At 55.4% G+C, this 57,671-nt stretch carries 57 protein-coding genes (1 of these 57 only partly in view); 45 read left to right on the top strand and 12 right to left on the bottom strand.

What is annotated here, in order from left to right:
• Positions 1-14 precede the first annotated feature (14 nt).
• Positions 15-1,445, top strand: coding sequence for a 6-phospho-beta-glucosidase (locus tag KW828_RS16180; RefSeq protein ID WP_218337338.1), 1,431 nt, complete (start codon positions 15-17; stop codon positions 1,443-1,445).
• A gap of 44 nt (positions 1,446-1,489) precedes the next feature.
• Here the strand turns inward: KW828_RS16180 and flk are convergent, their stop codons facing one another.
• A complete protein-coding gene (gene flk, locus KW828_RS16175) occupies positions 1,490-2,497 on the bottom strand; it encodes a flagella biosynthesis regulator Flk (RefSeq protein WP_218337374.1) in 1,008 nt (335 codons plus the stop codon).
• A 104-nt stretch (positions 2,498-2,601) separates the two neighbouring features.
• Here flk and pdxB point away from each other — a divergent pair, with 104 nt between their 5' ends.
• The 15 genes from pdxB to hisP all read left to right on the top strand — a co-directional run bounded on the left by pdxB (position 2,602) and on the right by hisP (position 16,907).
• The gene (gene pdxB / locus KW828_RS16170) at positions 2,602-3,738 is read left to right on the top strand and encodes a 4-phosphoerythronate dehydrogenase PdxB (protein WP_218337337.1); all 1,137 of its coding nucleotides are present in this window, start codon (positions 2,602-2,604) and stop codon (positions 3,736-3,738) included.
• Positions 3,739-3,805: 67 nt separating this feature from the next.
• Complete coding sequence (locus tag KW828_RS16165) at positions 3,806-4,819, top strand: aspartate-semialdehyde dehydrogenase (RefSeq protein WP_218337335.1); 1,014 nt, start codon at positions 3,806-3,808, stop codon at positions 4,817-4,819.
• Positions 4,819-5,631, top strand: a complete 813-nt coding sequence (gene truA, locus KW828_RS16160; protein ID WP_218337334.1) for a tRNA pseudouridine(38-40) synthase TruA — start codon at positions 4,819-4,821, stop codon at positions 5,629-5,631. Before KW828_RS16165 ends, truA begins: the two co-directional genes overlap by 1 nt.
• Before the next feature lie 25 nt (positions 5,632-5,656).
• Positions 5,657-6,316 (top strand): DedA family protein, encoded by a 660-nt coding sequence (locus KW828_RS16155; RefSeq protein WP_218337333.1) that lies wholly within the window; start codon positions 5,657-5,659, stop codon positions 6,314-6,316.
• Between the two features lie 103 nt (positions 6,317-6,419).
• Positions 6,420-7,334, top strand: coding sequence for an acetyl-CoA carboxylase, carboxyltransferase subunit beta (gene accD, locus KW828_RS16150; RefSeq protein ID WP_218337331.1), 915 nt, complete (start codon positions 6,420-6,422; stop codon positions 7,332-7,334).
• 68 nt (positions 7,335-7,402) lie between these two features.
• Positions 7,403-8,671, top strand: a complete 1,269-nt coding sequence (folC, locus tag KW828_RS16145; protein ID WP_218337330.1) for a bifunctional tetrahydrofolate synthase/dihydrofolate synthase — start codon at positions 7,403-7,405, stop codon at positions 8,669-8,671.
• Positions 8,661-9,335 (top strand): cell division protein DedD, encoded by a 675-nt coding sequence (gene dedD / locus KW828_RS16140; protein ID WP_218337328.1) that lies wholly within the window; start codon positions 8,661-8,663, stop codon positions 9,333-9,335. The genes folC and dedD overlap by 11 nt, the downstream gene beginning before the upstream one ends.
• A 354-nt stretch (positions 9,336-9,689) precedes the next feature.
• The gene (gene cvpA / locus KW828_RS16135) at positions 9,690-10,178 is read left to right on the top strand and encodes a colicin V production protein (RefSeq protein WP_088219301.1); all 489 of its coding nucleotides are present in this window, start codon (positions 9,690-9,692) and stop codon (positions 10,176-10,178) included.
• A 181-nt stretch (positions 10,179-10,359) separates the two neighbouring features.
• Positions 10,360-11,877: an amidophosphoribosyltransferase gene (gene purF, locus KW828_RS16130; protein WP_218337327.1), complete on the top strand. Its 1,518-nt coding sequence runs from the start codon at positions 10,360-10,362 to the stop codon at positions 11,875-11,877.
• Positions 11,878-11,974: 97 nt separating this feature from the next.
• Positions 11,975-12,556 carry a UbiX family flavin prenyltransferase gene (locus KW828_RS16125; protein ID WP_218337326.1) on the top strand — a complete coding sequence of 194 codons (582 nt, stop codon included), beginning with the start codon at positions 11,975-11,977 and terminating at the stop codon, positions 12,554-12,556.
• Positions 12,557-12,819: 263 nt separating this feature from the next.
• The gene (gene argT, locus KW828_RS16120) at positions 12,820-13,602 is read left to right on the top strand and encodes a lysine/arginine/ornithine ABC transporter substrate-binding protein ArgT (protein WP_218337325.1); all 783 of its coding nucleotides are present in this window, start codon (positions 12,820-12,822) and stop codon (positions 13,600-13,602) included.
• A 217-nt stretch (positions 13,603-13,819) separates the two neighbouring features.
• On the top strand, positions 13,820-14,602 hold the full coding sequence (gene hisJ, locus KW828_RS16115; protein WP_218337324.1) for a histidine ABC transporter substrate-binding protein HisJ: 783 nt from the start codon (positions 13,820-13,822) through the stop codon (positions 14,600-14,602).
• 124 nt (positions 14,603-14,726) lie between these two features.
• Positions 14,727-15,413 (top strand): histidine ABC transporter permease HisQ, encoded by a 687-nt coding sequence (locus KW828_RS16110; protein WP_218337323.1) that lies wholly within the window; start codon positions 14,727-14,729, stop codon positions 15,411-15,413.
• Positions 15,410-16,126 (top strand): ABC transporter permease, encoded by a 717-nt coding sequence (locus KW828_RS16105; protein WP_088219295.1) that lies wholly within the window; start codon positions 15,410-15,412, stop codon positions 16,124-16,126. Before KW828_RS16110 ends, KW828_RS16105 begins: the two co-directional genes overlap by 4 nt.
• Before the next feature lie 7 nt (positions 16,127-16,133).
• Positions 16,134-16,907, top strand: coding sequence for a histidine ABC transporter ATP-binding protein HisP (gene hisP / locus KW828_RS16100; protein WP_218337322.1), 774 nt, complete (start codon positions 16,134-16,136; stop codon positions 16,905-16,907).
• A gap of 30 nt (positions 16,908-16,937) precedes the next feature.
• Here hisP and KW828_RS16095 read toward each other — a convergent pair whose 3' ends face one another.
• From KW828_RS16095 to yfcG, 4 genes are all read right to left on the bottom strand, one after another.
• A complete protein-coding gene (locus KW828_RS16095; RefSeq protein ID WP_218337373.1) occupies positions 16,938-17,450 on the bottom strand; it encodes a GNAT family N-acetyltransferase in 513 nt (170 codons plus the stop codon).
• A gap of 15 nt (positions 17,451-17,465) precedes the next feature.
• A complete protein-coding gene (locus tag KW828_RS16090; protein ID WP_218337320.1) occupies positions 17,466-18,359 on the bottom strand; it encodes a TIGR01777 family oxidoreductase in 894 nt (297 codons plus the stop codon).
• 18 nt (positions 18,360-18,377) lie between these two features.
• Entirely contained in the window at positions 18,378-18,740 is a 363-nt protein-coding gene (gene folX, locus KW828_RS16085; RefSeq protein WP_218337319.1) for a dihydroneopterin triphosphate 2'-epimerase, read from the bottom strand.
• Between the two features lie 66 nt (positions 18,741-18,806).
• Positions 18,807-19,436 carry a GSH-dependent disulfide bond oxidoreductase gene (gene yfcG / locus KW828_RS16080; protein ID WP_218337318.1) on the bottom strand — a complete coding sequence of 210 codons (630 nt, stop codon included), beginning with the start codon at positions 19,434-19,436 and terminating at the stop codon, positions 18,807-18,809.
• 133 nt (positions 19,437-19,569) lie between these two features.
• Between yfcG and yfcF the strand changes: the two genes are divergently transcribed.
• The 3 genes from yfcF to yfcD are packed head-to-tail and all read left to right on the top strand — an operon-like array spanning position 19,570 to position 21,422.
• Positions 19,570-20,214, top strand: a complete 645-nt coding sequence (gene yfcF / locus KW828_RS16075) for a glutathione transferase (protein ID WP_218337372.1) — start codon at positions 19,570-19,572, stop codon at positions 20,212-20,214.
• A 56-nt stretch (positions 20,215-20,270) separates the two neighbouring features.
• Complete coding sequence (yfcE, locus tag KW828_RS16070) at positions 20,271-20,822, top strand: phosphodiesterase (RefSeq protein ID WP_218337317.1); 552 nt, start codon at positions 20,271-20,273, stop codon at positions 20,820-20,822.
• 57 nt (positions 20,823-20,879) lie between these two features.
• Complete coding sequence (gene yfcD, locus KW828_RS16065; protein WP_072569494.1) at positions 20,880-21,422, top strand: NUDIX hydrolase YfcD; 543 nt, start codon at positions 20,880-20,882, stop codon at positions 21,420-21,422.
• A 2-nt stretch (positions 21,423-21,424) separates the two neighbouring features.
• Here the strand turns inward: yfcD and KW828_RS16060 are convergent, their stop codons facing one another.
• Positions 21,425-22,444: a LacI family DNA-binding transcriptional regulator gene (locus tag KW828_RS16060; protein ID WP_218337315.1), complete on the bottom strand. Its 1,020-nt coding sequence runs from the start codon at positions 22,442-22,444 to the stop codon at positions 21,425-21,427.
• A gap of 246 nt (positions 22,445-22,690) precedes the next feature.
• Between KW828_RS16060 and KW828_RS16055 the strand changes: the two genes are divergently transcribed.
• The 5 genes from KW828_RS16055 to KW828_RS16035 all read left to right on the top strand — a co-directional run bounded on the left by KW828_RS16055 (position 22,691) and on the right by KW828_RS16035 (position 26,678).
• Positions 22,691-23,134 (top strand): PTS sugar transporter subunit IIA, encoded by a 444-nt coding sequence (locus KW828_RS16055; RefSeq protein WP_218337313.1) that lies wholly within the window; start codon positions 22,691-22,693, stop codon positions 23,132-23,134.
• Between the two features lie 81 nt (positions 23,135-23,215).
• Positions 23,216-23,488 (top strand): PTS sugar transporter subunit IIB, encoded by a 273-nt coding sequence (locus tag KW828_RS16050; RefSeq protein ID WP_218337312.1) that lies wholly within the window; start codon positions 23,216-23,218, stop codon positions 23,486-23,488.
• Between the two features lie 22 nt (positions 23,489-23,510).
• Positions 23,511-24,902 carry a PTS ascorbate transporter subunit IIC gene (locus tag KW828_RS16045; protein ID WP_218337311.1) on the top strand — a complete coding sequence of 464 codons (1,392 nt, stop codon included), beginning with the start codon at positions 23,511-23,513 and terminating at the stop codon, positions 24,900-24,902.
• Positions 24,899-25,732, top strand: a complete 834-nt coding sequence (locus KW828_RS16040) for a transketolase (RefSeq protein WP_218337310.1) — start codon at positions 24,899-24,901, stop codon at positions 25,730-25,732. Before KW828_RS16045 ends, KW828_RS16040 begins: the two co-directional genes overlap by 4 nt.
• Complete coding sequence (locus KW828_RS16035) at positions 25,725-26,678, top strand: transketolase family protein (protein WP_218337309.1); 954 nt, start codon at positions 25,725-25,727, stop codon at positions 26,676-26,678. The genes KW828_RS16040 and KW828_RS16035 overlap by 8 nt, the downstream gene beginning before the upstream one ends.
• Positions 26,679-26,788: 110 nt before the next feature.
• On the opposite strand, the gene pta is transcribed toward KW828_RS16035, so the two are convergent.
• Positions 26,789-28,930, bottom strand: coding sequence for a phosphate acetyltransferase (gene pta, locus KW828_RS16030; protein ID WP_218337307.1), 2,142 nt, complete (start codon positions 28,928-28,930; stop codon positions 26,789-26,791).
• A 78-nt stretch (positions 28,931-29,008) separates the two neighbouring features.
• The gene (gene ackA / locus KW828_RS16025; RefSeq protein ID WP_218337306.1) at positions 29,009-30,211 is read right to left on the bottom strand and encodes an acetate kinase; all 1,203 of its coding nucleotides are present in this window, start codon (positions 30,209-30,211) and stop codon (positions 29,009-29,011) included.
• A gap of 338 nt (positions 30,212-30,549) precedes the next feature.
• Between ackA and yfbV the strand changes: the two genes are divergently transcribed.
• The 4 genes from yfbV (at position 30,550) to KW828_RS16005 (ending at position 34,159) form a co-directional block, all read left to right on the top strand.
• Entirely contained in the window at positions 30,550-31,005 is a 456-nt protein-coding gene (gene yfbV / locus KW828_RS16020; protein ID WP_218337305.1) for a terminus macrodomain insulation protein YfbV, read from the top strand.
• 80 nt (positions 31,006-31,085) lie between these two features.
• Positions 31,086-31,580 carry a YfbU family protein gene (locus tag KW828_RS16015; RefSeq protein WP_218337304.1) on the top strand — a complete coding sequence of 165 codons (495 nt, stop codon included), beginning with the start codon at positions 31,086-31,088 and terminating at the stop codon, positions 31,578-31,580.
• Positions 31,581-31,584: 4 nt separating this feature from the next.
• Complete coding sequence (locus KW828_RS16010) at positions 31,585-32,250, top strand: sugar phosphatase (RefSeq protein WP_256350220.1); 666 nt, start codon at positions 31,585-31,587, stop codon at positions 32,248-32,250.
• A 76-nt stretch (positions 32,251-32,326) separates the two neighbouring features.
• Positions 32,327-34,159, top strand: coding sequence for an SLC13 family permease (locus KW828_RS16005; protein ID WP_218337302.1), 1,833 nt, complete (start codon positions 32,327-32,329; stop codon positions 34,157-34,159).
• Positions 34,160-34,215: 56 nt separating this feature from the next.
• Here the strand turns inward: KW828_RS16005 and yfbR are convergent, their stop codons facing one another.
• Complete coding sequence (yfbR, locus tag KW828_RS16000; RefSeq protein ID WP_218337300.1) at positions 34,216-34,815, bottom strand: 5'-deoxynucleotidase; 600 nt, start codon at positions 34,813-34,815, stop codon at positions 34,216-34,218.
• An 80-nt stretch (positions 34,816-34,895) separates the two neighbouring features.
• The gene (gene alaA, locus KW828_RS15995; protein ID WP_218337298.1) at positions 34,896-36,110 is read right to left on the bottom strand and encodes an alanine transaminase AlaA; all 1,215 of its coding nucleotides are present in this window, start codon (positions 36,108-36,110) and stop codon (positions 34,896-34,898) included.
• 891 nt (positions 36,111-37,001) lie between these two features.
• Here alaA and lrhA point away from each other — a divergent pair.
• From lrhA to nuoN, 14 genes are all read left to right on the top strand, one after another.
• Positions 37,002-37,940, top strand: a complete 939-nt coding sequence (gene lrhA / locus KW828_RS15990) for a transcriptional regulator LrhA (protein WP_218337297.1) — start codon at positions 37,002-37,004, stop codon at positions 37,938-37,940.
• 629 nt (positions 37,941-38,569) lie between these two features.
• Positions 38,570-39,013 carry an NADH-quinone oxidoreductase subunit NuoA gene (gene nuoA, locus KW828_RS15985; RefSeq protein ID WP_088219274.1) on the top strand — a complete coding sequence of 148 codons (444 nt, stop codon included), beginning with the start codon at positions 38,570-38,572 and terminating at the stop codon, positions 39,011-39,013.
• Between the two features lie 15 nt (positions 39,014-39,028).
• Complete coding sequence (nuoB, locus tag KW828_RS15980) at positions 39,029-39,703, top strand: NADH-quinone oxidoreductase subunit NuoB (RefSeq protein WP_072569206.1); 675 nt, start codon at positions 39,029-39,031, stop codon at positions 39,701-39,703.
• A gap of 88 nt (positions 39,704-39,791) precedes the next feature.
• A complete protein-coding gene (gene nuoC, locus KW828_RS15975; RefSeq protein ID WP_218337296.1) occupies positions 39,792-41,594 on the top strand; it encodes an NADH-quinone oxidoreductase subunit C/D in 1,803 nt (600 codons plus the stop codon).
• A gap of 2 nt (positions 41,595-41,596) precedes the next feature.
• On the top strand, positions 41,597-42,097 hold the full coding sequence (gene nuoE, locus KW828_RS15970) for an NADH-quinone oxidoreductase subunit NuoE (RefSeq protein ID WP_088219272.1): 501 nt from the start codon (positions 41,597-41,599) through the stop codon (positions 42,095-42,097).
• A complete protein-coding gene (gene nuoF / locus KW828_RS15965) occupies positions 42,094-43,431 on the top strand; it encodes an NADH-quinone oxidoreductase subunit NuoF (RefSeq protein ID WP_218337295.1) in 1,338 nt (445 codons plus the stop codon). Before nuoE ends, nuoF begins: the two co-directional genes overlap by 4 nt.
• 95 nt (positions 43,432-43,526) lie before the next feature.
• Positions 43,527-46,253 (top strand): NADH-quinone oxidoreductase subunit NuoG, encoded by a 2,727-nt coding sequence (nuoG, locus tag KW828_RS15960; RefSeq protein WP_218337294.1) that lies wholly within the window; start codon positions 43,527-43,529, stop codon positions 46,251-46,253.
• On the top strand, positions 46,250-47,227 hold the full coding sequence (gene nuoH / locus KW828_RS15955) for an NADH-quinone oxidoreductase subunit NuoH (RefSeq protein ID WP_072569202.1): 978 nt from the start codon (positions 46,250-46,252) through the stop codon (positions 47,225-47,227). Before nuoG ends, nuoH begins: the two co-directional genes overlap by 4 nt.
• A gap of 14 nt (positions 47,228-47,241) precedes the next feature.
• Complete coding sequence (gene nuoI / locus KW828_RS15950) at positions 47,242-47,784, top strand: NADH-quinone oxidoreductase subunit NuoI (RefSeq protein ID WP_072569201.1); 543 nt, start codon at positions 47,242-47,244, stop codon at positions 47,782-47,784.
• Between the two features lie 11 nt (positions 47,785-47,795).
• A complete protein-coding gene (nuoJ, locus tag KW828_RS15945) occupies positions 47,796-48,347 on the top strand; it encodes an NADH-quinone oxidoreductase subunit J (RefSeq protein WP_218337293.1) in 552 nt (183 codons plus the stop codon).
• On the top strand, positions 48,344-48,646 hold the full coding sequence (gene nuoK, locus KW828_RS15940) for an NADH-quinone oxidoreductase subunit NuoK (RefSeq protein ID WP_072569199.1): 303 nt from the start codon (positions 48,344-48,346) through the stop codon (positions 48,644-48,646). The genes nuoJ and nuoK overlap by 4 nt, the downstream gene beginning before the upstream one ends.
• On the top strand, positions 48,643-50,484 hold the full coding sequence (gene nuoL, locus KW828_RS15935; RefSeq protein WP_218337291.1) for an NADH-quinone oxidoreductase subunit L: 1,842 nt from the start codon (positions 48,643-48,645) through the stop codon (positions 50,482-50,484). The genes nuoK and nuoL overlap by 4 nt, the downstream gene beginning before the upstream one ends.
• A 41-nt stretch (positions 50,485-50,525) precedes the next feature.
• Positions 50,526-52,055 carry an NADH-quinone oxidoreductase subunit M gene (gene nuoM, locus KW828_RS15930; RefSeq protein WP_218337290.1) on the top strand — a complete coding sequence of 510 codons (1,530 nt, stop codon included), beginning with the start codon at positions 50,526-50,528 and terminating at the stop codon, positions 52,053-52,055.
• Positions 52,056-52,061: 6 nt separating this feature from the next.
• Positions 52,062-53,519, top strand: a complete 1,458-nt coding sequence (nuoN, locus tag KW828_RS15925) for an NADH-quinone oxidoreductase subunit NuoN (RefSeq protein WP_218337288.1) — start codon at positions 52,062-52,064, stop codon at positions 53,517-53,519.
• A gap of 146 nt (positions 53,520-53,665) precedes the next feature.
• Here the strand turns inward: nuoN and KW828_RS15920 are convergent, their stop codons facing one another.
• Together KW828_RS15920 and rbn are read right to left on the bottom strand one after the other, a co-directional pair.
• Positions 53,666-54,673 carry a chemotaxis protein gene (locus KW828_RS15920; RefSeq protein ID WP_218337287.1) on the bottom strand — a complete coding sequence of 336 codons (1,008 nt, stop codon included), beginning with the start codon at positions 54,671-54,673 and terminating at the stop codon, positions 53,666-53,668.
• A 76-nt stretch (positions 54,674-54,749) separates the two neighbouring features.
• The gene (gene rbn, locus KW828_RS15915; RefSeq protein ID WP_218337286.1) at positions 54,750-55,667 is read right to left on the bottom strand and encodes a ribonuclease BN; all 918 of its coding nucleotides are present in this window, start codon (positions 55,665-55,667) and stop codon (positions 54,750-54,752) included.
• A 73-nt stretch (positions 55,668-55,740) separates the two neighbouring features.
• Here rbn and KW828_RS15910 point away from each other — a divergent pair, with 73 nt between their 5' ends.
• The 3 genes from KW828_RS15910 to KW828_RS15900 all read left to right on the top strand — a co-directional run.
• Positions 55,741-56,202, top strand: coding sequence for a GNAT family N-acetyltransferase (locus KW828_RS15910; protein WP_218337285.1), 462 nt, complete (start codon positions 55,741-55,743; stop codon positions 56,200-56,202).
• A 53-nt stretch (positions 56,203-56,255) separates the two neighbouring features.
• A complete protein-coding gene (gene elaB / locus KW828_RS15905) occupies positions 56,256-56,558 on the top strand; it encodes a stress response protein ElaB (protein WP_088219259.1) in 303 nt (100 codons plus the stop codon).
• 628 nt (positions 56,559-57,186) lie between these two features.
• Positions 57,187-57,671, top strand: partial view of an autotransporter outer membrane beta-barrel domain-containing protein gene (locus KW828_RS15900; RefSeq protein WP_256350215.1) — the 5' portion only. Its footprint extends 4,174 nt past the window's final position; only the first 485 of its 4,659 coding nucleotides appear in the window; the start codon lies at positions 57,187-57,189; its stop codon lies beyond the right edge, outside the window.

The raw sequence follows: 57,671 nt of genomic DNA, 5'->3' as shown, positions 1-57,671 counted from the left end.
AAAAGGGGGTAAGCATGCCAGGATTTAAAGCGGATTTTCTCTGGGGCGGCGCGGTCGCGGCGCATCAACTGGAAGGGGGCTGGCGCGAAGGAGGGAAGGGCGTCAGCGTGGCGGATGTGATGACCGCAGGTCGTCATGGTGTCCCGCGTGAGATCACCGAAGGGGTGATCGAAGGCAAATATTATCCCAACCACGACGGCATCGATTTTTACCATCGCTATAAAGAAGATATTAAGCTGTTTGCGGAAATGGGATTTAAATGCTTCCGCACCTCCATTGCCTGGACGCGTATTTTCCCGAAAGGGGATGAGCTGGAGCCAAATGAAGCCGGGCTGCAATTTTATGATGATCTGTTCGATGAGTGCCTGAAATATAATATCGAACCGGTGATCACCCTCTCGCATTTTGAAATGCCCTATTATCTGGTCACCGAATACGGCGGCTGGCGCAATCGTCAGGTGATTGACTTCTTTGTTCGTTTCGCCAAAGCGGTATTCACCCGCTACCAGAATAAAGTTAAATTCTGGATGACCTTTAACGAAATAAATAACCAGGCGAATTTCCACGAGGATTTTGCACCCTTCACTAACTCCGGCCTGCATTATAAGCCCGGTGAAGATCGCGAAAAAATCATGTATCAGGCGGCGCATTATGAGCTGGTAGCCAGCGCACTGGCGGTGGAAGCGGGCCACGCTATTAATCCGCAATTCCAGATTGGCTGCATGATCGCCATGTGCCCGATTTATCCATTATCCTGCGATCCGAATGACATGATGATGTCGGTGCGCGCCATGCATCGCCGCTATTGGTTTACCGATGTGCATGTGCGCGGTTATTACCCGCCGCATATTTTAAATTACTTCGAACAGAAAGCTTTTAATCTCGATATGACTGAGGAGGACCGTCAGATCCTGACCCGCGGCTGCGTCGATTATATTGGCTTTAGCTATTACATGTCCTTTGCCACTAAAGCGACGGACGATAATCCGCATCTCGATTATGACGAAAGCAAAAGCCTGGTGAAAAACCCGTATGTGAAAGCATCGGACTGGGGCTGGCAAATCGATCCGGTCGGCTTACGCTATTCCCTGAACTGGTTCTACGATCGCTATCAGCTGCCGTTGTTTATCGTCGAGAACGGATTTGGCGCCATTGATGAGCAGGAGCCGGACGGCACGGTGAACGATCAGTACCGCATTGACTATCTTGAAAACCACATTCGCGAAATGAAAAAAGCGGTGGTGGAGGACGGAGTGGATCTGATGGGGTATACGCCGTGGGGCTGTATCGACCTGGTTTCGGCAGGCACTGGCGAGATGAAAAAACGCTACGGCTTTATTTATGTCGATAAAGACAATGAAGGTAATGGCACGCTGGCGCGCAGTAAGAAGAAATCCTTCAACTGGTATCGCGATGTGATTAAAAGTAACGGCGAGGATCTGTAAGCCGTAAACCCATGCCGGGTAGCGAAATCTACCCGGCAGTGCAGTTAAATGACTATCCACACCAGCAATAACGCTATCATCAGGGCAATAAACATCAGCCCCGGACGAGCAGAAAGCGTTTTCACGGTTTCCATCACTGGCGCAAACAGTGGGCTGTAAATCGGCTGTATATCGCGCACTTCCAGTGTTTCCTGCCCACGCTCGGAACGTCGCAGGAAAACAAAATTAAGCAGATCCTGCACCTGAGCGTTGGTCAGTACGCTTTGCGGCGTGAGCTGATACGTCTGCTGGGCATAATCCTGAATATGTTGCCATTCGTTGCCGTCCATCGGCTGCTTGAGCGCGGCCTGCAAGGTATGCAGCGTCGGCGCGGGTTGCAGGCTGAGCGTTTGACGCGCCTGTAGCCAGGTCATCAGCGGGGCAAAGTTTTTCGCCGGGATCAGCTCTCCGCTCTTCACGCCGGACAGCTCCAGCATAGTTTGCCAGATCTGCTTGCCGGACTCGCCGGTCGCGGCAGCCAGCTTCGTCACCGCCTGATTGAGCGTGTTGTGCTCGGCGGGCACCAGTGGGCGATCGGTGGCCGGGCGTTGCTGCGGCTGCGGGATATTCAGCTCGCCTTTTTGCAGCATCACCAGCACCGTTTTCAGCTGATCCGGCGACAGCTGGCTTAATGCCGTCTGGCCAAACTGCTGGCGGATAAAATCGCTCACCGCCTGGCGGTTATTGCCCTGGCCTAACAGATCGGTCAGTCGGGACAGCACCTGGCGGTTAGCGTGCTGCTGACTGGCGTTATCCAGTCGCTGATTCAGACTCTGTTCCGCTGCCGGAAAGTGTTTCGACAGCAGCGGATTTTCATTCTTTAATCCTAAATCGTGCTTCACGCCCGCCCACACTTCCGCGCCCTGCTGGTGCGTCAGGGAGATCAGGCGCGTGATCAGGCGCTCCAGCACAGTACGCTGTTGCGAGGAGAGCGGTTGTTCGCCCGCCGCACTGGCGGGGGGAGTTGGGTCTTGCCCTGGAGGGCGCACCGGCACACCCTGGATGGGTTGCATCATTCAAAATCCTCGTAACGGTGGTCGGCATTCTCGGTATGCCTGGCGGCGAGATTATGGCACACTTGCACGCTTATCTCTCGTTATCATACAGGTACTGGAACGTGAAAATTCTCGTTGATGAAAATATGCCTTATGCCCGTGATTTGTTCAGTCGTCTGGGAGAGGTAAAACCTGTCCCTGGCCGCCCGATCCCGGTGGCGGAACTGAACGGCGCCGATGCCCTGATGGTGCGTTCGGTGACGAAGGTCAATGCATCTCTGCTCAGCGGAACCGCGATCCAGTTTGTCGGCACGGCGACCGCCGGTACCGATCATGTTGATGAAACCTGGCTGGCGCAGGCGGGCATCGGCTTTTCAGCGGCCCCTGGCTGCAATGCCATTGCGGTGGTCGAATATGTCTTTTCGGCGCTATTGATGCTGGCCGAACGCGATGGCTTTAGCCTGCGCGATCGAACCGTGGGAATTGTGGGCGTGGGCAACGTCGGCTCGCGTTTGCAGGCACGTCTGGAGGCGCTGGGCGTGCGCACCTTACTGTGCGATCCACCGCGCGCCGATCGTGGCGATGAGGGCGACTTCCGTTCGCTCGACGAACTGGTGCAGGACGCCGACATCCTGACGTTCCACACCCCGCTGTTCAAAGACGGTCCGTACAAAACGCTGCATCTTGCCGATGAAGCGCTGATCGCAAAACTTAAGCCCGGCACTATTTTAATCAACGCCTGTCGCGGGCCGGTGGTCGACAATGCCGCGCTGCTGACACGACTGAACGCCGGGCAGGAACTCAGCGTGGTGCTGGATGTGTGGGAGCCGGAACCCGATCTGAACGTTGCGCTGCTTGATAAAGTGGACATCGGCACCGCCCATATCGCCGGTTACACCCTGGAAGGCAAAGCGCGCGGCACTACGCAGGTGTTTGAGGCCTACAGCGAATTTCTCGGCCAGCGTCAGCAGGTGGCGCTGGATACGCTGCTACCCGCCCCGGAGTTTGGCCGCATCACGCTGCACGGCCCGCTCGATGAGCCAACGCTGAAACGCCTGGTGCATTTGGTGTATGATGTGCGCCGCGATGATGCGCCACTGCGAAAAGTGGCGGGCATTCCGGGTGAATTTGACAGGCTGCGCAAAAACTATCTTGAGCGTCGTGAGTGGTCATCGCTGTACATTCAGTGTGATGACGCACAGGCCGCGACCTTACTGCAACAGCTCGGCTTTAACGCCGTTCATCACCCGACACGCTAACTCATTTTCTGTCGCTCTCCCGCCTGTGGGCAGGGGAGCGTATTGCTATTGTCTGGAGTAAACCACCATGTCTGAAGGCTGGAATATTGCCATCCTGGGCGCTACCGGCGCCGTAGGCGAAGCGCTTCTTGAAACTCTTGCAGAGCGCGAATTCCCGACAGGCGAGATTTTCGCCCTGGCGCGCAGTGAAAGCGCCGGTAAAGCCCTGCGTTTTAACAGCAAAACGGTCTACGTGACCGATGCCGAAGAATTCGACTGGACGCAAGTGCAGCTGGCGTTCTTCGTGGCCGGGCCGGAAGCCTCCGCCCGTTACATTGACGACGCCACCAATTCAGGTTGCCTGGTGATCGACACCAGCGGTCTGTTTGCACTGGAGCCGGACGTACCGCTGGTTGTGCCCGATGTGAACCCGTTCGTGCTGGCGGATTACCGCAACCGCAATATCGTGGCGGTGGCGGATAGCCTCACCAGTCAGCTACTCACCGCCCTGAAGCCATTGATCGACGAAGGCGGCCTGTCGCGTATCGCCGTGACCAGCCTGCTGTCAGCGTCCTCCCAGGGCAAAGTCGCCGTGGATGCGCTGGCGGGGCAGAGCGCGAAGCTGCTCAACGGCATCCCCGTTGATGAAGACGATTTCTTTGGCCGCCAGCTGGCGTTCAACATGCTGCCGATGCTGCCGGACGGTGAAGGCAGCGTGCGTGAAGCCCGTGTGGTGGTGGATCAGGTGCGTAAAATCATGCAGGACGAGGGCCTGATGATCTCCGTTAACTGCGTGCGTTCACCGGTGTTTTACGGTCTGGCGCAGTTGGTCAGCTTCGAAGGCTTGCGTCCGCTGGCAGCGGAAGAAGCGCGGGATGCGTTCGATCGCGGCGAAGATATTGTGCTTTCTCCGGCCAACGACTTCCCGACGCAAGTGGGCGACGCCTCCGGCAATCCGCAACTTTCCGTAGGTTGTGTGCATAACGACTACGGTATGCCGGAGCAGATCCAGTTCTGGTCGGTGGCTGATAACGTCCGTTTTGGCGGCGCGCTGATGGCGGTGAAAATCGCCGAGAAGCTGGTGCAGGAGTACATGTACTAATGTCCGACGCGCAGGCAAAGCCCGTCAGCAAGATTGCGCTCGGCATTGAGTACGACGGCAGTAAATATTACGGCTGGCAGCGGCAGAATGAAGTGCGCAGCGTGCAGGAAAAGCTTGAAACGGCGCTCTCGAAAGTGGCGGATGAGCCGATCACGGTGTTTTGCGCCGGGCGTACCGATGCTGGCGTTCATGGTACCGGGCAAGTGGTACATTTCGAAACCCACGTGCAGCGCAAAGATGCCGCCTGGACGCTGGGCGTAAATGCGAATTTACCTGGTGACATCGCGGTTCGCTGGGTAAAAAATGTGCCCGATGATTTTCATGCACGCTTTAGCGCCACGGCCCGCCGTTACCGCTACGTCATCTACAATCATCGTTTGCGTCCAGCGGTACTCGGACGCGGCGTCACTCACTATTATCATCCTCTGGATGCCGAACGGATGCATCGTGCGGCCCAGGCGCTGATTGGTGAAAATGACTTTACCTCGTTTCGGGCGGTGCAGTGCCAGTCGCGCACGCCGTGGCGAAACGTGATGCACATTAACGTGGCGCGTTTTGGTGCATATGTGGTGGTCGATATCAAAGCCAATGCCTTTGTACATCATATGGTCAGGAATATTGTCGGTAGCCTGATGGAAGTAGGTGCCAACAACCAGCCGGAGAGCTGGATAGCAGAACTGCTGGCGGCGAAGGACAGAACGCTCGCGGCAGCAACGGCGAAAGCGGAAGGTTTGTATCTGGTAGCGGTGGATTATCCCGACCGCTTCGAGCTGCCACGCCCGCCAATGGGTCCGCTGTTTTTAGCGGACTAAATGCATTCAGACGAAGGCGTAAGACATGGATCTGATTTATTTTCTGATTGATTTTATTTTACATATTGATGTGCACCTGGCAGAACTGGTCGCGGAATATGGCGTCTGGGTTTATGCCATCCTGTTCCTGATCCTGTTCTGTGAAACCGGGCTGGTGGTGACACCGTTCTTACCGGGAGATTCGTTGCTGTTTGTTGCCGGCGCACTGTCAGCCCTGCCGACCAATGATTTAAACGTGCATCTGATGGTGGCGCTGATGATTGTGGCGGCTATCCTTGGTGATGCGGTGAACTACACCATCGGACGCCTGTTCGGTGAAAAGTTGTTCAGTAATCCGAACTCGAAAATCTTCCGTCGCAGCTATCTGGATAAAACCCATGCGTTTTACGATAAGCACGGCGGCAAGACGATTATCCTGGCGCGATTTGTGCCGATCGTCAGAACTTTCGCGCCTTTTGTGGCGGGAATGGGGCATATGTCGTATCGTCATTTTGCGGCATATAACGTCATCGGGGCGCTGTTATGGGTGTTACTCTTCACCTATGCTGGCTATTTATTCGGTGATCTGCCCGTTGTGCAGGAGAACCTGAAATTGCTCATCGTGGCAATTATCGTGCTCTCGATCCTGCCAGGCGTAATCGAAATTATTCGTCACCGACGCGCAGCAGCCCGACAGACAAAGTAAGAACCCAACAGCGGTTCGACCACTTTTTTGTCCCAAGTTGCCGAGTGTTATGTTTTAATGTGCCCCATTTATGGGCTACCAGGTTCATGCATAAAGGTCATCAATGAGCTGGATTGAACGAATTAAAAGCAATATTACCCCCACCCGCAAGGCAAGCATTCCTGAGGGAGTGTGGACCAAATGTGACAGCTGCGGTCAGGTGCTTTACCGTGCCGAACTGGAGCGTAACCTTGAGGTCTGCCCGAAATGCGATCACCACATGCGAATGTCAGCGCGTAACCGCCTGCACAGCCTGCTGGACGAAGGATCGATGGTGGAGCTGGGTAGCGAACTTGAGCCGAAAGATGTGCTGAAGTTCCGTGATTCCAAAAAGTACAAAGACCGTCTGGCCTCTGCCCAGAAAGAAACCGGTGAGAAAGACGCGCTGGTGGTGATGAAAGGCACTTTGCACAATATGCCGGTTGTCGCCGTAGCGTTTGAATTCGCCTTTATGGGCGGTTCGATGGGTTCTGTGGTTGGTGCTCGCTTTGTTCGCGCGGTTGAACAGGCGCTGGAAGACAATTGCCCGCTGATCTGTTTCTCCGCTTCCGGTGGCGCACGTATGCAGGAAGCGCTGATGTCACTGATGCAGATGGCGAAAACCTCTGCGGCGCTGGCGAAGATGCAGGAACGCGGTCTGCCGTATATCTCCGTGCTGACCGACCCGACCATGGGCGGCGTCTCCGCGAGCTTTGCGATGCTGGGCGATCTGAACATCGCTGAACCGAAAGCGCTGATCGGCTTTGCGGGTCCTCGCGTTATCGAGCAGACCGTGCGCGAAAAACTGCCGCCGGGCTTCCAGCGCAGTGAGTTTCTGATTGAAAAAGGCGCTATCGACATGATCGTGCGTCGTCCGGAACTGCGCCTTAAGCTGGCGAGCGTTCTGGCGAAGCTGATGAATCTGCCGTCGCCAAACCCGGATGCACCGCGTGAAAGCATCGTGGTTCCGCCGGTTCCCGATCAGGAAAGCGAAGCCTGATAAAATCGAAGGGCAGAGCGAAGATGCTCTGCCTTTTTACTTTTTCAACTGCATTCAAGCCGGGCATCATGGAAACGAAAAGCATTCCTCAAGCCACGTCGCCCCTGGCCACGTGGCTTTCTTATCTGGAAAACCTGCACAGCAAAACCATTGATATGGGTCTTGCGCGCGTCCAGACCGTAGCGGCCACGCTCGACGTTCTCAAACCTGCACCTTTTGTCTTTACCGTCGCCGGTACTAACGGCAAGGGCACCACCTGCCGTACGCTGGAGTCCGTGCTGCTGGCGGCAGGGCTGCGGGTGGGCGTTTACAGCTCACCGCATTTAGTGCGTTACACCGAGCGCGTGCGCGTGCAGGGGAAAGAGCTGGCAGAAAGCGATCATACCCGCTCGTTTGCCGCCATCGAAGCGGCGCGTGGCGAAACCTCGTTAACCTATTTCGAATACGGTACGCTCTCCGCGCTATGGCTGTTCAAAGAGGCCGGGCTGGATGTGGTGATCCTTGAGGTCGGCCTCGGCGGTCGTCTTGATGCCACCAATATTGTCGATGCGGATGTCGCCGTAGTGACCAGCATTGCGCTGGATCATACCGACTGGCTGGGGCCGGACCGCGAGAGTATTGGTCGTGAAAAAGCCGGGGTCTTTCGCGCAGGCAAACCGGCGGTGGTCGGCGAGCCGGATATGCCGCAGAGCATTGCCGATGTCGCCAGTGAGAAGGGCGCGCATCTGTTGCGCCGCGATGTCGACTGGCAGTATGAGGTAACAGGTGCGCACTGGCGTTTTCGTGATGCCAGCGGTGAGCTGACTGATCTACCCTTACCGCAGGTGCCGCAGCCCAACGCGGCAACCGCGCTGGCCGCCCTGCGCGCCAGCGGGCTTACTATCAGTGAACAGGCGATCCGCGACGGGATCGCGACGGCGATTTTACCGGGTCGTTTCCAGACAATAAGCCAGTCGCCACGCGTTATTCTGGATGTGGCGCACAACCCTCATGCGGCGGCTTATCTGGCCGGACGGCTGGCGGCGCTGCCGCAAAACGGACGCGTGCTGGCGGTGGTCGGCATGCTGCATGATAAAGATATTGCCGGAACGCTCGCCTGTCTGGAGAGCCAGGTCGATAGCTGGTATTGTGCCCCTCTGGAAGGGCCGCGGGGCGCGACGGCAGAACAGCTGCTGACGCACCTTAACGGCGGCAGCGCCTTTGACACCGTCGAACAGGCGTGGCGGGCGGCAATGGCAGATGCCAGACCAGAAGATACCGTGCTGGTGTGTGGATCCTTCCACACCGTAGCACATGTCATGGAAGCGATGGACGCGGGGAGAACCGGTGGCGAGTAAGTTTCAGAACCGTTTAATGGGCACCATTGTGCTGGTGGCGCTGGGCGTGATTGTGCTGCCGGGGCTGCTGGACGGGCAAAAAAAACATTATCAGGATGAGTTTGCGGCGATCCCGTTAGTGCCAAAACCAGGCGATCGCGACGAACCGGATATGCTGCCGGCGGCCACGCAGGCGCTACCAGCGCAGCCGCCGGAAGGCGCGGCGGAAGAAGTTCGCGCCGGCAATGCCGCGGCACCGTCGCTGGATGCCTCACGTCTGGCGGCGAATAATCCCGAAATTGACGATGTTCCGCAGCCGGTCGTGGCAGCGAAACCTAAGCCGGTGGAAAAACCGAAACCGCAGACGCGTGATACTGCTCAGCAACAGGCAGCGACGACGCCGCCGCCCAAACAGGTCGAAGAAGAGAAGCCTGCGCCGACGGGTAAGGCGTATGTCGTGCAGCTGGGCGCGCTGAAGAATGCCGATAAGGTCAATGAAGTGACCGGCAAATTGCGCGGCGCAGGGTATCGGGTATTCACCATTCCTGGCACGCCGGTGCAGGGTAAAATTACCCGCATCCTGGTTGGCCCGGATGCGTCGAAAGAGAAGCTTAAAGGATCGCTTGGCGAACTGAAGCAGATCTCCGGCTTAAGCGGCGTGGTGATGGGGTATACCCCGAACTGATTTTCCCCTCACCCTAACCCTCTCCCGGGGGAGAGGGAACCGATCGCGGACTTCCTTCCCCCTCTCCCTGGGGGGAGAGGGAACGATCGCAGACTTCCTTCCCCCTCTCCCTGGGGGGAGAGGGAACGATCGCAGACTTCCTTCCCCCTCTCCCTGGGGAGAGGGCCGGGGTGAGGGGAGAAGAAAAAATGCACAAAAACCCCGCCCGCAGAGGCCTGGTTTGTGCTGGCGTTGAAGATTTTTTCAGCGCCATTTTTATTTACGCGCGGGAAGGAAATCCCTACGCAAACGTTTTCTTTTTCTGTTAGAATTCGCCCCGAACTGGACGACAGGGCGATTAATCGTGGGACACATATGGTCTGGATTGATTACGCCATCATCGCGGTAATTGGTTTTTCCTGTCTGGTTAGCCTTATCCGTGGCTTTGTTCGTGAAGCGTTATCGCTGGTGACATGGGGTTGTGCTTTCTTTGTCGCCAGTCATTACTACACTTACCTGTCAGTCTGGTTCACGGGCTTTGAAGACGAACTGGTTCGAAATGGGATTGCTATCGCGGTGCTGTTTATCGCGACGCTTATCGTCGGCGCTATTGTTAACTACGTTATCAGTACGTTGGTCGAGAAAACCGGCCTGTCGGGTACTGACCGGGTGTTGGGGATTTGCTTCGGTGCGCTGCGCGGTGCGCTGATTGTCGCCGCCATTCTGTTCTTTCTCGATACCTTCACCGGCTTTTCCAAAAGCGAAGACTGGCAAAAGTCGCAGCTGATCCCGCAGTTTAGTTTTATCATCAGGTGGTTCTTTGACTATCTGCAAAGCTCGTCAAGTTTCTTGCCCAGGGCGTAAGGCTCTGAGACGTGGCTTAGAGTTTGGTCCATTAGGCTATTTTTCTTGCCATTTTGAACCTGGGCAGTGCTCACAATCCTCGCGTACTCCGTGTACGCTCCGGTTGTTGCGCGCTGTCCGCGTTCAAACTGGCTGCGACAATGACGCCTAATAAACCAAACTCTTAACGAGGAATATAAGTATGTGCGGTATTGTCGGTATCGCCGGTTTCATGCCGGTTAACCAGTCGATTTATGATGCATTGTCGGTGTTGCAACACCGTGGTCAGGACGCCGCAGGCATTATCACCATTGATGAGCTTAACTGCTTCCGTTTGCGTAAAGCCAACGGCATGGTGAACGATGTATTTGAAGCCCGCCATATGCAGCGCTTGCAGGGGAACATGGGTATCGGCCATGTGCGTTACCCGACTGCGGGCAGCTCCAGCGCTTCAGAAGCGCAGCCTTTTTACGTTAACTCGCCGTACGGTATCACGCTTGCCCATAACGGCAACCTGACCAATGCTCACGAGCTGCGTAAGCGTCTGTTCGAAGAAAAACGCCGTCACATTAACACCACCTCCGATTCTGAAATCCTGCTCAATATTTTTGCCAGCGAGCTGGATAACTTCCGCCACTACCCGTTAGAAGCGGATAACATTTTTGCCGCCGTTGCCGCCACCAACCGTCAGATCCGCGGGGCCTATGCCTGCGTGGCGATGATCATCGGCCACGGTATGGTCGCCTTCCGCGATCCCAACGGTATTCGTCCACTGGTACTCGGTAAACGCGATCTCGCCGATGGCCGCACCGAATATATGGTGGCCTCCGAAAGCGTTGCCCTGGATACGCTGGGCTTTGAATTCCTGCGCGATGTGGCACCTGGCGAAGCGGTGTACATCACCGAAAAAGGCCAGCTGTATACCCGTCAGTGTGCGGAAAACCCGGTCAGCAATCCGTGCCTGTTTGAGTACGTCTATTTCTCGCGTCCGGATTCCTTTATCGACAAGATTTCCGTGTACAGCGCCCGCGTGAATATGGGTAAAAAGCTGGGCGAGAAAATTGCCCGCGAGTGGGAAGATCTGGATATTGACGTGGTCATCCCGATCCCGGAAACCTCCTGTGATATTGCGCTGGAAATCGCCCGTATTCTGGATAAGCCGTACCGCCAGGGCTTCGTGAAAAACCGCTACGTTGGCCGTACCTTCATCATGCCGGGCCAGCAGCTGCGCCGTAAGTCCGTGCGCCGTAAGCTGAACGCCAACCGTGCGGAATTCCGTGACAAGAACGTGTTGCTGGTAGATGACTCTATCGTGCGCGGTACCACTTCTGAGCAGATCATCGAGATGGCCCGTGAAGCCGGGGCGAAAAAAGTGTACCTCGCCTCTGCCGCGCCGGAAATTCGCTTCCCGAACGTGTATGGCATTGATATGCCGACCGCGACTGAACTGATCGCGCATGGCCGTGAAGTGGATGAAATCCGTCAGATCATCGGTGCTGACGGCCTGATTTTCCAGGATCTCACCGATCTGATCGACGCTGTGCGTGCCGAGAACCCGGATATTCAGCAGTTCGAATGCTCGGTGTTTAACGGTATCTACGTCACCAAAGACGTGGATCAGCAGTATCTGGATTATCTCGACGCCGTGCGTAACGATGATACCAAAGCGCTGCTGCGTCAGAACGAAGTGGAAAGTTTAGAAATGCATAACGAGGGGTAATGCCCTCACACCGGCCCTCTCCCTGCCGGAGAGGGCGGTTGCAACTCCTGCCAAAATCCTGCAAAGTCCTCAGCAAATTAGCGAAAGGGCGATGGACATGAAACGACTCATAGTAGGGATCTCCGGGGCCAGCGGCGCCATTTACGGCGTGCGCTTATTACAGGTGCTGCGAGATGTTGCCGGTGTGGAAACCCATCTGGTGATGAGCAACGCCGCCCGTCAGACCCTGGCGCTGGAAACCGATCTCTCCCTCAAAGACGTGCAGGCGCTGGCGGATGTGGTGCATGATTCCCGCGACATTGCCGCTTCTATTTCCTCCGGCTCCTTTAAAACCGCGGGCATGGTCATTTTGCCGTGCTCGGTGAAAACCCTCTCAGGCATCGTGCACAGTTATACCGACAGCCTGGTCACCCGCGCCGCGGACGTAGTACTGAAAGAGCGCCGTCCACTGGTGCTCTGCGTGCGCGAAACGCCGCTGCATCTCGGGCATCTGCGCATCATGACCCAGGCCGCCGAAATGGGCGCGGTGATCATGCCGCCAGTACCGGCCTTTTACCACCGGCCACAGTCGCTGGATGATGTGATTAACCAGACGGTCAACCGCGTGCTGGATCAGTTTGATATTGAACTGCCCGCCGATCTCTTCACTCGCTGGCAGGGCGGGAATGCCTCAAAGTAGTGCGCTGCCCCGTTAAGGGGCAATTCTGCAAGCGCGATCATATCCTCAACATTTAATCCCTGTTTTCGGTTTGTAACACGCGAGTGTCTCTGGCAGACCTGCTATCTTTCACTGTGACGTCAATATTGCAACCTTTTGTTAACATTCTCAACGCGCTAAATCGCAGCGGCAACAAACTGGCATAAGACATGCAAGCATTGACGGGTAGCAAACACACAACACAACGCAATACATAATAAAATCAGAAAACTTGAGGGGAATGTATGAAGAAGACGGTTGTTGCTCTGTCTTTACTGCTGGGACTGTCCGGCATCGCCAGCGTCAACGCTGCACTGCCACAGACCGTGCGCATTGGTACGGATGCCACCTATGCGCCATTCTCATCCAAGGATGCGAAAGGGGATTTTGTTGGCTTTGACATCGATCTCGGCAACGAGATGTGCACCCGCATCAAAGTGAAATGCACCTGGGTTGGCAGCGATTTTGATGCGCTGATCCCCTCCCTCAAAGCGAAGAAAATCGATGCGATTATCTCTTCTCTGTCGATCACCGAAAAACGCCTGCAGGAGATCGCCTTCTCCCAGCCGCTCTACGCCGCTAACGCCCGTCTGATCGCGGCGAAAGGCTCACCGATCCAGCCCACCACCGATTCGCTGAAAGGTAAACACGTAGGCGTGCTGCAAGGCTCCACGCAGGAAGCCTATGCCAACGACAACTGGCGCAGCAAAGGCGTCGATGTGGTGGCCTACCAGAACCAGGATCTGATTTACTCCGACCTGACGGCAGGTCGTATTGATGCCGCTTTCCAGGACGAAGTGGCCGCCAGCGAAGGCTTCCTCAAGCAGCCAGAAGGTAAAACTTTTGATTTCGCCGGTCCGTCGGTGAAAGACAAAAAATACTTCGGTGACGGCACCGGTATTGGTCTGCGCAAAGACGACGCCGAGCTGAAAGCCGCTTTCGATAAAGCCTTCGATGAGATCCGCAAAGACGGCACCTACGACAAGCTGGCGAAGAAATACTTCAACTTTAACATCTACGGTGACTAAGCCCTGATGCGCCGTGGTGCATAACTGACATGAATGCTTCAGCGTGGTGCAACACACGCACTGCAATGGGGCATCCATGCATAGTTAAGCAAAAGTCATGCAAAAAAAAGCGTGACCTGTGACAGAATATTTTGCCTTGCCGGGGCGAACAGTGGCACGATACCAGCAATCTTCATTTTATAAATCCCCTAGAAAAGACAGGCTGTTGAGGATAAATATGAAAAAACTGGTGTTATCTCTCTCTCTGGTGTTCGCTGTTTCCAGTATCTCCGGCGCATTCGCTGCCATTCCACAAAAACTCCGTATCGGTACCGATCCGACTTACGCGCCGTTTGAGTCAAAAAATGCACAGGGCGAATTAGTCGGTTTCGACATCGATCTGGCAAAAGAACTCTGTAAACGTATTAACACGCAATGCACCTTCATTGAGAACCCGCTTGACGCGCTGATCCCGTCGCTGAAAGCGAAGAAAATCGACGCCATTATGTCGTCGCTGTCGATCACCGAAAAACGTCAGCAGGAAATCGCCTTTACCGACAAGCTCTATGCAGCGGATTCCCGTCTGGTGGTGGCAAAAGATTCTGACATCGTGCCGGATCTGGCGACGCTTACGGGCAAACGTGTTGGCGTATTGCAGGGCACCACGCAGGAAACCTACGGTAACGTGCACTGGGCGCCGAAAGGCGTGGAAATTGTCTCCTATCAGGGGCAGGACAATATTTATGCTGATCTGACCGCAGGCCGTATTGACGCCGCGTTCCAGGACGAAGTCGCTGCCAGCGAAGGCTTCCTGAAAACGAAGGTTGGGGCGGATTACAAATTCGGTGGCCCGTCAGTGAAAGATGAAAAACTGTTTGGCGTCGGCACCGGTATGGGCGTGCGCAAAGATGACACCGAACTGCGTGAGGCGCTGAACAAGGCTTTCGCCGAAATGCGCGCCGACGGCACTTACGAAAAACTGGCGAAGAAGTATTTTGATTTCGATGTTTACGGTGGCTGATCACTATCAGGTCGCCGGATGGCGACGCTGACGCGTCTTATCCGGCCTACGCGGTGAACGTATTTCGTAGGCCGGATCAGGCGAAGCCGCCATCCGGCATCAACACACACAGGACACAGGCTGCATGCTGTACGGTTTTTCTCAGGTAATTTTACACGGCGCCCTTGTCACGCTGGAGCTGGCGCTCAGCGCCGTGGTGCTGGCAGTGGCGATTGGTCTGGCAGGGGCAGGGGGCAAGCTTTCCGGCAACCGCCTGCTACGCATCCTTTTTGAAGGTTACACCACGCTTATTCGTGGCGTGCCGGATCTGGTGCTGATGCTGCTCATCTTCTACGGCCTGCAAATCGCGATTAACAGCGTGACCGAAGCGATTGGTATGGGACAGATCGACATCGACCCGATGGTGGCCGGTATCATCACCCTTGGCTTTATCTACGGCGCTTACTTTACCGAAACCTTTCGCGGCGCGTTTATGGCGGTACCGAAAGGGCATATCGAGGCGGCCACTGCGTTCGGCTTTACCGGATCGCAAATCTTTCGCCGCATTCTCTTCCCGGCGATGATGCGCTACGCGCTGCCGGGCATCGGTAACAACTGGCAGGTTATTTTGAAAGCCACCGCGCTGGTGTCGCTGCTTGGCCTGGAAGACGTGGTGAAAGCCACGCAGCTGGCCGGGAAAAGCACCTGGGAGCCGTTCTATTTCGCGGTAGTGTGCGGGTTAATTTATCTGGTGTTTACCACCGTCTCCAATGGTGTGCTGCTTCTGCTCGAACGTCGCTACTCCGTGGGTGTGAAGAGGGCTGACCTGTGATCGAGATTATTCAGGAGTACTGGCAATCCCTGCTGTGGACGGACGGCTATCGCTTAACGGGCGTGGCGATCACGCTGTGGCTGTTGATCTCATCCGTGGTGATGGGCGGCATTCTGGCGCTGTTTCTGGCTATCGGGCGCGTCTCCAGCAACAAATTTGTCTGCTTCCCGATCTGGCTGTTCACCTATATTTTCCGCGGCACACCGCTGTATGTGCAGCTACTGGTGTTCTATTCCGGGATGTACACGCTGGAAGTGGTGAAAGGAACGGAGCTGCTGAACGCTTTTTTCCGCAGCGGCCTGAACTGTACGGTGCTGGCGCTGACGCTCAACACCTGTGCTTACACCACCGAGATTTTCGCCGGGGCGATCCGCTCGGTTCCGCATGGAGAAATCGAAGCGGCGCGGGCATACGGCTTTTCCTCGGTAAAAATGTATCGCTGCATCATTCTGCCGTCGGCGCTGCGCATTGCGCTGCCCGCCTACAGCAATGAAGTGATCCTGATGCTGCACTCCACCGCGCTGGCTTTTACCGCCACCGTGCCGGATCTGCTGAAGATTGCCCGTGATATAAACTCGGCGACCTACCAGCCTTTTACCGCCTTTGGGCTGGCGGCGGTGCTGTATCTGATTATTTCTTATGTGCTGATCAGTCTGTTCCGCAAGGCGGAAAAGCGCTGGTTGCAGCATGTGAAACCTTCTTCGACGCACTGAGAATACGATGTCTGAGAACAAACTAAACGTTACCGATTTACACAAACACTACGGCGAACACGAAGTGCTGAAAGGCGTATCGTTGAAGGCGAATGCGGGTGATGTGATCACCATTATCGGCTCCTCCGGCTCCGGTAAAAGTACCTTTTTGCGCTGCATTAACTTCCTCGAAAAACCGAGCGAAGGGACGATCGTGGTCAGCGGTCAGAACATCACGCTGGTGCGCGATAAAGACGGTCAGCTTAAAGTGGCCGATAAAAATCAGCTGCGCCTGCTGCGTACCCGCCTGACGATGGTGTTCCAGCACTTCAACCTGTGGAGCCACATGACGGTGCTGGAAAACGTGATGGAAGCGCCGATTCAGGTGCTGGGCCTCAGTAAACAGGAATCCCGCGAGCGGGCGGTGAAATATCTGGCGAAAGTCGGCATCGACGAGCGTGCGCAGGGGAAATACCCGGTGCATCTGTCCGGTGGTCAGCAGCAGCGTGTTTCCATCGCCCGCGCGCTGGCGATGGAGCCGGAAGTATTACTGTTCGATGAACCAACTTCGGCGCTGGATCCGGAGCTGGTGGGCGAAGTGCTGCGCATCATGCAGCAGCTGGCGGAAGAGGGCAAAACCATGGTCGTGGTCACCCACGAAATGGGCTTTGCCCGCCACGTATCTTCCCACGTGATTTTCCTGCATCAGGGGAAAATTGAAGAAGAGGGCACGCCTGCCGAGCTGTTCGACAATCCGAAAAGCCTGCGTTTGCAGCAGTTCCTTAAGGGATCGCTGAAGTAATCCTGGCCCCTCATCCTGTGGGTGAGGGGCTTATTTAAAATCCGCCCGCTCAAGACGATACACGCAGTCGTCATGAAACACGCCGTTCACCCGATACACCTTAGGCAGCACGTCCGTCTGCACAAACCCCAGCTTTTCCAGCACCCGCTGCGACGCGCGGTTTTCCGCCAGCACATACGCATTCAACGCCGTCACGCCGGTCTGCGCAAAGGCATACTCACACAGCGCCCGTAACGCTTCGCTGGCGATGCCCTGGCCCTGCGCGTCGCTTACCACGCTGTAGCCGACATCCGCCTCCAGCGGATTTTGCGAGCTGATACGCAGCCCGAGATCGCCGAGCGGCGTTTCATCGTTATGGCGGCGGATCACAAAGGCCCCGGAGTTATTCAGCCGGGTAAAAAACACATGGCGCACCTCTTCCTCGCTGGCAATATCCGCCATATAGCGCATGTTGTCGGGATCCTGACGCAGACGTAAAAAGAACGGCCAGTCGCTTTCCTGAAAGGTGGAAAGCGTCAGGCGCGGGGTAGTGAGGGTGACCATAATCGGTGTCATTATTTAGCGCACCACATCCGCCAGCGCGTCTTCGAGCTCGAACCAGCGGAAGCCGAAACAGGATGCTTCAAGGCGTTTAGGCAGCGCGCGCTGACCGCCCAGCACCAGCACGGCGGCTTCGCCCATCAGCAGGCGAATGGCGAAGGCCGGTGTGCGCACCAGCGTCGGGCGATGCAGCACGTGTCCCAGCGCGTGAGCGAACTGTTCATTGTGCACCGGATAAGGTGAAACCATATTGAACGGGCCGCGCAGATCGTTATCCAGCAGCCACAGAATGCCGTTGACCATATCGTCGATATGGATCCACGCAAGGTACTGCCGCCCGTTGCCAATCGGGCCGCCAAGACCGGCGCGAAACACCGGCAGCAGTTTTCCGAGGATACCGCCTTTCGGGGCGAACACCACGCCGGTGCGCAGCAGACAGACGCGGGTAGCCTCGCTCTGGGCGCCGCAGGCGATCTGCTCCCAGCGGGCGCACAGCTTATGGGTAAATTCGTTGTGCGGCGGTTCGTCTTCCGTCACCACCACTTCCCCTAAATCGCCGTAATAGCCGGTTGCTGAACCGGAAATCAGCACTGCGGGCGGCGTTTCGCTGGCCTTGATCAGGTCAACGAGTTTTTGGGTGATCGTCCAGCGGCTGTTGCACAGGCGCTGCTTTTGCGTTTCGCTCCAGCGCTTATCGGCGATAGGTTCACCTGCCAGATTGATCACCGCGTCGATGTCGTTAAGCTCGGTGCGATCGTGCAGGCCTTTCCACAGCGTCACGCGGGCATCGAGCTGCCCCTGCGCCTTGTGGGGGTTACGTGTTACCACGGTCACGCTGTGTCCCAGTTCAAGCAAACGGGGAATAAGATGGCGACCAATAAGACCCGTGCCGCCGGTAATCAGAACCCTCATACAACCTCCTGGTGACGCTCAGCGCTGCCAGCTCATGGTCATGGATACCGAGTCGGCGTAGCGCAGGGCGTGAAGTTTATCGATTTCTGCTTCAGCATAGGTCACCCAGTGATGTTCGCGCGCAATATCGAGCACGTCCTGAGTTAATTTTTCCAGCAGGAAGAAGCGATTGTTCTCAACATGCTGGATGATGCGTTTGGTGATGGTCCGGTAATTCAGCGCATCATTGATGTCTTCGCTGGCGCGCGCTTTATCCGCCGGATAGTGGATCACCACGTTGATCACAATGTCCTGTCGGTTTGCAATCTCTTCGTCTTTGATGCCGATAAATGTCCTCAGGCGCAGATTTTTTATACGAATGACAGCATCAGGTTGCGGCATGGAACAACTCCTCCTTGTAGTGAATCGCGCCATCATACACGAGGTTTATTGCTGTGCGCAGTGGCGCTATGGCAGCTGCGCTTTTTGCATCGCCCGCTGCGTGGCCGGACGATTGCGAATGCGCTCAAACCAGTTATTCACCGCCGGATAGTGAGCTAAATCAATGCGCTGACGTTCATGGCTGTTGATCCACGGCCAGGCCGCAATATCCGCTATGCTGTAGTGTTCCCCGCCCAGCCAGGGCACGATTTCCAGACGTTTATTGAGCACGTTATACAGCCGCTGGGTTTCCACCTGATAACGCTCAATGGCGTAAGGTTCGGGTTTTGGGGCGAAGTGGTTAAAGTGATGATTCTGCCCGAGCATCGGGCCAAGACCGCCCACCTGCCAGAACAGCCATTGCAGCGTGCGGTGCCGCTCGCGCAGCTCACCGCTCAGCAGCAGACCGGTTTTCTCCGCCAGATAAAGCAAGATCTCGCCGGATTCGAACAGGCTTAATGGCGCACCGCCATCCGCCGGAGTGTGATCAACAATGGCGGGAATTTTATTGTTGGGGGAGATTTCCAGAAACTCGGCGCGGAACTGGTCGCCTTTGCCGATATTTACCGGGATCAGGCGATAATTAAGCTCAGCCTCCTCCAGAAATAAGGTGATTTTATGGCCGTTAGGCGTCGGGGCGTAATAGAGATCGATCATGTCACCTCCTGTTATTGCAGTCGCATCGCAGAAGGGAGTATAGGCGTAAGCCTGGCGCGATGAGTTTTCATGAGTGACAGACGTGCCGTAACGCACTATTTTGAAGGTAAATTCCATGTTGGGTGAGGTTGTTATGAGCGATGCGGCAATAACGTTGTGGTCTGATGCAAATTACTTTTCTCCCTATGTCATGTCGGTCTATGTGGCGCTGCATGAAAAAGGGCTGCCTTTCACTATTAAGACGGTGGATCTGGATAGCGGCGAAAATACCCGTCCCGGCTGGCAGGGCTACACGCTGACCCGACGCGTGCCGGTGCTGGAGATTGACGGCTTCGAATTAAGTGAATCCTCGGCCATTACTGAATACCTCGACGAGAAATTCCCCGCGCCGGAGTGGGAGCGCATCTATCCCCATGACTTGCAAAAACGCGCCCGTGCGCGGCAAATTCAGGCATGGCTGCGCAGCGACCTGATGCCGATCCGCGAAGAGCGTTCCACCGACGTGGTTTTTGCAGGCGTAAGAAAAGCGCCGCTCAGCGCCGCAGGCCTGGCAAGCGCCCAAAAACTCTTCGATACTGCAAGCCTGCTGCTTGCTGATGGCAAGCCCAATCTGTTTGGTGAATGGTGCATTGCTGATGCGGATCTGGCGCTGATGCTCAACCGCCTGGTGCTGAACGGTGACGCCGTGCCGGAGCCGCTCGTGGAATACGCGACATTCCAGTGGCAGCGTTCTTCAGTCCAGCGTTTTGTCGCACTTTCTGCGCAGCCTTCAGACTGATCGACGCTCAGAGATCCGCTATCATTAGACGGGATTTTTACCACGAGGTTTGCGCAATGAAGCTGATGTTTGCTTCAGACATTCATGGATCGTTACCGGCCACCGAACGTGTACTGGAACTGTTCGCCGAAAGCGGCGCGCAGTGGCTGGTGCTGTTGGGGGATCTGCTGAACCACGGGCCGCGTAACGCGCTGCCGGAAGGTTATGCACCAGCCCAGGTGGCCGAGCGGCTGAACGAGCAGGCGGCGCGCATTATTGCGGTGCGCGGCAACTGCGACAGCGAAGTGGATCAGATGCTGCTTAACTTTCCCATCACCGCGCCCTGGCAACAGGTGCTGATGGCAAACCAGCGGCTGTTTGTGACCCACGGGCATCTGTTTAGCCCTGATCATCTGCCGCCGCTGGGGGCGGGAGATGTACTGGTTTACGGTCATACCCATTTGCCGGTGGCGGAACGACGGGGCGAGATTATTGTTTTTAATCCCGGCTCGGTCAGTATTCCGCAAGGTGGACATGTCGCCAGCTATGGCATGCTGGATGAAAACGTTTTGCGTGTAATCGCACTGAATGATCAACGCGTTATTGCACAGGTCACGATTAATCCGTAATTTACCCGACAACCAAAAACGCGTCATAAGAGCGCTTAGAGAGAAGGTTTCCTGATGGTGGAACAACGTCATTTTACAGGCACGGAATGGGTAGATATTGTCAACGAAGACAATGAGGTGATAGCGCAAGCCAGCCGCGAACAGATGCGCGCGCAGTGTCTGCGTCATCGCGCGACCTATATCGTTGTACATGATGGCATGGGCAAAATTCTGGTGCAGCGCCGGACTGAAACTAAAGATTTTATGCCGGGCATGCTGGATGCGACCGCCGGTGGCGTGGTGCAGGCGGATGAAGTGTTACTCGACTCCGCGCGCCGGGAAGCCGAAGAGGAATTAGGTATTGCGGGCGTGCCCCTTGCCGAGCACGGCCAGTTCTATTTTGAAGATGAACATTGCCGCGTCTGGGGCGCTCTGTTTAGCTGCGTGTCCCATGGCCCGTTCGCCCTGCAGGAAGACGAAGTCAGCGAAGTGTGCTGGATGACGCCGGAAGAGATCACCGCCCGCTGCGATGAATTTACCCCGGATTCGCTGAAAGCGCTGGCACTGTGGATGACCCGCAATGCCAACAACGATCAGCCAAAACTGGAAACCGCGCAGTAACCTCAGCAACTCTCCCGCAGACAAAGCGTCGAGGCAATCGGCGCTTTGCTGCTCCAGACATCCTCATTCAGTCGTGCCAGCAGTGCGCGCCCCGCTTCAATACCAATCTGGCGATGCGGCACCGCGATGGTGGTCAACGGCGGCTGGCAGACCCGACTGACATCGCTGTCACCAAAGCCGACAATCGCCAGATCGTCCGGCACTTTGATCCGCCGACGCTGGCACTCGTAGAGCGCGCCACACGCCAGTTCATCTGACACGCAGACCAGCGCATCCAGCTCCGGCCAGGCCAGCAAAAACTCCGGCAATTGCGCCGCGCCGGTAGAAAAGGTGGGGGGCGCGGCAGCGTTAATCACCCGGTTCGGCGACATGTGATGGCGCAGCATGGCTTTATACCAGCCCTGCAAATGCTGCTGAAAAATCCACTGTTCCTGATTGGCGCACAGCAGGCCGATATTCTGGTAGCCACGCTGGATAAGCGTCTGCGTTAACTCCTGCATGGCGGCGACGTTATCAATACCGATATTCATATCAATGGGATCGGTCCGCGTCGCGCCGATTTCCATCACCGGAATACTGGCGTTCGTCAGCCAGTGACGCACGGTTTCGCTGTGCTCGACGCTCAGCAAAATAGCGGCGGCGAGGTTCGAGGCCAGCAGTGTTTCCAGCAGCTTTTCTTCCTGCTCCAGCCGGTGCTGTGACTCTGCCAGCATGATTTGATACCCCGCCGGTTGCAGCACCTGCTGGAGTCCGGCAAACATCTCCGAACAGCCGGACTCCGCCAGATTCGGCACGACCATTGCAATCGTCCATGACGACGCGGAGGCGAGGGCGCTGGCGGCCAGATTGGGCAGATAACCCAGCTCCCGTACTGCGGCCTCAATTTTTTCACGTAGCTTGCCGGAAACCTGTTCGGGCGTGCGCAGCGCTCTGGAAACCGTCATCGTGCCGACGCCTGCCAGTTGCGCAACGTCCGCCAGCGTCACCTTTCCGGTATTGCGCCGTTTTCGGGTAATAGACATTCTCGTTCCTGCGTAAAGACGATGATCTCAGTGGCTTTTTTCGCGTTATTTACTCCTAGCAAAGCAAGTATACGCCGGATAAGCACACTATTACCGGGACCGAGGACAATGATTGTGATTTGATAGCGCTATCACAATTTCGGACAGTGCTTTTTGATAGCGCTATCTTTGTGATTACCGTCACGGTCAACCTGCGGATCCTTGCTTAAAGTTTGTCCATCTTTTGCCACCCAAGAGGGGAACAGTGTGCTGGAGACATGGCTTAACAGACCCACTATTCAATGCCGCGAGCAGGTTGATGACTGGCAACAGGCGCTGGCGATCTGCGCTCAACCGTTGCTGGATGCAGGTGTGATCACGCCGGATTACGTGCCAGCTATCATCCGACAGCAGCAGACGCTGGGCGCGTATTACGTGCTGGCGCCCGGACTGGCGATGCCCCATGCCAGGCCAGAAGAGGGGGCGAAGGCGCATGGCTTATCGCTGCTGAAATTACAGCGCGGCGTGGTATTTAATGCCGGCGAGTTCGATCCGGTGGATCTGATTATTATGCTGGCGGCGGCAGACAAACACAGCCATATAGAGATGATCGCCACGCTGGCGGAATTATTTTCCAGCGAGAAAGACATGGAGGAATTACACCAGGCCAACAGTAAGGAGGAAATACAAAAAATCATTCAACGCTTTTAGTTTTTATACATTAATTATTTTAATCCATCACGCCATTATTACGTGATGCACCTGAACTTTACCCTACGAAAGGTGATAATAATGAAAATTATGGCAATTTGCGGTTCCGGCCTCGGCAGTAGTTTTATGGTCGAAATGAATATTAAAAAAGTGCTTAAAAAACTCAATATCGAGGCGGAAGTGGAACATTCCGACCTGTCATCCGCTACGCCCGGTGCAGCCGACCTGTTCGTGATGGCGAAAGACATCGCTGCCAGCGCCAGTGTGCCGGACCACCAGCTGGTGGTAATCAATAATATTATCGATATTAATGAGCTGGAAGCGAAGCTCCAGACTTATTTTGCCAACCGGTAACAGCATATAAAGCGAGGCGGATATGTTTATCCTTGAAACGCTCAATTTTATTGTCGACATACTGAAAGTGCCGTCAGTGCTGGTGGGTTTAATTGCCTTGATTGGTCTGGTGGCGCAGAAAAAATCTTTCTCCGATGTGGTAAAAGGCACGGTAAAAACTATTCTCGGTTTTATTGTGCTGGGGGGTGGCGCTACAGTATTAGTGGGATCACTTAATCCGTTGGGCGGCATGTTTGAACACGCCTTTAATATTCAGGGGATCATTCCGAATAATGAGGCGATTGTTTCCATTGCGCTGGAAAAATACGGCGCGTCAACGGCGCTGATCATGGCATTTGGTATGGTCGCCAATATTATCGTCGCGCGCTTTACGCGGCTGAAGTATATCTTCCTGACCGGCCATCATACGTTTTATATGGCCTGTATGGTCGGCGTGATCCTCACCGTCGCCGGTTTTGAAGGCGTCGGGCTGGTGTTTACCGGATCGCTGATTTTAGGTCTGGTGATGGCCTTCTTCCCGGCCATCGCCCAGCGCTATATGCGGCGTATCACCGGTACTGACGACATCGGCTTTGGTCACTTCGGCACCCTCGGCTATGTGCTGGCAGGCTGGATCGGCAGCGTCTGCGGTAAAGGCTCGCGTTCTACGGAAGAGATGAACCTGCCGAAGAATTTAAGCTTTTTGCGCGACAGCTCCATCTCCATCTCGCTCACCATGATCATCATTTATCTCATTATGGCGGTCTGCGCCGGTCGGGAGTATATCGAAAGCACCCTCAGCGGCGGACAGAACTTCCTGGTGTACGCCATTATTCAGGCCATCACTTTTGCCGCCGGGGTATTTATCATTCTGCAGGGCGTACGGCTGATCCTGGCAGAAATCGTTCCGGCCTTTACCGGCTTTTCAGAAAAACTGGTGCCCAATGCCCGCCCCGCGCTGGACTGCCCGGTGGTTTACCCTTATGCGCCTAACGCCGTGCTGATTGGCTTCCTGTTCAGCTTCCTCGGCGGGCTGGTGGGGCTGTTCCTGCTTGGGCAGATGAAGCTGGTGCTGATCCTGCCGGGCGTGGTGCCGCACTTCTTTACCGGTGCCACCGCCGGTGTCTTTGGTAACGCTACCGGAGGACGACGCGGCGCGATGCTCGGGTCTTTCGCTAACGGGCTGTTGATCACTTTCCTGCCCGTGCTGCTGTTGCCGGTGCTGGGTGCCATCGGTTTTGCCAACACCACCTTCTCGGACGCCGATTTCGGTGTGATTGGCATCGTATTGGGCAATCTGGCGCGCTATCTCTCGCCGCTGGCGATCACCGGGCTGGTGGTGACGTTGTTTGCCGCGCTGGTGGCGTGGAATGTGTTTGCGCGGAAAAAACCGGCGGCTGGCGACACGCAGCCCAATAGCGGAGCGAAATTATGAGCACGATTGCAGAACTGACGCAGCTGGCGCGGGAGATCCGCGTCGCTACCCTGAAATCACTGACCGCGCTGGGGTTCGGGCACTACGGCGGCAGCATGTCGGTGGTGGAAACCCTGGCGGTATTGTACGGCGAGGTGATGCGCATTGATCCGGCGGATCCCGACTGGCCGCAGCGCGATTACTTCGTGCTGTCGAAAGGGCACGCCGGCCCGGCGCTGTACAGCACGCTGGCTATCAAGGGCTATTTCCCGGTGGAGGAGTTACAGACCCTGAATCAGAACGGCACCCGCCTGCCAAGCCACCCGGATCGGCTGAAAACCCGTGGCGTGGATGCCACCACTGGTTCGCTGGGGCAGGGGATCTCTATTGCTGGCGGCATGGCGCTGTCGCATAAGCTGGCCGGACGCGCTAACCGTGTGTTCTGTATCGTCGGCGATGGCGAGCTGAACGAAGGCCAGTGCTGGGAGGCGTTTCAGTTTATCGCCCACCACCGGCTGAATAATCTGACGGTGTTTGTCGACTGGAACAAACAGCAACTGGACGGCGAGCTGGACGAGATTATTTGCGCCTTCGATCTGGAAGGGAAATTCCGCGCCTTTGGCTATGACGTGTGCACCGTAAAAGGCGACGACATCGCCGGCATTCTGGAAGTGGTCGCGCCGCGTCCGGCAGCGGAGGCGCGCCCGCGCATCGTGATCCTCGACAGCATCAAAGGGCAGGGTGTGCCTTATCTGGAACAGCTCGGCAACTCACACCATTTACGCCTGACGGATGAGATGAAGCAGGCACTGGATCAGACCATCGCACAACTGGAGGCCGCGCATGATTAAGATTGCACCGGACGGGGGAAAAGACGCCGTTGAAATGCGCAAAGTGTATGCCGGATTTGTAGCAGAACAGATTGAGCGCGGCAGCGATATTATCGCGCTGGAAGCGGATTTAATGAGTTCTATGGCGATGGATGGCGTGCAGAAACGTTATCCGCAGCACGTGATTAACTGCGGCATTATGGAAGCCAATGTTATCGGCACCGCGGCGGGGCTTGCGCTTACCGGGCGTAAACCTTTTGTGCATACCTTTACCGCCTTTGCCAGCCGCCGCTGTTTTGATCAGCTGTTTATGGCGCTGGACTATCAGCTCAATAACGTGAAGGTTATCGCCTCGGATGCGGGGGTGACGGCCTGTCACAATGGCGGCACGCACATGTCCTTTGAGGATATGGGCATTGTGCGCGGGCTGGCGCATTCGGTGGTGCTGGAGGTGACCGACGCGGTGATGTTTGACGATGTGTTGCGCCAGCTGATGACGCTCGACGGCTTTTACTGGCTGCGCACCATTCGTAAACAGGCGGCGACCGTCTATGCCCCCGGCTCGGTTTTTACCATCGGCAAAGGTAATGTGCTGCGCGACGGCAGTGACATCACGCTTATCGCCAACGGCATTATGGTGGCAGAAGCATTGCAGGCAGCGCGCCAGCTGGAGCAGGAAGGCGCGAGTGCGGCGGTGATCGACATGTTCACGCTCAAACCTATCGACCGGATGCTGATAAAAAACTATGCCGAGAAAACCGGCAAGATAGTGACCTGCGAAAACCACAGCATTCACAATGGACTTGGTTCAGCGGTGGCGGAGGTGCTGGTAGAAACCTGCCCGGTACCGATGCGTCGCGTCGGGGTGAAAGCGCGTTACGGCCAGGTGGGAACGCAGGATTTCCTGCAAAAAGAGTATGGCCTGACGGCGCAGGATATTGTGTTGGCGGCGCGGGAGTTGCTGTAAATAAAAAGGCGACCCTGTATGGGGTCGCCTTTTTGTTGCCCGGTGGCGCTGGCGCTTACCAGGCCTACGTTTTTGTAGGCCGGATAAGCGAAGCGCCATCCGGCAAAACATTATTGCTGTTGCGAAGACTGGATCGCCGTCAGGGCGATGGTGTAGACAATATCGTCTACCAGTGCGCCACGAGACAGGTCGTTTACCGGTTTACGCATACCCTGCAGCATCGGCCCGATGGAGATCAGGTCGGCAGAACGCTGTACCGCTTTGTAAGTGGTGTTACCGGTGTTCAGATCCGGGAAGATGAACACGGTAGCACGACCCGCCACCGGCGAGTTCGGCGCTTTGGATTTCGCTACGTCAGCCATGACCGCCGCGTCATACTGCAGAGGGCCGTCGATGACCAGATCCGGGCGTTTTTCCTTAGCAATACGGGTTGCTTCGCGGACTTTCTCTACATCGCTACCGGCACCAGAGTTACCGGTGGAGTAGGAGAGCATCGCCACGCGCGGCTCGATGCCGAATGCCGTTGCGGAATCCGCAGACTGGATAGCGATTTCTGCCAGCTGTTCAGCGGTCGGATCCGGGTTGATCGCGCAGTCACCGTAAACATAAACCTGTTCCGGCAGCAGCATGAAGAACACGGAAGACACCAGCGAGCTGCCCGGTGCGGTTTTGATCAACTGTAACGGCGGACGGATGGTGTTCGCGGTGGTGTGAACCGCACCGGAAACCAGACCGTCAACTTCGTCCTGCTCCAGCATCAGCGTACCCAGCACCACATTGTCTTCCAGCTGCTCGCGGGCAACGGCTTCGGTCATGCCTTTGCTCTTACGCAGCTCAACCAGGCGGGCAACGTAGCTTTCGCGAACCACTTCTGGATCGACGATTTCGATGCCTGCGCCCAGTTCAACGCCCTGGGAGGCCGCAACGCGGGTGATTTCATCCGGGTTACCCAGCAGCACACAGGTCGCGATGCCGCGCTCGGCACAAATCGCTGCCGCTTTCACGGTACGCGGCTCGTCGCCTTCCGGCAGCACAACGCGTTTGCCAGCCTGACGGGCCAGTTCGGTCAGCTGATAGCGGAACGCTGGCGGAGACAGACGACGGCTACGCTCGGAGGTCGCGGTCAGAGACTCGATCCAGTCAGCATTGATGTAGCTGGCAACGTATTCCTGCACTTTCTCGATACGCTGATGGTCATCAACCGGTACTTCCAGGTTGAAGCTTTGCAGGCTCAGGGAGGTCTGCCAGGTGTTGGTGTTCACCATGAATACCGGCAGGCCGGTGGCGAAAGCACGTTCACACAGCTTAGCCACGCGAGCGTCCATTTCATAAGCGCCGGTCAGCAGGATGGCACCAATTTCCACGCCGTTCATCGCCGCGAGGCAGGCAGCCACCAGCACGTCAGGACGGTCTGCGGAGGTCACCAGCAGCGAGCCTGCGCGGAAGTGTTCCAGCATGTGCGGGATGCTGCGCGCACAGAAAGTAACGGACTTCACGCGGCGGGTGTTGATGTCGCCTTCGTTAACGATGGTGGCATTCAGGTGACGCGCCATGTCGATCGCACGGGTGGCGATCAGATCAAAGCTCCACGGCACCGCGCCGAGAACCGGCAGCGCGCTGGAGTGTTGCAGCTGAGTCGGATCGATATTGCTGACTTTCGCTTTGGAAGAGTCATCAAAAATCTCAGACAGGTCCGGGCGGGTACGCCCCTGTTCATCAACGGGTGCATTCAGCTTGTTGACGATAACACCGGTGATGTTGGCGTTTTTCGCGCCGCCGAAGCTGCTGCGGGTCAGTTCGATACGCTCTTTGATCTGCTCGGCAGTATCGGTGCCCTGGGACATGACGAAAACAATTTCGGCATTCAGGGTTTTGGCGATTTCATAGTTCAGCGACTGGGCGAACTGATGTTTACGCGTAGGCACCAGGCCTTCAACCAGTACGACTTCAGCGTCTTTTGCGCTTTCGTGGTAGCGGGCGATGATCTCTTCCATCAGCACATCTTTCTGATTGCTGGAGAGCAGAGATTCAACGTGGCTCATTTTCAGCGGTTCAGCGGCTGGCAGGCCGGAGTTCGCGCGCACGATAGTGGTAGTCTGGTCAGGCGCATCGCCGCCAGCACGCGGCTGGGCGATAGGTTTGAAGACGCTCAGACGAACGCCTTTGCGTTCCATTGCACGGATCACACCCAGGCTGACGCTGGTCAGACCGACGCTGGTTCCGGTAGGGATGAGCATAATAATACGGGACACGGTTTATCCTCTTTCGTTACCGCCGCTGCGGGCGGAAGATAAAACAGCACCGCCAGCGTTGGCTGGCGGTGTGGTGAATCAGGCAGTCAGACGGTTAGCGTCTTGTGCGATGACCAGCTCTTCGTTGGTCGGGATAACCACCGCCGGGGTGGTGCCTTCTTTGTTGATGAACCCGGATTTGCCAAAACGGGCAGCCAGGTTACGTTCGTGATCAACATCGAAGCCCAGAACGCCCAGTTTGCCCAGAGTCAGTTCGCGCACCATGGCAGCGTTTTCACCGATACCACCGGTGAAGACCACGGCATCCAGACGACCGTCCATCAGCGCGGTGTATGAGCCGATGTATTTCGCCAGACGGTGGCAGTAAACGTCCATTGCACGTTTAGCGTCTGCTTTATCCGCGTAGTTGTCTTCAACATAACGGCAGTCGCTGGTGACTTCGGTCAGACCCAGCAGGCCGGACTGTTTGGTCAGCATGGTGTTGATTTCATCCACGCTCATGCCCAGGGTGTCGTGCAGGTGGAAGATAATCGCCGGGTCGATGTCACCGGAACGGGTACCCATCACCAGACCTTCCAGCGGGGTCAGACCCATGGAGGTATCAACACATTTACCGTTACGGATTGCAGAAACAGAACCGCCGTTGCCCAGGTGGCAAGTGATGATGTTAACTTCTTCAACCGGCTTGTTCAGGACTTTCGCCGCTTCCTGAGTCACATAGAAATGGCTGGTGCCGTGTGCGCCATAACGACGTACGCCGTGCTCTTTGTACAGGCTGTACGGCAGCGCATAGAGGTAAGATTCTTCCGGCATGGTCTGATGGAACGCGGTGTCAAATACGGCCACGTTTTTGTCTTTCAGATTCGGGAAGGATTTCAGCGCTTCAGCGATACCGATCAGGTGAGCTGGGTTATGCAGTGGTGCGAAGGATGCAGAGTCTTTGATGCCCTGGATCACTGATTCGTCGATCACTACGGAACTCGTGTATTTTTCGCCGCCGTGGACGATACGGTGACCAATCGCGGTCAGCTGAGCAGACAGTTCTGGTTTTTGTGCCAGAATAGTGTTAACGATAAAGTTCAGCGCTTCACTGTGAGCGGCGCCTGCACCTAAAGCCGCTTCTTGTTTGCTGCCGTCCATCTTCCACTTGATACGTGCTTCAGGCAGATGGAAACATTCGGCCAAACCAGAGAGGTACTCGTCACCGTTTACAGCATCGATAATTGCGAATTTCAGTGAGGAGCTACCGCAGTTCAGAACCAGTACTAACTTACTCGACATGGAAGTACCTATTATTGATACGTGGCTAAAAAAACGTCAGTTGGCCTCACAGCGTAGCGTATGATGACGCTGACATTTATGATTAACATCATGCTCAGTTAACTTTTTCGCACGATGAAAGGGAATACTGATTATTTTATGCCATTTTGCGCAAATTTCAGTCAGTGGCATAATATTCATTAAATTGACGAGATAAAGTTCGTCAACTATGGCCAAATCAGGCTGAAACAGGATACCTGATAGCAGCGTGGTATGACAAAATATTTTGAACGTTGTCCCGAGCAGTTGTTGTTTTGCACAAATTTTTTAATCTTTATATGTGAAGTTGAGGTAATACCATGTCTGCACCTGAAGATCGCCACGTGAGCTTTTTCAGTTTGTTTCGTCGGGGACAGCATTATGCGAAAACCTGGCCCATGGAAAAGAGCCTCGCTCCGCTGTTTGTTGAAAACCGCACCATACGCGCCACGCGCTACGCTATTCGCTTTATGCCGCCGCTTGCGGTATTCACCCTTTGCTGGCAGATCGCCCTTGGCGGTCAGCTTGGTCCTACGGTCGCGACCGCGCTGTTTGCGCTGAGCCTGCCGATGCAGGGCCTGTGGTGGCTGGGCAAACGTTCGGTCACGCCGCTACCCCCTTCCATCCTCCAGTGGTTTTATGAAGTTCGGGGCAAACTCCAGGACGCAGGCCAGGCGCTGGCACCTGTTGAAGGCAAACCTGACTATCAGGCGCTGGCTGACACGCTTAAGCGCGCCTTCAAACAACTGGATAAAACTTTCCTGGATGATTTGTAATTCCCCCATGATTACGCATATAAAGAAGGCACATAATTTATGTGCCTCTTTTTTTGCCGTGAAGTAATGAGGAGTAACGAATGGAAATGACCAACGCCCAACGCCTGATCCTGTCGAATCAATACAAAATGATGACCATGCTGGATCCGACTAACGCAGAACGCTATCGTCGTCTGCAAACCATTGTGGAACGTGGTTTTGGCCTGCAAATGCGCGAGCTGGATCGTGAATTCGGCGAGCTGCCGGAAGAAACCTGTCGGGTGGTAATCGACATTATGGAGATGTACCACGCGCTGCACGTCTCGTGGACTAACCTGAAAGACGTCCAGAGCATCGACGAACGACGCGTAACATTCCTCGGCTTCGATGCAGCTACCGAATCGCGTTACCTCAGCTATGTGCGCTTTATGGTGAACACCGAAGGGCGCTACACCGATTTCGATGCCGGTACTCACGGCTTCAATGCCCAGACTCCAATGTGGGAAAAATACCAGCGTATGCTGGGCGCATGGCACGCCTGCCCGCGTCAGTACCATCTGAGCGCTAACGAAATTAACCAGATTATTAACGCCTGAGGAACTGCCTGTGCTGTGTAAAGGATTTCTGTTTGACCTGGATGGCACGCTGGTGGACTCGCTGCCTGCCGTTGAGCGCGCATGGTGTAACTGGGCGGACCGTTTTGGCATCGCGCACGATGAGGTGCTGAATTTTATCCATGGCAAACAGGCTATCACGTCGCTGCGTCATTTTATGAAAGGGCGCAGTGAAGAAGAGATCGCCGCGGAATTTACGCGTCTGGAAGGGATTGAAGCCAGCGATACCACCGGTATTATTGCGCTGCCGGGCGCGGTGGCGTTGCTGAAGCATCTTGACGCGCTGGAGATCCCCTGGGGGATTGTCACCTCGGGATCGATGCCGGTAGCCCGCGCGCGTCATCAGGCCGCGGGTTTACCGTCGCCGAAGGTGTTTGTCACGGCCGAACAGGTGAAACGCGGCAAACCGGAGCCGGATGCTTATCTGCTGGGCGCGCAGTTGCTGGGGCTGCCCGCAGAAAATTGCGTGGTGGTGGAAGATGCCTCCGCCGGGATCCTTTCCGGTCTGGCGGAGGGTTGTCATGTCATTTCGGTGAACGCGCCGGAAAACTCACCGCGTCTTGATGAGGTCGATTTTGTACTGCAAAGCCTGGAGGCGCTGGTTATTACCCGGCGGCCTGACGGTGACGTTGATGTACAAATTAACGCCTGATCGCATGATATAGCCCCGTCACGACGGGGCTTTTTTATGGCACAATTCATACCCTCTCAACAAATAAGGATATAGGGTGAACGGGGAATTAATTTGGGTTCTGAGCCTTCTGGGCGTGGCCATTGTACTTTTTGCCACCGGCAAGGTCCGCATGGACGCCGTCGCGCTGCTGGTGATCGTCGCGTTTGTGCTCAGTGGAACCTTGACGCTGAGCGAAGCTTTTTCTGGCTTCAGCGATCCTAACGTTATTCTTATCGCCGCGCTTTTCGTGATGGGGGATGGCCTGGTGCGTACCGGTGTCGCCACCAGTATGGGCGCGTGGCTGGTCAAGGTGGCTGGCAGCAGCGAAACCAAAATGCTGGTGATGCTGATGATCACCGTCGCGGGCCTCGGCGCGTTTATGAGTTCAACCGGCGTGGTCGCCATTTTTATTCCCGTCGTGCTCAGCGTCTCTATGCGCATGAAAACCTCACCATCCCGACTGATGATGCCGCTCAGCTTCGCCGGACTGATCAGCGGCATGATGACGCTGGTCGCCACGCCGCCCAATCTGGTGGTGAACAGCGAGCTACTGCGCGAAGGGCTGCCGGGCTTTAACTTTTTCAGCGTCACGCCGCTGGGGCTGGTGATCCTGGGATTGGGCATCCTGTACATGCTGGTGATGCGCTTTGCGCTGAAAGGTGAGCAGCATGAGCATCAGCGCGATGGCTGGAAGCAGCGCACCTTTCGTGACCTGATCAAAGAGTATCGTCTGACCGGGCGGGCGCGGCGTCTGGCGATCCGCCCCGGCTCGCCAATGATCGGTCAGCGACTGGACGATCTCAAACTGCGCGAACGCTACGGCGCGAACGTTATTGGCGTGGAACGCTGGCGGCATTTTCGTCGCGTGATGGTCAACGTCAACGGCGTGTCTGAATTTCGCGCCCGCGACGTGTTGCTGATCGATATGTCAGCTTCGGATGTCGACCTGCGCGAGTTTTGCAGCGAGCAACAGCTGGAGCCGATGATCCTGCGTGGCGAATACTTTTCCGACCAGGCCCTTGATGTTGGCATGGCGGAAGTGTCGTTGATCCCCAATTCCGAGCTGATTGGCAAAACGGTGCGCGAAATCGGCTTTCGCAGCCGCTACGGCCTGAACGTAGTGGGCATCAAGCGTGACGGCAGCGCTATTGATGGTGCGATCGTCGATGAACCACTGGCGCTGGGCGATATTTTCCTGGTGATCGGCAACTGGAAGCTGATTTCCGCGCTGGGGCAGCAGGGCCGCGACTTTGTGGTGCTGAACATGCCCGCTGAGGAGAGCGATGCGTCGCCAGCCCACAGTCAGGCCCCTCATGCCATTTTTTGTCTGGTACTGATGATCGCCCTGATGCTGACCGATGAGATCCCCAACCCCATCGCGGCTATTATTGCCTGCCTGCTGATGGGTAAGTTCCGCTGTATTGACGCGGAAAGTGCCTGGAAAGCCATTCACTGGCCGAGCATTATTCTTATCGTCGGCATGATGCCCTTTGCGCTGGCGTTACAAAAAACCGGCGGCGTGGATTTGGCGGTGAAAGGGCTGATGCAGTTCGGCGGCGGCTACGGACCGCACATGATGCTGCTCTGCCTGTTTGTGCTGTGCGCGACCATTGGCCTGTTTATCTCCAATACTGCTACGGCAGTACTGATGGCGCCTATCGCGCTGGCAACCGCGAAATCCATGGAATTATCGCCATACCCCTTTGCCATGATGGTGGCCATGGCGGCATCGGCAGCCTTTATGACGCCAGTATCGTCGCCGGTAAATACCTTAGTGCTGGGGCCGGGTAATTATAAGTTCAGTGATTTTGTGAAGATTGGCGTGCCCTTCACGTTGATTGTGATGGTGGTATGCGTGGTACTGATCCCGGTGTTATTTCCGTTTTAGCGGTAAGTCCGGCAAAAATGTAAGCCCGGCAAGCGCAGTGCCGCCGGGCAAGAGCGCTACAACGGCGAGTCCGTGCTGATCTCATCCAGCGACAGCTGAAAACTCGGCACAAAGACCGCCATAAAATAATCCATCTCCTCGCTGCGTCGCGCGGCGAGGGTTTTTTCCAGCCGCGTCTTCGCCAGCAAAAATTCATTATTGCCGGCAGACAGCTCTTCCAGGCATTTCAGGTAGGCGCACAGGGCATCTGCCTGTTTCACGATCAGCTTTTCTTCTTCACTGTACTGGTGTTCGTCAATCAGCGGCGCAAAAATATCGCGCAGCTCTTCCGGCACCATATCCACCAGCTTTTGCTGGGCGATCTTCTCAATCGCTTTGTATTCCTGAGCGATCTGCGAATTGAAGTATTTAACCGGGGTCGGAAGATCGCCGGTCAGCACTTCCGACGCGTCGTGATACATCGCCAGCAGGGCGATGCGTTCGGCGTTGACGTTGCCGTTGAATTTGCGGTTTTTGATCGCCGCCAGCGCATGGGCAACCATCGCCACCTGTAAGCTGTGCTCCGAGACGTTTTCCGTGCGTACATTGCGCATCAGTGGCCAGCGATTGATTAATTTCAGACGGGAGAGATGGGCGAAGAAATGACTTTGACTCATGGGTAACCTGTCGGTGGCAACAACGAAAATCCATTGTGCCCGCAGAGCGGGGGAAGATGCAAACTTCCCCCGTGCGCGTTTTACTGGTGGTAACCCGAAAGGAAGCGCCCAAAGCGTGTGATGGACATTTCCAGATCGTCGAGGCGTGGCAGCGTCACGATGCGCACATGATCCGGCCATGGCCAGTTAAACGCCGTTCCCTGCACCAGCAGCACTTTTTCCTGTAACAGGAAATCGAGCACCATTTTCTGGTCATCATGAATATTGAAGCGTTTCGCATCAATTTTCGGGAACATGTAGAGCGCGCCCTTCGGCTTCGTGCAGGAGACGCCAGGGATCTCGTTGATCAGCTCCCACGCGCGGTTACGCTGCTCGTAAAGGCGACCACCCGGCACAATAAACTCGCTGATACTCTGATAGCCGCCGAGTGCGGTCTGGATTGCATGCTGCGCTGGCACATTAGCGCACAGGCGCATTGACGCCAGCATCTCCAGTCCTTCGATATAGCCTTTGGCGTGTTTTTTCGGGCCATTCAGCACCATCCAGCCCTGACGGAAACCCGCCACGCGATAGGTTTTGGACAGGCCATTAAAGGTAATGGTCAGCAGATCCGGCGCCAGCGGGGCGATAGAGTGGTGCTCTGCATCGTCATAGAGAATTTTGTCGTAGATCTCATCGGCGAAAATGATCAGGTTATGCTGACGGGCGATTTCGACAATCTCCAGCAGCAGTTCCTTTGAATAGACCGCGCCGGTCGGGTTGTTGGGGTTGATAATGACGATGCCGCGGGTGCGGGGCGTGATTTTCGCACGAATGTCGTCGAGATCCGGGAACCAGTCCGAGGATTCGTCACAGATATAGTGCACGGCCTTACCGCTGGAGAGCGCGACGGCGGCGGTCCATAGCGGATAGTCCGGGGCCGGCACCAGCATTTCATCGCCGCTGTTCAGCAGTGCCTGCATAGATTGCACGATAAGTTCAGACACGCCGTTGCCGATATAAATATCTTCAACGGTGACGTCGCGCATGCCGCGCGCCTGGTAATGCTGCATGATCGCTTTACGGGCGGAGTACAGCCCCTTGGAATCGCAATACCCCTGTGCGGTCGGGAGATTACGAATAACGTCAACCAGGATTTCATCCGGGGCTTCAAAGCCAAAAGGCGCGGGGTTGCCGATATTGAGCTTCAGAACTTTATTGCCTTCTTCTTCCAGGCGTTTCGCTTCTTTAAGTACCGGGCCACGTATGTCGTAACAGACGTTCTCTAACTTGCTGGATTTTTCGATGGGTGACATGAATCTTTGACCTTTTAGCTGTTATTGGCCACTCCCTGCCATGGAAGTCAGCACGGAATAATGTACTCCGCCGGGGGGCAGTTTAGAAGTCCCGGCAGAAGAAGATTTTGCTGCCAGAGGCCTGCAGTCGATGGGGCTTAACACTGAGAAAGTTGTGAGTTGTCCAGTTAATATTCCTGTTTAATTTAATGGCTAAGCTTTTGATTTTTCCTAAACCTAAATAACAGGATCTTTGCGCTATGTGGAGGCGGCCTTGCTATATCAACATCAGTGGCGCAGCCAGGGCGTTCCTGCACATCCTGACAAGCTTATGAGTATTGGTTAGGGGTATTAATGGATGATCAATTTATCAATTAATATTTATTTAATATTATGTTTGAAAAATGAGGGTGACGGTAAATATTATTAAGTCTAAGCTACCTCTCTGGTCGGCTGAGCATCAGAACATTCCCAATAACACTTATATATATAAGGTTTTTGCGGTAAGATGCTGTCACAAATGCCGGTTACGCCGGAGGTTTGGTGGCTTTCGTATCTATTACAAAATTTAATTTGTTGTTATTAAAGTATTTTATTTTGTAATCGATAATAAAAGCTGTTCTGCGGAATCTATTGTTGGACCCGCTTGTAATTGCAAGTGAACGTAAATTGAGATAAAGATTTTACTGATTATTGTTTGTCTACTTATATCAATGATGGAATGAGCAGACAAAAATAACACCATAAGCAGGATTGACCCGTTCAGCCTGTAAATTAGATGATCAACACTGCGTCAGGTTCTTACATGAGGCTTGTCACTGCAGGAAGCGCGTTTTAAATGGAATTACTTCTTTCTTACGAACACAGCAAATACCGGGCTACAGAATACGGGTCGCCTGGGAGTGAAAAAATATGATAAATGCAAATCGTCCGATACTAAATCTCGACCTCGATCTGCTGAGAACCTTTGTTGCGGTTGCCGATCTTAACACTTTCGCGGCGGCAGCGGCGGCAGTTTGTCGTACACAATCAGCAGTCAGCCAGCAAATGCAGCGGCTTGAGCAATTGGTGGGCAAAGAGCTTTTTGCCCGTCATGGTCGCAACAAATTGTTAACTGAGCATGGCATCCAGTTGCTGGGCTATGCGCGTAAAATTCTGCGCTTCAATGATGAAGCCTGTACGTCTTTGATGTTCAGTAACATCCAGGGGGTGCTAACCATCGGTGCCTCTGACGAATCCGCAGACACTATTCTGCCGTTTTTGTTAAACCGCATCAGCGCGGTATACCCGAAAATCGCGCTGGATGTGCGCGTGAAACGTACGCCCTTTATTCTCGACATGCTGGAAAATAATGAGGTGGATCTGGCAGTAAGTACTTACCGGCCAACCCAGTTTGAGTCGCTGACCCTACGCCGTTCTCCTACCCACTGGTATTGCGCGGCTGAATATGTGCTGCAAAAAGGCGATCCGCTGCCGCTGGTGCTGCTGGACGAGCCGAGCGCGTTGCGTGACACGGTGATTCATACTCTCAATGCAGCAGATATTCCCTGGCGTATGGCGTATGTTGCCTCCACGCTCGCGGCAGTAAAAGCGGCGGTCAAAGCAGGACTCGGCATTACTGCCCGTCCGGTGGAAATGATGGGTCCTGATTTGCGCGTACTGGGGCAATTCGATGGTCTGCCTGTACTGGCCGACACCGAATATGTGCTATGCCACAATGCGCAGGCGAAAAACGAACTGGCACAGGTGGTCTTCCAGGCGATGGAGAATTACCATACGCCCTGGCAATACGCCACGGCTACTCCCCACGAGGGAGGCGATCCTCTCATTGTTGAGCCAGATTTCGAGTAAACCCCTTTTTTTTAACTCGTAACAAAATGTAATCATAAAAAATGAACCAAAGGCGGCCATATTGCTGCCTTTGGTTTAAAAATGTCACTATCCCGCCTGATTCCCCGTCAATTCATCATTTATATCCCTATATATCATCACGTTAATCATTGTCATTTTTCTGTCTTCCTGTACCTATTAGTCGTATTAATAGCGAGAGTTCATGTTAAAAAAAGCGCTAGTTTGTTGCTGTTTTTTTGGATGAATTAACAAAAGCGTGTCACAGATCAAGAAAATACTCCCATTTAGGGGGAGGAATCCTGGGGAATTCCTGTCAAAATAAGAGGGTAATTTTTGTTAAACCTCACAACGGACACGATTCAACAGGGAAAAAACGGCGTAAGTGTTTTGGTCCTGAAGAATAAAAAGGCATTAAATGTTAATGAAATGTCTTTGATGTAAACTAATGTGAGGTAACTTTTGTTAAAGTTGACAAAAGGTTATAGAAAGGAGTAAAAAACCACATCATTTTACTGTCTACAGCACCACGCACAGTAAATGTATGGTTTTTTTTGTTCCTCCCTTAAATCGATGTGGCGTTCATCTGCCAACAAGAGCAGAGGTTTCAGCGCTACTTTTTGAGTTAAGCAATGCGTATGTCAACATCCACTGAAGTTATCGCTCATCACTGGGCATTCGCTATCTTTCTTATTGTTGCTATAGGCCTGTGCTGCCTGATGTTGGTAGGCGGCTGGTTCTTGGGCGGAAGGGCTCGCGCCAGGCATAAGAACACGCCGTTTGAATCGGGTATCGATTCCGTCGGCACGGCGCGCCTGCGCTTGTCTGCCAAATTCTATTTGGTAGCGATGTTCTTCGTCATCTTTGACGTGGAAGCGCTCTACCTCTACGCATGGTCAACCTCTATCCGTGAAAGCGGTTGGGTCGGCTTTGTCGAGGCCGCAATTTTCATTTTAGTGCTACTGGCGGGTTTGTTTTATCTGGTGCGAATTGGCGCGCTGGACTGGACACCTGTGCGTTCGCGTCGCGAGCGCATGAACCCTGAAATCACCGGTAACACTGACCGTCAAGGCTAACCGCGAGGCAATAAGATGGATTACACGCTCACCCGCATAGATCCTAACGGTGAGAACGACCGTTACCCCCTGCAAAAACAGGAGATCGTAACAGACCCCCTGGAGCAGGAAGTGAACCGTAGTGTGTTCATGGGCAAGCTTGAAAATGTCCTGCACGATATGGTCAACTGGGGCCGTAAAAACTCAATCTGGCCTTATAACTTTGGCCTGTCCTGCTGCTACGTTGAAATGGTGACCTCCTTTACGGCGGTGCACGACGTGGCACGTTTTGGCGCTGAAGTACTGCGTGCATCCCCGCGTCAGGCTGACCTGATGGTCATCGCCGGCACACCTTTCACCAAAATGGCCCCGGTCATTCAGCGTCTTTATGACCAGATGCTTGAGCCAAAATGGGTGATCTCCATGGGGGCTTGCGCGAACTCAGGCGGCATGTACGACATCTACTCGGTCGTGCAGGGCGTTGATAAATTCCTCCCGGTGGATGTGTACATCCCTGGCTGTCCGCCGCGCCCGGAAGCGTACATGCAAGCACTGATGCTGCTGCAGGAATCGATTGGCAAAGAACGTCGTCCGCTCTCGTGGGTGGTTGGCGATCAGGGCGTTTATCGCGCCAACATGCAGTCAGAGCGCGAGCGCAAACGCGGTGAACGCATTGCTGTAACCAATCTGCGTTCGCCTGACGAGATTTAATTTGCGCCTGCGGGCTGTGGAGAGATCCTTCGCATATCAAAACAAATAGCGCGAAGCCACGCCCGACAGTCACCACGGACCATTTGCAATGGTGAACAATATGACCGACTTAACCGCGCAAGACGCCGCATGGCAGACCAGGGACCATCTCGATGACCCGATCATCGGCGAACTGCGCAACCGTTTTGGGCCGGATGCCTTTACCGTTCAGGCGACCCGCACCGGGGTACCCGTTGTTTGGGTGAAGCGTGAGCAATTGCTGGAAGTTGGCGATTTCTTAAAGAAAGTGCCGAAACCGTACGTCATGCTGTTCGATTTACACGGCATGGACGAACGTCTGCGCACTCACCGTGACGGGTTACCCGCCGCGGATTTTTCCGTTTTCTATCATCTGATTTCCTTCGATCGCAACCGCGATATTATGCTGAAGGTCGCGCTGTCAGAAAACGATCTGAATGTGCCAACGTTCACCAAACTTTTCCCGAACGCCAACTGGTATGAGCGTGAAACCTGGGAAATGTTCGGTATCAATATCGAAGGCCACCCGCACCTGACGCGCATCATGATGCCGCAGACGTGGACCGGCCACCCGCTGCGTAAAGACTACCCGGCGCGCGCCACCGAATTCGATCCCTTTGAGCTGACCAAAGCGAAACAGGATCTGGAGATGGAAGCGCTGACCTTCAAGCCGGAAGACTGGGGCATGAAACGTGGTACCGAAAACGAGGACTTCATGTTCCTCAACCTCGGTCCTAACCACCCGTCTGCGCACGGTGCATTCCGAATCATCCTGCAGCTCGACGGTGAAGAGATCGTCGATTGCGTACCGGATATTGGTTACCACCATCGTGGTGCCGAAAAAATGGGCGAGCGCCAGTCCTGGCACAGCTACATTCCGTACACCGACCGTATCGAATATCTCGGCGGCTGCGTTAACGAAATGCCTTACGTGCTGGCCGTTGAGAAACTGGCAGGCATTAAAGTGCCTGAGCGCGTGGATGTGATCCGCGTAATGCTCTCCGAGCTGTTCCGCATCAACAGCCATCTGCTGTATATCTCGACCTTTATCCAGGACGTGGGCGCGATGACGCCGGTATTCTTCGCCTTTACCGATCGTCAGAAAATCTATGATCTGGTAGAAGCGATCACCGGTTTCCGTATGCACCCGGCCTGGTTCCGTATTGGCGGCGTGGCGCACGATCTGCCGCGCGGCTGGGATCGCCTGCTGCGTGAATTCCTCGACTGGATGCCGAAGCGCCTGGCTTCTTACGAGAAAGCCGCGCTGCGTAACACCATCCTGAAAGGCCGCTCCCAGGGCGTGGCCGCTTACGGCGCGAAAGAAGCGCTGGAGTGGGGCACCACTGGTGCGGGCCTGCGTGCGACCGGCATCAACTTCGACGTGCGTAAGGCGCGTCCGTATTCTGGTTATGAAAACTTCGACTTTGAAGTGCCGGTGGGCGGTGGCGTCAGTGACAGCTACACCCGCGTGTTGCTGAAAGTTGAAGAGCTGCGCCAGAGCCTGCGCATCCTTGAGCAGTGCCTCAATAACATGCCGGAAGGCCCGTTCAAAGCGGATCACCCGCTGACGACGCCGCCGCCGAAAGAGCGCACGCTGCAACATATCGAAACCCTGATTACTCACTTCCTGCAGGTTTCCTGGGGTCCGGTCATGCCGGCCAACGAATCCTTCCAGATGATTGAGGCAACCAAGGGTATTAACAGTTACTACCTGACCAGCGACGGCAGCACCATGAGCTACCGCACCCGTGTGCGTACGCCAAGCTTCCCGCATTTGCAGCAGATCCCATCGGTGATCCGCGGCAGCCTGGTATCTGACCTTATCGTCTATCTGGGTAGTATCGATTTTGTTATGTCAGATGTGGACCGCTAATTATGCACGAGAATCAACAACCACAGACCGAGGCTTTCGAGCTGAGTGCGCTCGAGCGCGATGCGATTGAGCACGAGAAGCACCACTACGAAGATCCGCGTGCGGCGTCCATTGAAGCGCTGAAAATCGTTCAGAAACAGCGTGGCTGGGTGCCGGATGGCGCGATCTATGCGATCGCAGAAGTGCTGGATATTCCGGCAAGTGACGTGGAAGGCGTGGCAACGTTCTACAGCCAGATCTTCCGTCAGCCGGTTGGCCGCCATGTGATCCGCTACTGCGACAGCGTAGTGTGTCACATCACCGGCTATCAGGGCATTCAGTCGGCGATTGAGCAAAAGCTCAATATCAAGCCGGGGCAAACGACCTTCGACGGTCGCTTTACGCTGCTGCCGACCTGCTGCCTGGGTAACTGCGACAAAGGCCCGAGCATGATGATTGATGAGGACACTCACAGCCATCTGACGCCGGAGGCAATCCCTGACCTGCTGGAGCGGTATAAATGAAAAACGTTATCCGTACTCCCGAAATGCATCCGCTGACCTGGCGTCTGCGCGATGACAAACAGCCGGTATGGTTAGAAGAATACCAGAGCAAAAATGGCTATGAAGGCGCGCGTAAAGCGCTGACCGGCATGGCACCGGACGACATCGTCAACGCCGTCAAAGACTCCGGTCTGAAAGGGCGCGGCGGCGCGGGTTTCTCCACCGGTCTTAAGTGGAGCCTGATGCCGAAAGACGAATCCATGAATATCCGTTACCTGCTGTGTAACGCCGATGAAATGGAGCCGGGCACCTATAAAGACCGTCTGCTGATGGAGCAACTGCCGCACCTGCTGGTGGAAGGCATGCTCATTTCCGCGTTTGCGCTGAAAGCGTACCGTGGCTACATCTTCCTGCGCGGCGAATATATTGAAGCCGCTGTCCATCTGCGTCGTGCGATTGCTGAGGCGACCGAAGCCGGTCTGCTTGGCAAAAATATCATGGGCACCGGTTTTGACTTCGAGCTGTTCGTACATACCGGGGCAGGGCGTTATATCTGTGGTGAAGAAACCGCGCTGATTAACTCTCTCGAAGGCCGCCGTGCGAACCCGCGTTCCAAGCCACCGTTCCCGGCAAGCTCCGGCGTGTGGGGCAAACCGACCTGCGTTAACAACGTTGAGACGTTATGTAACGTGCCGGCGATCCTTGCCAACGGCGTGGAGTGGTATCAGAACATCTCGCAAAGCAAAGATGCTGGTACCAAGCTGATGGGCTTCTCTGGCCGCGTAAAAAATCCGGGCTTGTGGGAATTACCGTTCGGCACCACCGCACGTGAAATCCTCGAAGATTACGCGGGCGGTATGCGCGATGGCCTGAAGTTTAAAGCCTGGCAGCCAGGTGGCGCGGGTACCGACTTCCTGACCGAAGCGCATCTCGATCTGCCAATGGAATTCGAAAGCATCGGCAAAGCGGGCAGTCGTTTAGGTACGGCGCTGGCGATGGCTGTGGATCACGAAATCGGCATGGTCGGCCTTGTGCGTAACCTGGAAGAGTTCTTTGCCCGTGAGTCCTGCGGCTGGTGTACGCCGTGCCGCGACGGACTGCCATGGAGCGTGAAGATCCTGCGTGCTATCGAGCGTGGCGAAGGCCAGCCAGGGGATATCGAGACACTTGAGCAACTGTGTCGTTTCCTCGGGCCGGGCAAAACCTTCTGCGCTCATGCGCCGGGTGCGGTCGAACCGCTGCAAAGCGCGATTAAATATTTCCGCGAAGAATTCGAAGCTGGCATCAAACAGCCGTTCAGCAATACCCATGCAATCAGCGGTATTCAGCCGAACCTGTTGAAAGCTCGCTGGTAAAGCCCACAAGTTCATTCAGGTTGCATCAAGGCAGCCAACGCAGAGGCGGCCTGAATGAGGAAGTGGTAACAATTTTTTAATTTGGAAGCATGCTAATGGCTACGATCCATGTAGACGGCAAAGATTACGAGGTCAACGGGGCGGACAACCTGCTACAGGCATGTCTCTCGTTAGGTCTTGATATTCCGTATTTTTGCTGGCATCCGGCGCTGGGTAGCGTGGGTGCTTGCCGCCAGTGTGCGGTGAAGCAGTACCAGAATGCGGAAGACACGCGTGGCCGCCTGGTCATGTCCTGTATGACACCTGCCACTGATGGCACCTTTATTTCTATCGACGACGCAGAAGCGAAACAGTTCCGCGAGAGCGTGGTGGAGTGGTTAATGACTAACCACCCGCACGACTGCCCGGTTTGTGAAGAGGGCGGCAACTGCCACCTTCAGGATATGACCGTCATGACCGGTCACAGCTTCCGTCGTTACCGCTTCACCAAGCGTACCCACCGTAATCAGGACCTGGGGCCGTTCATCTCGCATGAAATGAACCGCTGCATCGCCTGCTACCGCTGCGTGCGTTACTACAAAGATTATGCTGACGGCACCGATCTGGGCGTATACGGCGCGCACGATAACGTCTATTTCGGTCGTCCGGAAGACGGCGTACTGGAAAGCGAATTCTCCGGTAACCTGGTGGAAATCTGCCCGACCGGCGTGTTCACCGATAAAACGCACTCCGAGCGCTATAACCGTAAATGGGACATGCAGTTTGCGCCGAGCATCTGCCAGCAGTGTTCCCTTGGCTGTAACACCAGCCCGGGTGAGCGTTACGGCGAACTGCGTCGCATCGAAAACCGTTATAACGGCACCGTTAACCACTACTTCCTCTGTGACCGTGGTCGTTTTGGCTATGGCTATGTGAACCTGAAAGACCGTCCGCGTCAGCCGGTGCAGCGCCGTGGCGACGATCTGATCACGCTGAACGCCGAACAGGCGATGCAAGGCGCGGCAGATATTCTGCGTCAGTCGAAGAAAGTGATCGGTATCGGCTCCCCGCGCGCCAGCGTGGAAAGCAACTTCGCACTGCGTGAACTGGTCGGCGCGGAAAACTTCTACACCGGTATCGCAAGTGGTGAGCAGGAACGTCTGGAACTGATGCTGAAAGTGCTGCGTGAAAGCGGCATTCATACTCCGGCGCTGCGCGAAATCGAATCTTACGATGCAGTACTGGTACTGGGCGAAGACATTACCCAGACCGGCGCGCGCGTCGCGCTGGCAGTGCGTCAGGCAGTGAAAGGAAAAGCACGTGAAATGGCTGCCGCGCAGAAAGTGGCGGACTGGCAGATCGCGGCGATCCTGAACATCGGCCAGCGTGCCAAACATCCGCTGTTTGTCACCAACGTTGACAGCACGCGCATGGACGACATCGCGGCGTGGACCTATCGTGCACCGGTTGAAGACCAGGCGCGTTTAGGCTTTGCCATCGCTAATGCACTTGACGCCAGCGCACCGGCCGTTGAAGGCATCGATCGCGATCTGCAAAACAAGATCGACGTGATCGTGCAGGCGTTAGCGGGCGCGAAAAAACCGTTGATTATCTCCGGTACTAACGCTGGTAGCACCGCCGTGATCCAGGCCGCCGCTAACGTCGCCAAAGCGCTGAAAGGCCGTGGCGCGGATGTCGGCGTGACCATGATTGCCCGTGCAGTGAACAGCGTCGGTCTTGGTATGATCGGCGGCGGCTCGCTTGACGATGCCCTGAGCGAACTGGAAACCGGCCGCGCTGATGCGGTGGTGATCCTGGAAAACGATCTGCACCGTCATGCTTCTGCTGCCCGCGTTGACGCCGCGCTCTCCAAAGCGCCGCTGGTGATGGTTATCGACCATCAGCGCACGGCGATCATGGATAAAGCGCATCTGGTGCTCTCCACGGCCAGCTTTGCGGAAAGCGATGGTACGGTGATCAACAACGAAGGCCGCGCACAGCGTTTCTTCCAGGTTTACGATCCGTCTTACTACGACCGCAACGCCATCATGCTGGAAAGCTGGCGCTGGCTGCACTCGCTGCACAGCACCGTGGAAAGCCGCGAAGTGGACTGGACGCAGCTCGATCACGTGATCGACGCCGCCGTTGCTGCGCTGCCGCAGCTGGCCGGGATCAAAGATGCCGCGCCGGATGCCAGCTTCCGCATTCGTGGTCAAAAACTGGCCCGTGAACCGCACCGTTACAGTGGCCGTACCGCCATGCGCGCTAACATTAGCGTTCATGAACCGCGTCAGCCGCAGGACAAAGACACCATGTTTGCCTTCTCTATGGAAGGGAACAACCAGCCATCCGCACCGCGCTCGCAAATTCCGTTTGCGTGGGCACCCGGCTGGAACTCCCCACAGGCATGGAACAAGTTCCAGGCTGAAGTGGGCGGTAAACTGCGTCATGGCGATCCGGGTGTTCGTCTGATCGAAGCCTCAGACAGCGGTCTGGAATACTTCGATCATGTACCGGCGGGATTCCAGGCTGAAGAAGGGAAATGGCGTGTTGCGCCTTACTACCATCTGTTCGGCAGTGACGAAATGTCTCAGCGTTCACCGGTCTTCCAGAGCCGTATGCCGCAGCCGTACATCGCGCTCAATCCGGCAGACGCCGCGAAACTGGGTGTGAATGCCGGGGCGAAAGTCGCGTTCAGCTATGAAGGTCAGACGGTCAGCTTACCGCTGGTGATTTCTGAAGGACTGACGGCAGGGCAGGTCGGCTTGCCGATGGGACTGCCGGGCATCGCGCCGGTACTGGCAGGCGCACGTGTTGAGGATCTGCAGGAGGCACAGCAATGAGTTGGTTTACCCCGGAGTTGATTGACATCCTGCTCAGCATTCTCAAAGCGGTGGTTATTCTGCTGGTCGTGGTGACCTGTGGCGCGTTCATGAGTTTTGGTGAACGTCGTCTGCTGGGCCTGTTCCAGAACCGTTACGGACCGAACCGCGTAGGCTGGGGTGGCTCACTCCAGCTGGTCGCGGACATGATCAAGATGTTCTTCAAAGAGGACTGGGTCCCGAAATTCACCGACCGTGTGATTTTCACCCTGGCCCCGATGATCGCCTTTACCTCGCTGTTGCTGGCCTTTGCTATCGTGCCGGTCAGCCCGTCGTGGGTGGTGGCCGATCTGAACATCGGTATCCTGTTCTTCCTGATGATGGCAGGCCTCGCGGTGTACGCCGTGCTGTTCGCCGGCTGGTCGAGCAACAACAAATACTCGCTGCTTGGCGCGATGCGTGCGTCTGCGCAAACGCTGAGCTATGAAGTGTTTCTTGGTCTCTCGCTGATGGGCGTGGTGGCGCAGGCCGGTTCATTTAATATGACCGACATCGTCAACAACCAGGCCGACATCTGGAACGTGATCCCGCAGTTCTTCGGGTTTATCACCTTTGCTATCGCGGGCGTGGCAGTGTGTCACCGTCACCCGTTTGACCAACCGGAAGCCGAGCAGGAACTGGCCGACGGTTACCACATTGAATATTCCGGTATGAAATTCGGTCTGTTCTTCGTGGGGGAGTACATCGGTATCGTCACCATTTCCGCGCTGATGGTTACCCTGTTCTTCGGTGGCTGGCATGGCCCGTTCTTACCGCCCTTCATCTGGTTCGCGCTGAAAACCGCGTTCTTCATGATGATGTTCATTTTGATCCGCGCAGCATTACCGCGTCCGCGTTATGACCAGGTGATGTCCTTCGGCTGGAAAGTTTGCCTGCCGCTGACGCTACTCAACTTGCTGGGCACCGCGGCTGTCATTCTCTGGCAGGCGCAATAAGGGGTGAAAAGACCATGACTTTAAAAGAAATAATAGTGGGCTTCGGCACCCAGGTTCGCAGTATCTGGATGATCGGCCTGCACGCGTTCGCCAAACGTGAAACGCGCATGTACCCGGAAGAGCCGGTTTATCTGGCTCCTCGTTACCGTGGCCGTATCGTGCTGACGCGCGATCCGGACGGTGCCGAGCGCTGCGTCGCCTGTAACCTGTGTGCGGTTGCCTGCCCGGTAGGCTGTATCTCTCTGCAAAAAGCAGAGACGAAAGATGGCCGCTGGTATCCGGAGTTTTTCCGCATTAACTTCTCACGCTGCATTTTCTGCGGCATGTGTGAAGAGGCCTGCCCGACAACGGCGATCCAGTTGACGCCGGATTTCGAGCTTGGCGAGTTCAAGCGTCAGGATTTGGTCTACGAAAAAGAGGATCTGCTGATCTCCGGTCCGGGCAAATACCCGGAATATAACTACTACCGGATGGCAGGTATGGCAATCGACGGCAAAGATAAAGGTGAAGCGGAAAACGAAGCCAAACCTATCGACGTCAAAGGCCTGTTACCGTAAGGAGAGGGGCAATGGAGTTCGCTTTTTATATCTGTGGCCTGGTTGCCATCCTGACGACGCTGCGGGTGATAACCCACACCAATCCGGTGCATGCTCTGCTGTACCTGATTGTGTCCCTGCTGGCGATTGCCGGGGTCTTCTTCTCCTTAGGCGCCTATTTTGCGGGTGCCCTGGAAATCATCGTCTACGCCGGGGCCATTATGGTGCTGTTCGTGTTCGTGGTGATGATGCTGAACCTCGGTGGTGCTGAGATTGAGCAGGAACGTCAGTGGCTGAAACCGCAAATCTGGTTAGGTCCGGCGGCGTTATCTGCTGTTCTGCTGGCGGTGATGATTTACGCCATCCTTGGCGTGAACGATCAGGGCATCGACGGGACCTCAATCAGCGCGAAAGCGGTGGGTATTACCCTGTTCGGGCCGTATGTTCTGGCGGTTGAACTGGCGTCAATGCTGCTGCTGGCGGGTCTGGTTGTTGCCTTCCACGTGGGTCGTGAAGAACGCGCAGGCGAAGTGCTCAGTAACCGTCCTGGCGATGCGAAAAGAAAAACGGAGGAGCACGCATGATCCCCTTACAACATGGACTGATCCTCGCCGCGATACTGTTTGTACTCGGGCTGACCGGTCTGGTTATCCGTCGCAATCTGCTGTTTATGCTGATTGGGCTGGAAATCATGATAAACGCGGCGGCGCTGGCTTTTGTCGTCGCCGGTAGCTACTGGGGCCAGACCGATGGACAGGTGATGTATATCCTCGCCATCAGCCTTGCGGCAGCAGAAGCCAGTATTGGTCTCGCGCTGTTACTGCAACTGCATCGCCGTCGCCAGAGCCTGAATATCGATTCAGTAAGTGAGTTGCGTGGATGAACATGCTTGCCTTAACCATTATTTTGCCATTGATTGGCTTCTTACTGCTCTCCTTCTCCCGTGGTCGCTGGTCGGAAAACCTCTCCGCCACCATCGGAATGGGGTCAGTTGGTCTGGCGGCGCTGGTGACCGCCATTGTTGGCTTCGACTTCTTTAATAACGGGCAGCAGGCTTACAGCCAGCCGTTATGGACCTGGATGTCGGTAGGCGATTTCAATATCGGCTTCAACCTGGTGCTGGATGGTCTGTCGCTGACCATGCTCTCCGTGGTGACCGGCGTTGGCTTCCTGATCCACATGTTTGCCTCCTGGTACATGCGCGGTGAAGAGGGTTACTCCCGCTTCTTCGCCTACACCAACCTGTTCATCGCGAGCATGGTGGTGCTGGTACTGGCGGATAACCTGCTGCTGATGTATCTCGGCTGGGAAGGCGTGGGCCTGTGCTCCTATCTGCTGATCGGTTTCTACTACACCGATCCGAAGAATGGTGCGGCGGCGATGAAAGCCTTCGTCGTGACCCGCGTCGGCGACGTGTTCTTAGCCTTCGCGCTGTTCATTCTTTATAACGAACTGGGTACGCTCAACTTCCGCGAAATGGTGGAACTGGCTCCGGCGCACTTCGAGGCGGGCAATAACATGCTCACCTGGGCGACGCTGATGCTGTTAGGCGGGGCGGTCGGTAAATCGGCACAGCTGCCGTTGCAGACCTGGCTTGCTGACGCGATGGCGGGTCCAACCCCGGTTTCCGCGCTGATCCACGCCGCAACCATGGTTACCGCGGGTGTCTACCTGATTGCCCGTACCCACGGTCTGTTCCTGATGACCCCGGAAATCCTGCATCTGGTGGGGATTGTCGGTGCCGTAACGCTGGTGATGGCAGGCTTTGCCGCGCTGGTGCAGACGGACATCAAACGCGTACTCGCTTACTCCACCATGAGCCAGATTGGTTACATGTTCCTGGCGCTTGGCGTACAGGCGTGGGATGCGGCGATTTTCCATCTGATGACCCATGCGTTCTTTAAAGCGCTGCTGTTCCTCTCCTCTGGTTCGGTGATCCTTGCCTGCCATCATGAGCAGAACATCTTCAAAATGGGCGGCCTGCGTAAGTCTATTCCGCTGGTGTATGTCTGCTTCCTGGTGGGTGGCGCGGCGCTGTCGGCGTTGCCGCTGATCACCGCAGGCTTCTTCAGTAAGGATGAAATCCTCGCGGGTGCTATGGCGAACGGACACATGAATCTGATGGTGGCAGGTCTGGTGGGGGCATTTATGACCTCGCTGTACACCTTCCGCATGATTTTCATCGTCTTCCACGGTAAAGAACAAATTCACGCACACGCAGGGAAGGGCATCACCCATCATCTGCCGCTGATTGTTCTGCTGGTGCTGTCGACCTTTATTGGCGCAATGATCGTACCGCCGCTGCATGGCGTTCTGCCGGAAACCACCGAGCTTGAACATGGCAGCGTGATGATGCTGGAAATTGCATCAGGCGTGGTGGCGATTGCCGGGATCCTGATTGCTGCCTGGCTGTGGCTTGGCAAGCGCACGCTGGTAAGCTCTATCGCGAACAGCGCGCCAGGTCGTCTGCTGGGCACCTGGTGGTATAACGCCTGGGGCTTCGACTGGCTGTATGACAAAATTTTCGTAAAACCATTCCTCGGTATCGCCTGGCTTATCAAGCGTGATCCGCTGAATACGTTGATGAACATCCCGGCAATCCTTTCCCGCGTGGCAGGTAAAGGTCTGCTGTTTAGCGAAAACGGCTATCTGCGCTGGTATGTGGCATCCATGAGCATCGGTGCGGTGGTCGTCCTCGCGCTGTTGATGGTATTGCGTTGATTTTTTGTGAAGTGTTTAGAATATAAGGGACATACGCAGCTATGTTATTACCCTGGTTAATACTTATCCCGTTTATTGGCGGCTTCCTGTGCTGGCAGACCGAACGCTTCGGCGTGAAGATGCCGCGCTGGATCGCGCTGGTCACAATGGGACTGACGCTGGCGCTTTCCCTGCAACTGTGGTTGCAGGGCGGCTACTCTCTGACCCAATCGACCGGCTTACCGCAGTGGCAGTCTGAGTTCCTGCTGCCGTGGATCCCGCGCTTTGGTATCAGCATTCACCTCGCGCTGGATGGTCTGTCACTGCTGATGGTGGTGCTGACCGGATTCCTCGGCGTGCTGGCAGTGCTCTGCTCATGGCGCGAAATCGAGAAATATCAGGGTTTCTTCCATCTTAACCTGATGTGGATCCTGGGCGGCGTTATCGGCGTGTTCCTTGCCATCGACATGTTCCTGTTCTTCTTCTTCTGGGAAATGATGCTGGTGCCGATGTACTTCCTGATCGCACTGTGGGGCCATAAAGCCTCCGACGGGAAGACGCGCATCACGGCCGCGACCAAATTCTTCATCTATACCCAGGCGAGCGGTCTGGTGATGTTGATTGCCATCCTGGCGCTGGTGTTCGTGCACTACAACGCGACCGGCGTCTGGACCTTCAGCTACGAGCAGTTGCTCAACACGCCGATGTCCCATGGCGTTGAATATCTGCTGATGCTGGGCTTCTTCATTGCCTTCGCGGTGAAAATGCCGGTGGTGCCGCTGCACGGCTGGTTGCCGGACGCGCACTCCCAGGCACCTACCGCAGGTTCTGTTGACCTCGCGGGGATCCTGCTGAAAACCGCCGCTTACGGTCTGCTGCGTTTCTCGCTGCCGCTGTTCCCGAACGCTTCCGCCGAGTTCGCACCAATTGCGATGTGGCTGGGTGTGATTGGTATCTTCTATGGCGCATGGATGGCGTTCGCCCAGACGGACATCAAACGTCTGATTGCTTACACCTCTGTTTCGCACATGGGCTTCGTGCTGATCGCCATCTATACCGGTAGCCAGCTGGCGTACCAGGGTGCGGTGATCCAGATGATTGCTCACGGTCTGTCTGCGGCCGGTATGTTTATCATCTGCGGTCAGCTGTACGAGCGTCTGCATACCCGTGATATGCGCATGATGGGCGGCCTGTGGAGCAAAATTAAGTGGCTGCCGGCGCTGTCGATGTTCTTTGCTGTGGCCACCCTCGGGATGCCAGGCACCGGTAACTTCGTCGGTGAATTCATGATCCTGTTCGGAAGCTTTAAGGTCGTTCCGGTGATCACCGTGATCTCTACCTTCGGTCTGGTCTTCGCGTCGGTTTACTCGCTGGCGATGCTGCACCGTGCCTTCTTCGGTAAAGCGAAGAGCGAGATCGCGAGCAAAGAATTGCCGGGAATGTCACTGCGCGAGCTGTTTATCATTCTGTTGCTGGTCGTGCTTCTGGTACTGCTTGGCTTCTATCCGCAGCCGATTCTGGATACCTCGCATTCCGCGATGAGTAATATCCAGCAGTGGTTTGTTAATTCCGTTTCTACTACAAGGCCGTAAATCGCCATGACAATAACTCCACAACACCTGATTGCGCTGCTACCGCTGCTGATCGTCGGATTGACGGTGGTGGTTGTGATGCTCTCCATTGCGTGGCGACGCAACCACTTTTTCAATGCCACGCTGTCGGTCATTGGACTTAACGCCGCGTTAGTATCGCTCTGGTTTGTTGGCCAGGCGGGCGCCATGGATGTCACACCGCTGATGCGCGTAGACGGTTTCGCGATGCTCTACACCGGCCTTGTGCTGCTGGCGAGCCTCGCGACCTGTACCTTCGCGTACCCATGGCTTGAGGGCTACTACGACAACAAAGAAGAGTTCTATCTGCTGGTGCTGATTGCCGCCCTCGGTGGCATTCTGCTGGCGAACGCCAATCATATGGCCTCGCTGTTCCTCGGTATCGAGCTTATTTCGCTGCCGCTGTTCGGCCTGATTGGTTACGCCTTCCGTCAGAAACGCTCGCTGGAAGCCAGTATCAAATACACCATTCTGTCTGCTGCCGCCTCGTCGTTCCTGCTGTTCGGCATCGCGCTGGTCTACGCGCAGACGGGCAACCTGTCGTTCCCTGAACTCGGTAAGAGCCTGGGCGACGGCATGCTGCACGAACCGCTGCTGCTGGCAGGTCTGGGTATGATGATCGTCGGTCTGGGCTTTAAGCTGTCGCTGGTGCCGTTCCATCTGTGGACGCCAGACGTTTACCAGGGCGCACCTGCTCCGGTTTCCACCTTCCTGGCGACCGCCAGCAAAATCGCCATCTTTGGCGTGGTGATGCGTCTGTTCTTGTATGCGCCAGTGGGTGACAGTGACGCGGTGCGCATGGTGCTGAGTATTATCGCCGCCGCTTCCATCATCTTCGGTAACCTGATGGCGCTCAGCCAGAGCAATATCAAGCGTCTGCTGGGCTATTCCTCTATCTCGCACCTCGGCTATCTGCTGGTGGCGCTGATTGCGCTGCAAAGCGGTCAGATGTCGATGGAAGCGGTAGGGGTATATCTGGCCGGTTACCTGTTCAGCAGCCTCGGCGCGTTCGGCGTGGTGAGTCTGATGTCCAGTCCGTACCGTGGCCCGGATGCCGATTCGCTGTACTCCTACCGTGGTCTGTTCTGGCACCGTCCGGTCCTGTCTGCTGTCATGACGGTGATGATGCTGTCGCTGGCGGGGATCCCGATGACGCTCGGCTTTATCGGTAAGTTCTACGTGCTGGCCGTGGGTGTGCAGGCAAACCTGTGGTGGCTGACCGGTGCCGTTGTGCTCGGCTCCGCGATTGGTTTGTACTACTACCTGCGTGTGGCAGTGAGCCTGTATCTGAACGCACCGCAGCAGCTTAACCGTGATGCGCCATCGAACTGGCAGTACAGCGCGGGAGGGATTGTAGTGCTGATCTCCGCATTGCTGGTGCTGCTATTAGGCGTCTACCCGCAGCCGCTGATCGACATCGTGCAGCTGGCGAAGCCGCTAATGTAAGCGCGCTTTAGCCAATAAAAAACCGCCGAATTCGGCGGTTTTTTTTCGTCTTCTTAAAAATTTGCCGGGTAGCGCTTATGCTTACCCGGCCTGCAACCTTTCAGTATCAGGCCCGGCAAACTTGCGCCGCCGGGCAAAATGCAGACTTACACAGACTGCTTATGGCTGATCAGCGGTCCGCTGATATGTTGCGTAGCGCGATCCAGCACTTCCTGGATCACCGAGGAAAGCTCGTTGATTTCAAACTTGGCGACATAGCCATCGGCCTGCACTTTACGCACATGATCTTCGTTCGCGCTGCCGGACAAGGACGAGTGGATCACCACCGGAATATGCTTCAGACGCTCGTCAGTTTTGATTTTGCGCGTCAGGGTAAAGCCATCCATTTCCGGCATTTCCAGATCGGTCAGCACCATCGAAATCTTATCGCTGATCGGCACGCCTTCTGCTTCCGCTTGCTGCGCCAGCACCTGAATACGTTCCCATGCATCTTTACCGGTGATGTGCATAGTGTTCGGGATGTTCATCGACTCCAGCCCTTTTTCCAGCATGGCGCGCGCCACTTTGGAGTCTTCGGCGACAATGGCGACCGCACCTGGCTTCATGTTGAACTTTTTGGTGTTCTGCAGGTTCTTGGCATGCAGATCGTGATCCGGCGGCGTGATGTCATAGAGGATCTGCTCAACGTCCAGCACCAGCGCCAGATTATTGGAATCCTGCTCATCATCGAGACAGGCGATGCTGGTGATGTAGCGGCCATTAACGGCTTTCTCGGCGGTGTGCACCTGTTTCCAGTCCAGACGAATAATGTTTTCCACTGACTCGACGGCAAACGCCTGCACGCTCCGGGCGTACTCGGTGATCAGCAGAATATTCAGGCCGGTAGTGGGTTTGCAGCCCGCCACCGCCGTCAAATCTATTACCGGAATGATTTGATCGCGGATATTCACCATCCCCATCATCGGCGGCTTCATTCCGGCCGGACGAGTAAAAGCAGGCATGGGCACAATTTCACGCAGTTTAAATACGTTAATGCCAAACAGCTCTGACTTCGCGTCATGCACCGAGGCGCCAAGACGGAACAGCAAAAGCTCAAAGCGGTTTGACAGGGTAAGATTTGCCCTGTCATCAATATCTTTCTGGAAACTATCCATCGTGCCCTCGGAGTGGAATGCGTGCGTTAACACTGTTATCGGCACGCCGGGGGAAAAATGGAGGAACGTTTTTACATCAAACTGTGATGACGTCGAAATCTTCCGCCAGAATACTCTGCGCAAAGATGGCCCGGCACTCATCCACCAGCTTCTGGCTGCTGACGCTGTCATAGCGCGAGCTGATATGCGTCATCACCAGCCGCCCGGCATTCGCCTCACGGGCCAGCTGCGCCGCCTGACGGGTTGAGCTGTGGCCACGGCTGTTGGCTTTCTCCTCCATTGCCGTTTCCAGCGTGGTTTCATGCACCATCAAATCCACATCCTGCGCCAGGTCGCGCGCAGCGGGGCAGGGGGCGGTATCGCCAAAAATCGCCAGTTTTTTACCCGGTGTTGCCGGGGAGAGATAGTCCTGCCCGTTAATCACGCGGCCATCCTCCAGCGTCACCGTTTCGCCGGCTTTCAGGCGCTGAAACAGCGGGCCGACGGGAATGCCTGCCTCCATTAGCGCACGGGCATCCAGCGCGCCGGGCTTATCGTGCTCTTCAATACGGTAACCGTAACACTCCAGCGGATGTTCCAGCGGGTAGGCGGTCACGCGCCGCAGCCCGTCATCGATGACCTCGCCTGCACTAATCTCCACGATGGACAGCGGGTAATCCGTCCAGGTACCACTCAGACGCAGCGTGGTTTCAATAAACTCGCGGATGCCTTTTGGACCATATATCGTTAACGGCTGGGTGATCCCCGCCATTGAACGGCTGCAAATTAGCCCTGGCAGACCAAACAGGTGATCGCCGTGCAAATGGGTAAGAAAAATTTTCTCCACCTTGCCAGGGTGATACGCGGTTTTCATCAGCTGATGTTGCGTACCTTCGCCGCAGTCAAACAGCCACAGCGCGGGCTGCGTTGGGTGTTGCAGATTCAGCAGCAGCGCGCTGACGTTGCGCGCTCTGGACGGTACGCCCGCCGAGGTGCCAAGAAAGAGAAGTTCCATATGTGCGTTATGCCCTTTGCGAGGGAAGAAAAGCCATTAGTATAGCGAGAGAGAATTCATTAAGGAGAGCATCATGATCCACTGGCAAGACCTGCACCACAGCGAACTGAGCGTCAGCGCGCTTTACGAGGTTCTCAAACTGCGCTGCGAGGTGTTCGTCGTAGAGCAAGCCTGCGCGTATCTGGATGTCGATGGCGATGACCTGGTCGGTGAGAACCGCCATCTGCTCGGCTGGCGCGAAAACCAGCTGGTGGCGTATGCGAGGATTCTGAAAAATGAGGATGATTTCGCCCCGGTAGTGATTGGCCGGGTCATTGTCAGCCCGCAGGTGAGAGGGGAAAAACTGGGCTATCAACTGATGGAACGCGCGGTCGCCAGCTGCCAGCAACACTGGCCGCAGCACGCGCTATACCTGGGCGCGCAGGCACATTTGCAACCTTTCTATGCCCATTTTGGTTTCAGTCCGGTGACCGATATTTATGACGAGGACGGCATCCCGCACATCGGTATGGCGCGGGAAGTTGGCCAGGCGTAACCGCAGGTCATTGTCTATAGTTATCAAACCAGTGCAAAACATGGAGAAAACAAATGACTAACCAATTCACAGAAACACGCGTTGACGACGACCTGACCCTGCTGAGCGACACGCTGGAAGAGGTGTTACGTTCCTCCGGCGATCCAGCTGACCAGAAATACATTGAGCTGAAAGCACGCGCAGAACAGGCGCTGCATGATGTGAAGTCCCGCGTAAGCCAGGCTTCTGACAACTATTACCTGCGTGCGAAACAGGTTGCCTACCGTGCAGATGATTATGTGCGCGAAAAACCCTGGCAGGGCGTAGGTATCGGTGCCGCAGCGGGCCTGGTACTGGGTTTATTGTTACGTCGCTAGTCAACACTTCGCGTCAGCTACTGACGTTTACAGCCTCCTGGTTGCCACGCTGCATCAGGAGGCTATATTGTTTCTTACGCCCCACACCCCAGTTATCCGGCTGATTTTTGTTATTAATACGATAAATAATTCCCGCAATCATGAGTAAATCTTGATATTAAATCATCTGTATTGTGAATGCATTAATGGTGATTGCATTTATAATATCAATATATTCCATGAGGTGAATTGTATTCTCTTAATTCATAAAAATAATAACATCAAAAATTTCAATTGGTTGTGCGTAATTAATATAAATTTAATATAAATTTGATGTTAATGACCTTGCGTCAAATTAATCATCCGCTTATAAGTTCGCCTCACTTAATTTGTTGTTCTCCTTTGGCGGCGTTGCCATTCCTGCCTGTCGTTATTGCTATTGAATCCTCATGAATAAGGAACATTCTTCATGCAAAGAAAATCACTCTTATCGATCTGTATCGCTCTTGCATTGAGCGGTAACACCTGGGCCGACACTGAGCTGTCAGAAAAAAATCGTTCAGCAAATACCTGCCCGGCGAATATCCGCGTGTTGACAGATGAACAGCAAGCAGCATTGCCAGCAGAATGTTTGCAGGTGTCTTCGTTCATGGAGGATAACTGGGGCTGGGTGGCTGGCGGCGTGGCGGCGATCGGGGTAGCAGTCGGCATTGCGGCTGAAAACAATCACGACGGCAAAAGCTGGAGCAACGACGATAACGGTGATAACGGCGGTGATAACGGCGGCGATAACGGCGGCGATAACGGCGGCGATAACGGCGGTGATAACGGCGGTAATAACGGCGGTGATAACGGCGGTGATAACGGCGGTAATAACGGCGGTGATAACGGCGGCGACAACGACGGAGATAACGGCGGCGACAACGACGGAGATAACGGTGGTACCAGCATTATAGATATTAATGACGCTACGGGTACAGGCCCGAATGAAGTCGGCGCTAAAGTTGACGGTGATGGATATGTCATTAATAACACCAGCACCAGCAGCGGCAGCGACGGCGGGATCGGCCTCGCTGTTGACGGCAATAACAACGTCATCCACAACAACGGCGGCAACGCCGCCACGGCGAGTGG

The organism is Enterobacter sp. ENT03, assembly GCF_019218745.1.
Lineage (GTDB): Bacteria > Pseudomonadota > Gammaproteobacteria > Enterobacterales > Enterobacteriaceae > Enterobacter_D.
The sequence above is the reverse complement of the archived record's forward strand: the minus strand, read 5'-3'. Positions and strand labels throughout refer to the sequence as shown.

Bases quoted from the DNA above. Each gene is read 5' to 3' on its own strand.
- KW828_RS16180 (WP_218337338.1), top strand. From the start codon at position 15: ATGCCAGGATTTAAAGCGGATTTTCTCTGGGGCGGCGCGGTCGCGGCG.
- flk (WP_218337374.1), bottom strand. From the start codon at position 2,497: ATGCAACCCATCCAGGGTGTGCCGGTGCGCCCTCCAGGGCAAGACCCA.
- KW828_RS16165 (WP_218337335.1), top strand. From the start codon at position 3,806: ATGTCTGAAGGCTGGAATATTGCCATCCTGGGCGCTACCGGCGCCGTA.
- truA (WP_218337334.1), top strand. From the start codon at position 4,819: ATGTCCGACGCGCAGGCAAAGCCCGTCAGCAAGATTGCGCTCGGCATT.
- KW828_RS16155 (WP_218337333.1), top strand. From the start codon at position 5,657: ATGGATCTGATTTATTTTCTGATTGATTTTATTTTACATATTGATGTG.
- accD (WP_218337331.1), top strand. From the start codon at position 6,420: ATGAGCTGGATTGAACGAATTAAAAGCAATATTACCCCCACCCGCAAG.
- folC (WP_218337330.1), top strand. From the start codon at position 7,403: ATGGAAACGAAAAGCATTCCTCAAGCCACGTCGCCCCTGGCCACGTGG.
- cvpA (WP_088219301.1), top strand. From the start codon at position 9,690: ATGGTCTGGATTGATTACGCCATCATCGCGGTAATTGGTTTTTCCTGT.
- purF (WP_218337327.1), top strand. From the start codon at position 10,360: ATGTGCGGTATTGTCGGTATCGCCGGTTTCATGCCGGTTAACCAGTCG.
- KW828_RS16125 (WP_218337326.1), top strand. From the start codon at position 11,975: ATGAAACGACTCATAGTAGGGATCTCCGGGGCCAGCGGCGCCATTTAC.
- argT (WP_218337325.1), top strand. From the start codon at position 12,820: ATGAAGAAGACGGTTGTTGCTCTGTCTTTACTGCTGGGACTGTCCGGC.
- hisJ (WP_218337324.1), top strand. From the start codon at position 13,820: ATGAAAAAACTGGTGTTATCTCTCTCTCTGGTGTTCGCTGTTTCCAGT.
- KW828_RS16110 (WP_218337323.1), top strand. From the start codon at position 14,727: ATGCTGTACGGTTTTTCTCAGGTAATTTTACACGGCGCCCTTGTCACG.
- hisP (WP_218337322.1), top strand. From the start codon at position 16,134: ATGTCTGAGAACAAACTAAACGTTACCGATTTACACAAACACTACGGC.
- KW828_RS16095 (WP_218337373.1), bottom strand. From the start codon at position 17,450: ATGGTCACCCTCACTACCCCGCGCCTGACGCTTTCCACCTTTCAGGAA.
- KW828_RS16090 (WP_218337320.1), bottom strand. From the start codon at position 18,359: ATGAGGGTTCTGATTACCGGCGGCACGGGTCTTATTGGTCGCCATCTT.
- folX (WP_218337319.1), bottom strand. From the start codon at position 18,740: ATGCCGCAACCTGATGCTGTCATTCGTATAAAAAATCTGCGCCTGAGG.
- yfcG (WP_218337318.1), bottom strand. From the start codon at position 19,436: ATGATCGATCTCTATTACGCCCCGACGCCTAACGGCCATAAAATCACC.
- yfcF (WP_218337372.1), top strand. From the start codon at position 19,570: ATGAGCGATGCGGCAATAACGTTGTGGTCTGATGCAAATTACTTTTCT.
- yfcE (WP_218337317.1), top strand. From the start codon at position 20,271: ATGAAGCTGATGTTTGCTTCAGACATTCATGGATCGTTACCGGCCACC.
- KW828_RS16060 (WP_218337315.1), bottom strand. From the start codon at position 22,444: ATGTCTATTACCCGAAAACGGCGCAATACCGGAAAGGTGACGCTGGCG.
- KW828_RS16050 (WP_218337312.1), top strand. From the start codon at position 23,216: ATGAAAATTATGGCAATTTGCGGTTCCGGCCTCGGCAGTAGTTTTATG.
- KW828_RS16045 (WP_218337311.1), top strand. From the start codon at position 23,511: ATGTTTATCCTTGAAACGCTCAATTTTATTGTCGACATACTGAAAGTG.
- KW828_RS16040 (WP_218337310.1), top strand. From the start codon at position 24,899: ATGAGCACGATTGCAGAACTGACGCAGCTGGCGCGGGAGATCCGCGTC.
- KW828_RS16035 (WP_218337309.1), top strand. From the start codon at position 25,725: ATGATTAAGATTGCACCGGACGGGGGAAAAGACGCCGTTGAAATGCGC.
- ackA (WP_218337306.1), bottom strand. From the start codon at position 30,211: ATGTCGAGTAAGTTAGTACTGGTTCTGAACTGCGGTAGCTCCTCACTG.
- yfbV (WP_218337305.1), top strand. From the start codon at position 30,550: ATGTCTGCACCTGAAGATCGCCACGTGAGCTTTTTCAGTTTGTTTCGT.
- KW828_RS16015 (WP_218337304.1), top strand. From the start codon at position 31,086: ATGGAAATGACCAACGCCCAACGCCTGATCCTGTCGAATCAATACAAA.
- yfbR (WP_218337300.1), bottom strand. From the start codon at position 34,815: ATGAGTCAAAGTCATTTCTTCGCCCATCTCTCCCGTCTGAAATTAATC.
- alaA (WP_218337298.1), bottom strand. From the start codon at position 36,110: ATGTCACCCATCGAAAAATCCAGCAAGTTAGAGAACGTCTGTTACGAC.
- lrhA (WP_218337297.1), top strand. From the start codon at position 37,002: ATGATAAATGCAAATCGTCCGATACTAAATCTCGACCTCGATCTGCTG.
- nuoA (WP_088219274.1), top strand. From the start codon at position 38,570: ATGCGTATGTCAACATCCACTGAAGTTATCGCTCATCACTGGGCATTC.
- nuoB (WP_072569206.1), top strand. From the start codon at position 39,029: ATGGATTACACGCTCACCCGCATAGATCCTAACGGTGAGAACGACCGT.
- nuoC (WP_218337296.1), top strand. From the start codon at position 39,792: ATGGTGAACAATATGACCGACTTAACCGCGCAAGACGCCGCATGGCAG.
- nuoE (WP_088219272.1), top strand. From the start codon at position 41,597: ATGCACGAGAATCAACAACCACAGACCGAGGCTTTCGAGCTGAGTGCG.
- nuoF (WP_218337295.1), top strand. From the start codon at position 42,094: ATGAAAAACGTTATCCGTACTCCCGAAATGCATCCGCTGACCTGGCGT.
- nuoG (WP_218337294.1), top strand. From the start codon at position 43,527: ATGGCTACGATCCATGTAGACGGCAAAGATTACGAGGTCAACGGGGCG.
- nuoH (WP_072569202.1), top strand. From the start codon at position 46,250: ATGAGTTGGTTTACCCCGGAGTTGATTGACATCCTGCTCAGCATTCTC.
- nuoI (WP_072569201.1), top strand. From the start codon at position 47,242: ATGACTTTAAAAGAAATAATAGTGGGCTTCGGCACCCAGGTTCGCAGT.
- nuoJ (WP_218337293.1), top strand. From the start codon at position 47,796: ATGGAGTTCGCTTTTTATATCTGTGGCCTGGTTGCCATCCTGACGACG.
- nuoK (WP_072569199.1), top strand. From the start codon at position 48,344: ATGATCCCCTTACAACATGGACTGATCCTCGCCGCGATACTGTTTGTA.
- nuoL (WP_218337291.1), top strand. From the start codon at position 48,643: ATGAACATGCTTGCCTTAACCATTATTTTGCCATTGATTGGCTTCTTA.
- nuoM (WP_218337290.1), top strand. From the start codon at position 50,526: ATGTTATTACCCTGGTTAATACTTATCCCGTTTATTGGCGGCTTCCTG.
- nuoN (WP_218337288.1), top strand. From the start codon at position 52,062: ATGACAATAACTCCACAACACCTGATTGCGCTGCTACCGCTGCTGATC.
- KW828_RS15920 (WP_218337287.1), bottom strand. From the start codon at position 54,673: ATGGATAGTTTCCAGAAAGATATTGATGACAGGGCAAATCTTACCCTG.
- rbn (WP_218337286.1), bottom strand. From the start codon at position 55,667: ATGGAACTTCTCTTTCTTGGCACCTCGGCGGGCGTACCGTCCAGAGCG.
- KW828_RS15910 (WP_218337285.1), top strand. From the start codon at position 55,741: ATGATCCACTGGCAAGACCTGCACCACAGCGAACTGAGCGTCAGCGCG.
- elaB (WP_088219259.1), top strand. From the start codon at position 56,256: ATGACTAACCAATTCACAGAAACACGCGTTGACGACGACCTGACCCTG.